This is a genomic window from Oceanospirillum sediminis, from assembly GCF_014164585.1.
GTDB classification, from domain to species: Bacteria; Pseudomonadota; Gammaproteobacteria; order Pseudomonadales; family Halomonadaceae; genus Oceanospirillum; species Oceanospirillum sediminis.
Genome location: NZ_JACJFM010000039.1, coordinates 1 through 46,942, shown reverse-complemented (window position 1 = coordinate 46,942; position 46,942 = coordinate 1). Strand labels below are relative to the sequence as shown.

The window sequence follows — 46,942 nt, the reverse complement described above, 5'->3', positions numbered from 1 at the left end:
ACAGCTTACCGCTCCTGGTCGAAATGATCCATGCCTGAATAGCTAATTTGTTTTAAAAACAGTCTATTAAGGGCTTTTCAGGGCTGACTAACTAATTTGGAAGGGCTGGAAGGGTTACAAAGAGTTAATACAGCTATCTGGAATGGTAAGGAAAGAACAATTGCAATAAGCCATAATGAAAAACTAAAAGATATTTCTGCTTTAAGCAATGTTAAAGCAGATGATGACTATATCATTATGGTATCTGATTCTGACGTAATGGAAAAAAAACTGCCAGATAATGATAGTGCATTTTTTAGTAATACAGTTATATTTCGAGACAAAAATAATCAGGATATTTATCAGTCATATAAAGCAAATGACTTTCCGAAAATCAAAAAAATTGAAGTAAAAAATGCTGTAAGTAATGATCTTCATCCTGTGTCCAATCTAATTCAGGGAAAAGGAAAAGGCTTCGAACATATTCCTCCTTATAGTAGTATTTCAAGAAATTTCTGGTCAACTAAAAAAGTAGGTAAGTCAGGTACGAGGTATTTTGATTTTGAACAACCTATTCTGATTGATATAGAGTTGGAATTTGAAGAGAAGTTTGATGCTATTGCACTTTGGCCAAGCCGTCGCTTCTTTGGTAATTCTATTAAAGATTTCCTGATTCAGACGGGAAACTCTTTTGAAGAGTTGGGATTATCGGTACCTATCCAGAGAACAGCAAACAATAAAAACCCTTTTGATGCTGAACTATTCCACTTCAACAATGTTTCAGCAAAGTTTTTACGAATTACTATCATCTCTAATCATTTTGAAGCAGGTGTCGGAGGGGAGTGTGTTGATTTCCAGGAAGTTGCTGTTGTCAGAAATTATTCAAAGATAAAGAGTGAAATATCAACGAATAACGATAGAGGTCTTAAAAGTGATTTGATAAGACCTTTGCTAATGGATAAGTTAGATGACTTGCATTATCGAATATTAAATATAAACCCTGAATTCTGTCTTGATGATATATGGCATCCTGGAATGACCTATCAGGAGTTTATTGCTGCCAGAGGCCTGGGTGGCCGAGGTCGTCAGCTTAGAAGGATTAAACTAGCAACTATTGGCGACAAAATTCATATGTATCACCTTTTAAAGGAGTACGGTATTAAGGGAATGCCTGTAAAACTGTATTCCAATCGGCTGGACGAATCTTTTTTCCATAACGTAAGAAGGGTATATGAAGAGGGGCTGAAGTCATTTGTTCTGAAGGTTAGTCATTTAGGGGATAGTATAGGGGTATACAGAGTACAAAATGGTGTACATATTCCCCCAAATGAAACGGCAGGTAGTAATTATATGACAGGCAAATCTGTTGATTTTGCCTATCTGGAAAAAGAAATAAGAAATCACTGGAATAACCAGCAATACCATGAGGATTGGGTGAGTAATGCTATCCCTCCTGGAGTTATTCTGGAAGAGCTTATAGAAGATGCCACTGAAATTAAATTTTCTGTCGTTTTTGGTCAGGTAGTTTGCTTCTTTATAAGAAGCCATGGATTACCCTGCTTTGACCAGGATGGTAATCCTCTGACAAATATTGGCACTCCATTACCTGATTGGTGGAGAGAAGCTTTAACTATGGCTGAAAAAGTCGCAAGAATATTTAAAGCTGATCATCTAAGGGTAGATATATTTCGACGAGAAGGCGAATTAATTATATGTGAAGTCAACTGGAATGGTGCAGAAAGATATCCAACTTACCCTATGATAGAGAATGCACTCAACTATGGTTACCAGTACAGACAAGATTTTATAAATACAAAAATTAATTAAGTTCAGGGTGGTTATATGGTTGTTTTGTATAGTGATGACTGTTTCAGTGTTGTAGAAACAGAAAAATATGGCATGGCGGTTGTCTGCCATAAAAACTTTAAAAAAGGTGAGGTTCTCTTCAGTTTTTCAGATGGCACTACTCTGGATTATCAAACTCAACATACATTACAAGTTTGTGATGGGGTATATATAGATCACCCTCTTGCTGGTTATGTACAGCATTCTTGCGATCCAAACTGCTGGGTTATTCCTGATAGCCAACAGTTTGTTTGTCGGAAAGAGATAATTGCCGGAGATTTTATTAGTATGGATTATGAGCAAACAGAAGACCTATTATTTAAAGACTTTCAATGTGGTTGCGGTTCACCTGTGTGCCGGGGATATATATCCGGGAGAAAGGTGATCTGATTATTGTAGTAGCTTACTGACAATGCCTTACCTTTGGTAAGGCTTTTTTTTTTGGAAAATTTTAATTTTTGTACTATATTTTATATAACTATAATATTATTTAATTAATAAAAGCTGTTTATGAATATCTTAGAGTTTGATCGTTTTTTAGCTAGGTTTGGCTGTGATACAGCTAACTTTGATTATAATGATTATCGTGTGAAAGGAGATCTATATATTAGAGGAAAAATTGAGCCAGAACAATTGCCTTTTTTTGACTCAATTGTATTTGTGGATGGAGAAATTTTTTTTGATAAAGTCGATCTTATTGAACTGGGAGGGTTTAATAACCTGGAAAAAGTAGGTTCACTCAGAATTTCAAACTGTGAAAGCCTTATGTATGTAACTGGTTTTCAGAATTTAAAAGAAGTTAATAAAATAATCATTGAAAACAATCTGTCATTGATTAAAATTTATGGCTTTACAAATTTATTTGAAAATGATGAAGAAATAGAGCAAATTAAAATAACGAAAAATTTTAATTTAGAGAATATTGATTTCTTATATGGTTTAAAAAGCACAAAGTCATCTTTGTATTTGCATCATAATAAAATTGGAAGCTTGTATGGGCTATCATTATTAGAGTCAGTCGGAGCTAGCCTTTCTTTATCATCAAATAATATTGAGAATCTAAACTTTTTGTCATCACTAAGAAAAGTTAATGGAATGCTCGGGCTGGTTAATAATAAAATAAAAAACCTGAGTGGCCTGGAAAATCTTTCCAGTCTTAAGACAGTAAAGTGGAATGGGGCATACCGAACTCTGGCGATTGATAAGAATGAAAACCTTACAGATATATCTGGACTGTCTAATTTAAAGGTGATGTCTGAATGTATTATTATTTGTGATGATGCTAATCAGTTTGAAATAACTCCTTCATCTCCATCTGTCTTTTTGGAAAATAATATAAAATTCATCAGTAAAAAAACATCTGTAGAGAAATATATTGGTGATAGAGTAGTAGAAGTTGATTTTTTAAAACAAATAAATACAGTTGATGATTTTTTTGATTTGTCAAATTATTCTTTATTAGGAGGCTACTTTTCAGTACGAGAGTGTAAGTTTATTATTGTCAATATAAATAGTTCTTCTCCTGAGTTTTTTTGGATAAATACGAAAAAATATAAATATCATTATGTCTTTTTTCGTGATGTACTGAAAAAAGAAATAACCCTGAAAGAATTTGATGATATTACTTATTTTGAAAAAAATAAAAATAACATATCTGGAACACTCACCTATCATGAGAATGGCATCTCATCAAACAATCTGTATTATGGGATCAGCTTTTGGCCGTCTGATGAAATAAATATAAATCAGATAAGGTTGTGTTGTGAATTAATGTTTAAATCATTTGGTAATATGGTTAATAATTCTTTCTTGCATGTAGCTGGGTCATATTTAGAAAAACAAGTAAAAAAAGAAAACTTTGGTAAATATATTGATTTAGTGTATACAGAAGAGCTTTTCAAAAAAGCTAATTTTATTCCTATGAATTCAGGAGTCACATATGGATGGCTGCGATTTCCATCAGATGAAAATGTGAATTCTGACGATATTGTTATTTTGAGGGAGTTACCTAACCATATTAGTCATGTGTCAGGAATAATAACAAGTAGGCCGCAAACACCATTGTCGCATATTAACCTGATCGCTAATCAAAATAATATCCCAAATTGTTATTTGAGAGAGGCTCATTTAATTAGTAGGTTTTTAGAGTTAAAGGATAAATATGTCAGGTTGGAAGTAACAAACCGGGATGTTTACATAACACTGGCAGAAAATGACCTGGATAAAAATATTGGTCTTTATGAGAAAAGACAGATTGATATCTATAATTTAAAAGATAGAACAATTAAGAATATTAAAGATATTGGCTTATCTGATCAGACTACATATGGCGCAAAATCTTCTAATTTAGGCGAGATATATCATCATTTAAATGGTGCATCAACTCCAGATGCTTTTGCAATCCCATTTTTTTATTATGAACAGTTTATGGTTTTTAATGATTTATATGGGTTTATTTCAATTTCTATGTCTGATTATCATAAAATAGATAACCGCTCCATTAAACTAGAAATTCTCAAAATAATAAAGAAAAAAATAAAACAGGCTGCTATACCTGAATGGATGCTTGATGCTTTAAAAAATCTTGTAGATGAATATCCTGAAGAGACTGTTTTGAGGTGTCGCTCAAGTGCTAACAGTGAAGATATAGCTGATTTCAGCGGGGCGGGTTTATATGATTCTTACAGCCATAAAAATAAAAATACTTCAATTGCTGAATCAATAAAGAAAGTCTGGGCAAGTGTATGGAATTATCGCGCTGTAGAAGAGCGAATTGTACACGGTATTAATCATTTTGATACCTTGATGGGAGTTTGTGTTCATCCTAGATATAAAGAAGAAAAAGCTAATGGTGTTGCCGTAACTAAAAATATTATTAATGAAAAAGAAGATGGGTTTTATATAAATGTACAGTACGGAGAAGCATTGGTTACAAATCCCGGAGAAGGTTCAAGCCCTGAAGAAATAAGTATAATTAAAAATAAGTCTGGATACAGTATACATTATTTAAGGAAGTCGAATTTAATACCTGGAGATGAGAAAATTATTTCAGGAAGAATTTTGGATGACTTATTATATGCTTTAGAGTGTATTAAGGATCATTATAATAATAATCTTGGTAAAAGATATGCTATGGAAATAGAGTTTAAAATAACTAAAGAAGGGGAGTTGCATGTTAAGCAACTTCGACCTTGGATTAGCTCAAAAAAAAGTTAAAGACGAATAAGTATGATAGGTATATTCTATATGTTATGTAAGAAGATACCTATCATTTATATATCTTTTAGATACAAATTCGCATGATATTACCTGTCTCTGATTTTAATTCATCAAAGCTCCAGTTACTGCTGGATTCAATCTCACTGCCAATACCAAAATAGAAACAACCATTGGATGTTTTTTCAAAGCTTCGTGAAAAAGAAGGGTAGTTAAACTGAACTACCTGCCTCCAGCTGCTCTTTTGCCCCGGACTACCAGCAAAAACAGCATTACTATACCCTGATTCGGTTTTATCTGTTGCCAGGATGTAAAATTGGTTATCTCTGTATATTACATCACGAGGGGTATAACCTACAGGTAGTTTAACCTTGTCAACAGTCGCGGAGCTTTCCGTTTTCATTGTTATAGAATAAGCCGAAATTGGTTTGTTCTGATGGTCGTTATGCTTATAGCCTGCCAGATATATTGTGCTATTATCACTGGTTTCACTATTAAAAATTTTTACGGAATCTGATCCAATAATTGTCGAGGGAAATAAAGAGCTGGTATTTAGGTCAGGTCTGGGCTCGAAAGATGAATAAATATTATTCCATTTATAAACGCTGACCTTATCCGGACTGTCTGTTCTGAATGTACGGGTTGCAAATAGTTGGCCTCGGAAAGTAATAAAAGAATAGACTCTGCCACTTCCCAGAGAATGAGATGACCAGGTGTTACCATTATCTTCACTGATATAAACTGCCCCGCTTCCATTTAATCCAACAGCAGCGAATACCTGGTTGCCAATGACTGCGATATCATAAACATGCAATGCTTCAGGCAGTGTTCTTTTCTTAACCCAGTCAGAGCCTGTATTGTAGTAAATATTCCCGAGAGTCCATTTTTGTGTTGCATCATGTCCAGGCAGAAACAGAATTGAATCCTGCTCTTTAAATTTATCAAGCTGCTCTTCTGCTGCTGTATATTCGTGTACGAATTTATTCTCCGTTATCGAATAATAGATTACCGGGACCCGGCCTGCATTGGCTGCAGGCCCACTATTGCTACTGTTTCCAGCTCCGATATAAATTCGATCATTGAAGAGCTGCATATCCCATACATTTCTGGCATATGTCTGGTCGCCGCCAGGATAGGTATCCATGTAGGGTGTTCCCAGAAACTCCAGTTGCTCATTGGCTGAAGCCTGGGTGGCCAGAAACAGGGTGCATGCTGCCAGAGTCTTTCTTATATACATAACGGCTTCCAGTCAGTTACAGATGCTCACAAAGATACCATGGTGTATGATGGTTATATCTTTACAGGCTAATTATCAGAGTGTACTAGTATGAACCTGGATTTTACTGTTCTCAACCTTCAGGCCGATTATGAGAAGTGTCTGATGCAGTATCCTTTTCGCTTCTTTTTCAGTTTAGATGGAAGTGCTCGTTCACCAGCATCTCTGACCTTCAATAAGCATAAGGATATCCCGGATTATATCCTGAGTCTGGTGGACAGTTTTTCAGAAGCTTTTTTAATTTTTACCAGGGAATGCGGGTTTAAAAGTCCTGTAGAAGAGGGCATATTTCACGAAAAAGGAGCTCGCTATATTGATGTCTTGCTGGATAACATTCCTCAACAAAGAGGGCTTGTCTCTGCAGAACTGATTGATCAAGGTGATTTGTTTGAAGAGGAAGATTTTCTGATTGGTCAATCCATCAGAATCGTTGTTGACAGGAATCTGATTTTAGGTACGGGGACACCAATACATGAGTTATTTCATGTTTTCCAGTACAACTATTGCCACTTTAACAATATGTGGTTTATGGAAGGGTTGGCCAGATGGGCCCAGAACCTGACCCATAGCCGCCCCGGAAAAGTTGAGATTTTACCTCAGGATCGCCAACAGCTGCAGGCGTTATTCCGACGTGCACATGATGCTGAATATTTCTGGCGACGTTTACTTAGTTTTGTTGAGCAGCCTGTCGAATTTGTTCGTAAGCTGCTACTGGAGTGTGAGTTTCAATGCCGTGTTATCGAATTGAAATCAGCTAATAGTAAAGCACACCAGAAAAATGCCTGGACCAGAGAAGAAAAGCGAAGCCGTCACAATAACATTATTATTGCCAAAGCACTGATACATATAGCTAAAAATACGGTTGTGAATGAACTACCAGAGCTGGTTAATTTTATTCAGTCTCTGGAAATCTATTCATCTGAGAGTTCATCTGAACTGACCGTAAAAGGAGATATAGAATTAAAAACAGTAGCTGATCTGATTCAATTTCAGCATATTGAAGAGGTGCAGGGTAATCTGACTATTTCTGTTTCTGATTTGTGTTCTCTTGGAGGTTTCAATCAACTAGAAGTGGTTGCGGGTACACTGCTAATTACTGAGTGTTCATCATTAGAAGAGATCGTGGGTTTTAATCAGCTCAGAAAGATTAACAGCCTCGAAATCAGTTTTAATACTGAGCTGGTTCGGATTGATGGATTTAATAGCCTTTTTTTAGATGGTGGATATATTTCTGGTTTTGTTAAGGTTATCAATAATAAAAAGTTGAACTCAGTTTCTTTTTTGTATGGTGTTCAAGAAACTAAATCATCTTTTTATTTGCACCATAATAATCTTTTAGATCTTGGTGGTCTTGAGAAGTTAAAAAAAGTAGGGGCAAGCTTATCGTTATCATCAAATCAGCTATCTGATATTAATGCATTATCTAACCTTGAATCCGTAAATGGTATGCTTGGTATTGCTTTTAATAGGCTAGTATCTTTGAAGGGATTAGATAGATTAAATAAGGTAGGTAATGTAAAATGGGGGGACGAGTATCGTAGTCTAGCTATTCATGGTAATAAATACTTGAAAGATATATCAAGTATCGGTCTTTTGAAATCATCAACTGGTTATTTGGTTATAAACATTGACCATAATAGTGATTTTGAATTTCTACCAGATAGCAGGTGTGATATTTATAATCAGGATGTAAAAGTTATATCTTCTGGGAAAGAACTGGATGTGACATCAGTCTTTCCTTTATATAATAAAAATAAATCTCCAGTTTTTGTTTTTGATGATAAATGGATTAATGCTCTGTCACAACATAAATGGATGAGATCTGAATTCTTTCCTTTTAATAGTGTTGATAAATTAATTCCTAATCTATACAGAGTTGGTGCTGAATATATTTATGCTCAAGTGGCTAGATCTCAATATTTTCTTATCGAAAACAATGAGGTTTTGCATAATGCTGGATTAAAGTTTTTATTTAATAGTAAGCCTTTTATGGACTTGTGTTTTAATAAGTCTAAATTTTATGAGTTTATGGTCAATAATGGCTTCTCTAGTTATGTTCCAGCAATATATGATGGAAAGAATGGTATAGAATTTCCTGTAGTGTATAAGATTGATAAAGGCGGTAATGGAGAGAATGTTTTTATTGTTAATAATATGGTTGAATTGGAAAGTATAGATGGGGGGGAAGGGTATTCATTGACGGAGTGTGTTTTAGGCAAAGCAGAATATGCCAGTAATTTTATTTATAGCAAAGGTGAAATTTTATTTGAGATAACATATAAGCGAGAGTTTTCTGATGATTTATTTGTTCTTAGATCAGCTAGCTATAATGATAATATGATCAGTCTGGATGTATGCGAAAATAAACTGGTTGATATCTTTCGTCAGATAATGGATAGTTTTGAAGAAGAATTTTTGGTGTGTTGTTTTGATTATAAAGTCGTTAATGGTGTGCCAAAAATTTTCGAAATTAATACCCGGCTGGGCTATACCCTTATTAAAGATAGCAAAAATTTCAAGAAAGCTATCGATGTTTACTGCCAACTAGCAGATAAGCATGCATTATCATCCTGATATTTATTCACTCTGCTAATGAGAAAACTTTTTTATGAGTCGTTATTTGTTTACTCCGGGCCCTGTGCCCATGCAGCAGGATATATGTGATATTGGTGGCGAACAAACGCCCTATTTTCGTAATGACTGGTTTTCACAGGTTGTTAAAGAGTGTGAAACTAACCTGCTGGACTGTGTGAATGCGCCTGAAGGCAGTCGTGCTATTTTTCTGACCGCATCCGGTACCGGGGCGATGGAAGCCTCCGTCATTAATTTGCTTAAAGCGGATCAAAAGACGCTGGTTGTTAACGGTGGAAGTTTCGGGCAGCGTTTTGCTGACCTGTGTGATATTCATCATAAGCCTTATCAGTCTCTTCACGTAGCTGATAGCGATCTGTCCGATATTGCAGATCAGTGTACAGCCGATTCTTTCTGTACTTTATTGATCAATGCCCATGAGACCAGTGTAGGGCGTTTATATAATTTGCAGGCTGTTGGACAGTTTTGTCGTGAGAACGGTTTACTGAATATTGTTGATGGGATCAGTATGTTTGTGACTGATCCGCTGGATATGACGGAATTCAATATTGATGCGTTAATTATCAGCTCTCACAAAGCACTGGGCTTACATGCCGGGTTAAGTATGGTCATTCTTAGCCCGCGGGCTATAGAGGCACTGAATGAACGCTGCTCTATGTATTTTGATTTTCACAGCTACCTGAATGATGGTGAGCGGGGGCAGACACCCTTTACCCCGGCAATCAATATTCTGATGCAACTACAGCACAGGCTTCGACAGTTAGTAGATGGAGGCCTGGCAAAGGAAGTAGAACGGGCAAAAGAAATTGCACATTATTTCAGAGAGCAGATATCACCGTTGCCGCTGGGGTTTTACAGTCAGTATATGCCTAATGCTATGACGACTCTGAGCCCGCTTGATGGTCGATCAGCCGCTCAGGTTGTACTGGATATGGAACAGAATTACGGTATGGTGCTTACCCCGAATGGTGGAGAACTGAGAGACAAGGTGTTTCGTGTGTCTCATATGGGATGCATGGATATCCGGTACACTGACCAATTACTGGATGCCTTATTCGATTACTACGGAGCAGAACGATGAAAGTATTAATTATGGCAGCAGGCGTTGGTAGCCGTATCAGTCGACATTTGCAAGGGCAGCCGAAATGCTGTGTGGATCTGAAAGGTAAGCCTCTGATTCGCCATACGTTTGAGAAGCTGAATAATAAGGGAATTACTGATATTGCTATTGTAACCGGATATCAGGAAAAATATATTCATCAGGCCCTCGAAGGTTGTTCGTACACTCGTTATTTTAATCCGTTCTTCCGTGTCGCAAATTCTATCTCTTCAGCCTGGTTCGCCAGGGATTTTCTGAGCTCTGATGACGATATCATGATCATGAATGGTGATGTCTTTATTGAAGATAGTGTACTGGATATTATTCTGTCAGAAACGCGCAGCCCGGTTATGATTTCTGATAGCAGCCGTATCGAAGATGCGGATTACCGTTTTAAATGGCAGGATGACAAACTGTTGAAATACGGTAAAGAGCTGACTCCGGCAGAGACCACCGGGGAGTATGTGGGCATTGGTGTGCTGAAAGCAGATGATATCTACCCATTCCGTCAGAGGGTGATTGATGCGGTGACGAATGAAGATTACACCTGCTGGTGGGAAGATGTGATTTATCGAACAGTAGAGGAGGGGGTGGATATTCACATTAATGATATTAATGGCCACTTCTGGGCTGAAGTTGATTACATTGAGGACTATGAGCGTATTAAGGCGTTTGTAAATTCCTGAACTGAAGTATTGTGATATTTTCCAGTCAGTGGCTGGAAAATATCGTCATTATTAGCTGGGAAACGTTTGCTCAGCGGCTTAATTTCCTGATTTTCCTTCCAATAACGAAAATAATCCTCACCGACTATGCTGGCCGGTGAGGATTATTATCTTTTCAGGCTGACAGCATAGGTTGCTATGACTGTAATGCTTTAACCGCTGCCAATAAAGGCTTCAGGCAATCTGAATAAAAAACTGTTTCTTTGAAGTCACTCAGAATTTTGTGTTTCTGGTTATTTTCCGGATCAATCATCTTACCGAAGTCGATAGAACACCAGCTACCTCCCCAGCCTCTGAAGTGAATTGGGTATTTACTGTTCAGATGAGAGTTCATTGTTTTATTGATACTGCTAAATTCTTCCTCGGTCATCCGACTTTGTTTATAGCCGCCGTTTTCTGTACGTTGATAGCGCACAAGACCCAGATGAATATTCATTGTTGCACAGTCGATATGCAGCAAATATTTGTCTGAGCCAAAATCAAAGTAACTACCAAAGACCTGCCGGCCCTTCTCTTTTGAATCGCTGGTATTGTTATAGAACCAGGCTTTACATTTTTCCGGGGTGTATCCTCTGGACAACTGATCAGAGACATCGGTTAAGCCATGTTCCTGTTCAATACAGTGTCCAGTCTGCTGGAAAAAGTTAAGCAGCAGTGCAGGCTTATTCAGCAGAGGTTTTTTGTAGTTAAATATCTCGTAAGGTACCTGTTTCAGAATGCGATCGGTAACACGTCCCAGATACAGGTAGGCGCTGCCTATAATAAACAGCAGGTCATCTGGCTCCAGCTGATCCAGTAGCTCTTTTGCCAGAAAATCCAGATCGTCACTATGCTGCTGGTATATCGCTTTATTGTCCAGATTATCATGCACATAATGCATAAAATTACCTGTGGTATAGAGCTTATCGACAGGAGACTGATTAATCATCTCTGCCAGCGTGGTATGAGAATCCCGTGTCCAGTCACTGTCTTTCTTGATGGATATACCACCGACCAGAGCCACTACTTTGCCTTTAACTTTGAGTCTGGAAAGATCGTTGAAGGCAGACTGCATGCCGCCTATAGCACCACGTCGGCTCTGATCGTAAAACAGGATATCTCCCTGCGGTTTTTTCAGCCGTACCATTCTGCCCATAGTTTCATAAGGCTTCAGACTGGCATAAGCCTGTGCGGCGGCGGAGACATTTAATCCCAGCTTTTTCACACATAGCAGAGTGGGCAGACTGGCAAGCCCTGCGTGCTCCTGCAGCATAGGGATAAAATAGTTCAGTTTTTCATCTTCGATACGAGCTGAAATATCCCAGCCGAATTTATCCTGGTTAAAGGTCTGGCTGATCAGTTGGGCATCATCATCTGCTGATGATCCGAAAGTCAGAATCTGAAGCCTGGTATTACGTTCCAGAATAGCCTGCTTCAGAGGCTCGAAGTAAGGCATATCCCGGTTGATGATGCACAGACCGTTATCACGTAAACCAGCTACCACGGATGACTTGGCATGAATGATATTGTCGATCGTTTTATGCATATCCATGTGATTAGGGGATATGTTAGTGAACACACAGATATCGGGGTTCACCCAATGACTTCGTTCCAGCCTTAAAGCTTCATTGCCTCCAACAGACACTTCATTAATTTCGACTTTATCGTCTTTTCTCAGGTTAATCAGAGAACGCAGCACCGGTATTTCGGTATTGGCACTGTTGATATTGGCGTGAGATTGAATCTGTGGCTGAAGGATATGATGCAACTGTGTTTTAAAGCCGGTTTTGCCTTCTGTGCCGGTTACCAGAATAGTAGTGGGATTAACGCCCTGTCGGGTTTCTGTGGCGATATGGTTGTAACAATCCCTGATATGACTGACCAGAAGTACAGGCAGGTCATCCTGTTCAGTGATCGCCGGATCATCAGAAACCAGAGCCCGGATGCCTTTCGATTTAAGATTTTTTATCTGGGCAAAAGGATCTTTGCCCTCTTCTTTCCACTCTTCCAGACTGAGCATAAAGTAGATCTGGCCACTACGATAAGTGTTGTAATCACCCACCCCGGTAAATCTCAGATTTCTATTGATATTGAACCAGCTGCCGCCAGACAGCTTTTCCAGACGCTCCGGCGTCAGCCAGGATTCTTCATGACTGGATAGCCATTTGATAACCGGATCAGCCATATCAAGGAAGGCTTTCTGGTCTTTCTCTGGCATATCATTGATTGAATAGTTGAACAGAGCGATCTCAGGATCTTCCAGTAACTGTTCCGTACGCTTAATACCTTTTCTGACCTCTTCAATCCATTGATCGTGAGAAACTTCGTTATCCAGATTCGGGTTCTCCAGAATAGCGGGTAAAAAGCCATTAAACATCAGCAATTGTGTCTGCAGGATACAAGAGAACGTTCGGCAGTTGCCATCCGGGAAAGGATGCAGCAGTTCCATTTCACGGGAAACCAGTGTAATAACCCTGAGTTTCTCTTCCTCTGTTCTGGCCTTGGCAATATTGCTGTTGTAGCGATCGACAATCTTCTGGGTCTTTTCGACCATCAGCATCTGAACTTTGTGTTTAACTTCATAGAAGCGCTTCAGTGTTGATTGGCCTTGTAGTGCCTGCTCTTCTTCCTGGTTCAGATTAGGGTACCAGTTGCGATAGTTGATACGTTTATCTTTCAGCAGAGCCTGATAGATTTCATCAACATCCAGCTCATCAGCGGTATAGGCATATTTTGCTGTGTTAAACATCACAGTGCCGTCGCCGCGACGAAGCTCAAAGACCTCTTTCAGGTGCTCATAAGTAGTACTTTTGGCAAAGAAGGGCATGCCTGAATTGAGATAGCGGATATCGCCCGGACTGGATTTTTTATTCGCGGTTTCTACGCCCATCATGCAGGCTTTATGCAGCTCGCGCAGATAAGTGGCTTTCAGGCCTTCAGAGAGATCAAAGTTTTCCAGCATGAAGCGGAATGCATTCAGAAGGGCAGGAATACTGCCGCGCTCCCCGGCTTCATAGCCGGTCCAGCCATTGTATTTTTTGTGGAATCGGCCATCGACGAAAAAGCGCCAGAGCTGGCGAGGATCAAAGCGTCTTAATTCGTTCAGGGCAGGCATAAACTGATCTTCTGCTATTTCAATTCTGGCTGGAACAGAGGTAGATTCTGATTGGGCACGAACAGGAACGGTTGAGCTATCTTGTGCTGATTCAGCCTCCAGGGCAGGCTCAGGAGAGCCATGAGCCGGAGTATCGACACCCAGATAATAGTGCAGATAGGCAACATATCCGGATAGATAATGCTCGACATCATCAATACGTACCCGGAAAGCATGGTGTCTGATATAGCAACTACCCACAATTTTAGCCGGATTCTGGAAGTACATAGCGTACTCAGGCCAGAAGTAGCCATTCATCAGATAGTGGGCTCTGTGCTTAAGGGCCTGATGAAATTTCTCCAGATCAATCTGTTCAAGTAAGTAGCTGAACTCGGGTTGCTGCTGAAGACGACAAATCATCTTATGAGCAGCCATCATTAGCTCCAGCAGTGTTGGAAATGTGGTAATCCGCTCCAGCACAAAATCCAGATGCCCTGAGAAGTTCTTAATACCAAATTCATAATATCGGGCTTCAGGACGATACAGTGTCAGTTCATTAACACAATAGCTGAGCCAGTGGTCATGGGTTTTCCAGTGATCTTTTTCAATAAAGTATTCAAAGGCATCCGTAACCACTTTCAGCCAGCGTTCATCACGGGTCAGGCCATATAAACGCATCAGTCCAAAGGCTGCTTCACCCTCATAGTAGATGGTTCTGAAAGCTTCTTTAACACTCAGATCATTGCTGTTCAGCACATGAACAAAAGAGCCATTATCAGGGTTCTGCATATGACGGATGCCCAGTGCCAGTTGCTCCAGCAAAGGCAGATACTGCTGATCATCCAGCAATTCTGTGTATTTAGTAAACGCCAGCAGACAAACAGCGTTACCGCCCAGTTTAATTTCGTCCTCTAAGTCAGTCAGAAAAGCGGCCTGACTGCCATCTTCCAGTGTATATATCTGAATCAGTTCCTGGCTGAGGTAGCGTAGTGAGCGTTTAATGGACTCCAGCAGAGTATCGCATTGAGTGACCTCCCAGCCCTCCAGCATGGCATAGGTGCTACTGGCATGGCGCAGGGTGTTATAGGTGTTGATTGCCCGATCAAAGCAGGGATGCCAGCCGTAGTTAAAACGTCCGCTTTTGAGTACCTGACTTGCCAGATAATCACTACTGGTAGTGATCAGACGCCGTGCAGTGTGTTCATCCAGATCATCGACAATACGACGGCCTGCTTCCCGACTGACGCCGTATAACAGTTGAGGCTCTTCCTCTGTGGAACAGAATATTCCCTGGTTATCCAGACGGTAAACAAGGGACTGATCAGAAAAATCCAGAGGAATTTTTTTGTGGAAACGCAGATGGGCATAGCGGGTGAAGTTTTTCTCATTCAACTCAGCCATCGCCTGTTTGCCGCCCATGTACAAGGTGGCGTTACCATTCAGCTCCTGTTCCAGAAAGCTGTATTTAAGCTCTGGGTCCAGTGCGATGCCATAGCGGTAGTAGTTACGCTTTGTCTGCAACAGCTCCTGCTGTTTAAAGGTTTTCCAGTCAAACTCAGTGACATCTCTGGTCCAGTCTGCTTTCAGCCACTTCACTTTCAGCTTTTGGCGCTTGACGACTCTTTGCAGCTCCCGGGTGCCCTTTTCCCAGGCGTGATGAAAGTTATCGCCTGTTACGTTGATCACAGTAGCCCGTTCTTTCCCGTTACTGACAGACAGAAATAACTGGCACCCTGGCCAGGGGGCAGGTAATAGCGTGACATGTTTTTCCAGTTCGGGCTGTAACTTACTGAGCAGCGTAGACAAAGACATCTGATTTTCCATTCATTCTGATAAGCGGGACCAGGTGGTGCGTCCACTTGAATATAGCTTTGAAATTATTTGTAACACAGTTTAACCGAAACCTCATTCTGCCATACAGATTCAGTTGGATATTCAATAAGCGATATTTTTTTCAGATAGTTTTCAAAGGCTTGATTCATATCAGAGGATTCAATCCGGTAAACCGGTCAGAAATTATATTCGTGCTTGCTGAACCTGTTACGCTGTTCGGTGTCTGAGGGCTGCGGGTCTGGTATCCTTGCCGCCCGGATGGATTTATTGATGCAGGATTCAGAGAGTTGAGTAAATCAGACCAATCTTTTTTATGGCCACGTCGCTTACTGACCACGTGGACGATCTGTATATCCCTTGTCATGGGATTGATGATCAGTGTGTTATCCGTACATGCTCTGGCTGCCAGTAGTGAATGGCAGGGAAAACCACCTGTCCAGGGGCGTCTTCTACTGGCGGGTGTTGCCGAAGGGCAATCTGAGTTTGTTGCCGGTCTTGAACTGACTCTGGAGCCGGGCTGGAAAACGTACTGGAGGACACCTGGTGCTGCTGGCATTAAGCCGCGTCTGATCTGGCAGGAACAATCAGCAGGTATTAAATCCATTGAGCTGCTATATCCGGCACCTCACCGGCTGGATTTTCAGGGTTTGCAATTATATGGCTACGAAAAACGGGTGATTTTTCCTCTGAAGGTGACCCGTGATCTGTCTGTGGCGGAACCGGATCTTAATCTGGATGCCAGAATTCTGGTTTGTCGTGAGCTTTGCATTCCGGCCAGTGTGAAAACAGGCATAAAACTGACCGCAGATAATCAGCGACCTGATGCTGAGGCTGCATTTGAGATTGATCAGTTCAAAGCGCAGATTCCGCTTCCAGGAGCTGTTGCCGGACTTGAAACGGCGCTGTTTACTCTGGATGAACAGCAGAAGTTATTACAGGTTGAGCTAACACTACCGGCTAATCTGACAGTGGATGATCTGTTTCCTGAGGTGTTGCCTGAACCGGAACTGGATGCACCTGTTATCGTACAGCAGGGACAGAGACTGATTGCACAGTTCTCTATTCAGCGTAAACGTATGCCCGATATTCAGCAGTCCGCTAACCTGGTGGTGCGGACTAATCTGGGGGCCTATGAGATTTCAGGGCAATGGCAGGCTCTGGCGGCTCCTCTGAATAAATTACAGCCGGTTGCTGTGGGAGGAGACTATTCTCTGCCACTGATTCTGTTGCTGGCTCTGACCGGGGGATTGATTCTGAATCTGATGCCTTGCGTGCTGCCGGTATTATCGATCAAGGTACTGCACCTGATTCGTCATCAGGAGTTTACCCGTTCTCAGATTCGTAAAAGCTTTATTGCCACAGCGGCCGGTATTATCGCATCGTTTGCGATACTGGCTGGTGTCATGATTGCGCTGAAATCAGCCGGTCAGGTTGTTGGCTGGGGGATACAGTTTCAGCAGCCGCTGTTTATCGGCGCATTAGGGATTATTATCGTTCTGTTTGCCGCTAATTTGTGGGGACGGTTTGAGTTTCGCTTGCCCGGTTTTATTGCCGGGCTGGCTTCGGGTGGAGAGGTTACTCAGCAGAACCCGGTTTCACTGAGTGGGTCTTTTGCTCAGGGAGCACTGGCAACCCTGCTGGCCACGCCTTGTTCTGCCCCGTTTCTTGGTACAGCGATCAGTTTTGCCTTTGCCCAGAATGCGCCGGAACTTCTGATGATTTTTGTTGCTATGGGCGTCGGTCTGACATTGCCTTACCTGCTGCTGACTCTGGTTCCGGAGTGGGTTCATAAGTTGCCAAAACCTGGTCCATGGATGGTGACGCTGAAAAAGGTATTATCGATCGGCCTGTTGCTGACAGCAGGCTGGTTATTCTGGGTGTTATCTGATCTGGTGGTGCTATGGGGGACCGCTGTTATTGCCGCCGTGATGCTGATCTGGTGGGGCAGTGTCAGAATACGTCCGCTATTCTGGGTATTACCTCTGGTCGCCTGGCTGAGCATTGCTCTGTTACCGGCTGCGCCATTACCGGTATTAGCCTCCGGGGAAACAGAAGATACTGTGAACTGGCAGGCCTTTAAGCCTGAAAGTATTCGTCAGCATGTGTCTGAAGGCAAACTGGTCTTTGTGGATATTACTGCACGTTGGTGTGTCACCTGTGTCGCGAATAAAGTCGCCGTTATTCAGACTGAAACGATACAGAATCAGCTGAATGCCGTTGATATGGTCGCGATGCAAGGGGACTGGACCCGCCCGGATGATACGATCAGTAGCTTCCTGAATGAACACAACCGATTTGGTATTCCATTTAATGCTGTGTATGGCCCGGCTGAACCTGAAGGTGTGTTACTCGGTGAAATTCTGACTCAGCAGGATGTGTTGAATGCGATTCAGAAGGCCCGTGGACATTAGTCTTTAGTGGATATTTCCCCTTTAAAAGCATAGACGTAAGTAAAAAGATAAAGGAATAAGGTATGGATAAGGCAAACTCCGAGACTTCTGCATCTCAATCGTCGAATGATCTGCGGCCTGTTAAGGTCTGGGATATAAGTATTCGGGTTTTCCACTGGAGTCTGGCACTATTGATCGGTTTTCTATGGTGGAGTGGGACTGAGGGCGTCGAGATGGAAAATCATGTGCTGGCAGGCTATGCCGTACTGGCACTGGTGAGTTATCGGATCATCTGGGGGATTCTGGGCAGTTATCATGCCCGGTTTACCAGTTTTATCCGTTCTCCACTCAGTACGCTGAAAGCGATACCTGACGTGTTATCTGTCCGCTCAGATTCTCATTACACCGGGCATAACCCTGTCGGGGGCTGGATGGTGGTGGCTCTGTTGCTGATCCTGCTGGCTCAGGGCATCAGCGGCCTAGGCACTACAGATGATATTTTTATTGATGGTCCACTGGTGGAATATCTGGAAGAGGAGATGGTGGCTCTGTTCAGTGACTGGCATACTACCTTGCCGGACTATCTGATAGCGCTGGTGCTTCTGCATCTGGCGGCTGTTTTTTATCATGATGCGGTTAAGCGAGAACGCTTGATTCGCAGTATGATTACAGGGATTAAATATACTACAGTACGTGATAGCTCATCTGAACTACCTGTGAAACGTTTTCTGCTGGTTACTGGTGGTCTCAGTCTGCTGGGGTGGTGGTTATTGAAAGATATTCTGGTTTGACAAATACCTGCATACAAGTATTTCGTTATTCTCCGGCCAACGATTCATTGGCTGGAGAATTTGGTAATTTCAACAAAAAGTTCTGTGCCGGGGCCTTGCTTCGGATCTCAGACCAGACGCGTCGTCCAGTCCTCAATCCAGCTGATGGCCGGTTCTATTGCATCAAAATGTTCTGCTGAGTCAATATCCAGTCGTCTGCCAACCCGTGTTGCACCATATTCGGCTAAGATATTATCTATCTTACGTCCGGCTTCGCAGAAAGTGGTATCGTATGAACTGTCGCCCAGGGCTATCACACCATATTTCAAATGCCCCAGTGATGCCCCCTGATCATTTAATGAGAAGTAGAATTTATCAAACCCGGGTGGGAAATCACCGGAGCCTGTTGTTGATACACTGATCAGGATAGCGGTGTTATCAGGGTCCGTTAAATCAGATAGAGCCGGGTCTTCCGTGATATCGACCTGATACCCTTTCTGCTCAAGTACAGGCTTAATTCCATCTGCGACATCCCTGGCACCACCATAAACCGTGCCAACCAGTATTTTAATCTTTGCCATAAAAGCACTGCCTTTTAATAACCAGGTAATTTTGTAGGGTATAGTATCACAATTTCAGTGGATTCAGACAAAGACTCCGTGGCCCTGTGTACATTTTTATAGAACAGGACGAGTAAATAAAATCAGTAATTGAGACATCTATTGGCGTGTTTTACGGGGCTGTTCAGGTTTTTTCTGACAAAAAATCAGACAGAGTTGTGACATCGCTGATATATTAAAGTCTGGAGTCTCAGAATCTGTCACGTTTCAGAGATAGCTGTATGTTGCGTTACTGAAAAGGAATCGGATATGTACGCACAGGATTTTAACGAATTAGGTTTCCTTTGTTCTCACTGGCCACTGAAACCTGAAAATCCGACACTGCTTCTTGTTCATGGGGCAGGCCTGAATCATGCTCAGTGGCAGGCTCAGATGACAGGGTTGAGGGAGTCAGCCAATGTGATCGCCGTTGACCTGCCGGGGCATGCGTTAAGTGCTCATCATGATGGTGAACAAACGATAGCAGCTTATGCGGATGTGCTGGCCGAACTGGCTGAGTATCTGATGTGCGATAATCTGACCCTTGTGGGGCATAGTATGGGAGGAGCGGTCTGTCTGGAATATGCCGTTCGTTACCCAGACAGACTGGCAGGGCTGGTACTGTTAAATACCGGAGCCAGGTTGAAAGTGATGCCGGAGCTACTGGATAAAATTCGTCAGGACTTTTCGGGTTTTGTTAGTGATATGACCCGGCAGGCATTAACTGATGGGGCTGATCAGGCTTTAATGGAACCCTTTGAAGATCTGTTATTGCAAGGTGATATGGACGTCGTTATCAATGATTTTTCCGCCTGTAATGCCTTTGATCGAATGGATAGTCTGAATAAGGTTTGCTGTCCATCACTGATACTCTGTGCGGAACTGGATGCCATGACGCCTCCGAAATATGCTCAGTATCTGTCAGAACATCTGCCTGACAGTCATTTTGAACTGATTGAGGGGGCTGCCCATCTTAGTCCTATGGAGCATCCACAAGAAGTGAATCAATCGATTCGCCAGTTTGTTACTTCTATCTGATTATTATTCATCTTTCCTTTCCCCTTTTACTCTGCCAGATCAGTTTTTCTGATCTGGTCAGGTTTCTGATGACCGCTGTCTGACTTACCGGTTTGTATTTTTCAGAGAGTAACCTCTTAAAAAACAGGCTTTTTCTCTTTAAATGATCTGGTAAGCTTATTTTTGAATTTTTGGTTTACCACTAACAGCAGGTCCGATCATGCAGGATACAACACTCTGGTTTCCATACGCTCAGATGAAACATCTGGAAGTCAATTACGAGGTCGAAACCGGTGAAGGCCCCTATATTCAGTTCACTAATGGTATGCGGTTACTCGATGCGACTTGCTCATGGTGGTGCATGATTCACGGCTATCGTCATCCTGATGTGACTCAGGCGATTCATGATCAGGCGGATAAGCTGGCCCATGTGATGCTGGGTGGGTTGAAAAACCAGCCTGCAGCAGATCTGGCCGCTAAGCTGGTTGAGATTACGCCAGAAGGGCTGAACCATGTCTTCTTCAGTGACAGTGGCTCTGTTGGTATGGAAGTCGCCATGAAAATGGCAGTGCAGTTCTGGCAGAACCAGGGCATAACGGCAAAATGTAAGATGGCCTCTCTGCTGAAAGCCTACCACGGTGATACGACAGGCTGTATGTCAGTATGTGATCCGGAGGAGGGGATGCACAGTATGTTCCGAGGTTTATTACCAGAACAGCACTTTGCACCGGCACCGGAAGCCTCTTTCACAGCATCGGCAGATGAGGTGGCTGCAGATATTGCGAAGTTACGTCAGGTGTTTGAACAGCATCACCATGAAATTGCCGGCTTTATGGTTGAGCCTCTGCTACAGGCGGCAGGTGGTCTGAATATGTACAGTCCTCTGTATCTGCAGGAAGCCCGCAAGCTATGCGATGAGTTTGATATTCTGTTTATCTTTGATGAAGTTGCCACCGGATTTGGCCGTACCGGTAAACTGTTTGCTGCTGATCATGCTGGTGTAACGCCGGATATCATGGTGCTCAGTAAAGGATTAACCGGAGGATATGTCGGGCACGCTGCAACGATTGCTAACGACAGAGTGTTTGATGCTTTCTGGGATGATGATGCCGGTAAGGCATTTATGCATGGCCCGACATTTATGGGTAATCCTCTGGCCTGTGCCGTGGCTTTGAAAAGCATTGAAGTGTTCGAGCGGGATGACTACCTGGAGCGTATTTCGACTCTTAACCGGGTGTTGCAGGATGAGTTGCTTGAGTTCAGTCATCCAGAGGTAAAAGCAACCAGAGTACTGGGTGCAACGGGAGTGATTGAGGTGCATGATGCGGCAAGCCTGAAAGGTGTGCAGGATTTTGCGATTACTCAGGGAGTCTGGCTGCGTCCTTTTGGTCGCTTCCTGTATACCATGCCGCCTTATATCATCAGTGAAGCTGAGCTGAGACAGATTACAGGTGCGATGAAGGACTGGTTCAGCCGTGATCAGTAAGGGCTTTCCGGGCTGATCGTTTAAGCTCAGACCCGGCAGGCACTTTTCCAATACGTGCTTTCTCAGCACTTATTTTCTTGACGCGTATTTTCTTAATATGTGTGTCTGACAAACGCTTTTTTAACAGGCAGTTGCAGCGCAATTGAATAGATATCTGCTCACCCGGAGTGTCTGCATATGCTGTAACACTTCCGGGGGGCGGCAGTCTGACGATACCGCTTCGCTGTTTACATTATCAGCTAAGGTGTTCTCGTATGGCTTCGGCCAGAGCCGGGGCCATGTCAATGGCATTGCTCTGATGGTTTACCGTATTACACGTAATCACATCAGCCGTATGTGATGCCTGCATCTGCTGATAAGCTCTATCGGCAAACAGCCCGTGGGTACCGATACAGATGACCGGTGCCATCCCGGCATTTTTCAGGTGCTCGATGGTTTCCAGCATGGTCCGGCCACTGGATATGATGTCATCGACCAGAACAGGTGTATGCTGGAGGTAATTCTCCACATGGGGTAAAGACACTCTGACATCCCGGTCACCATGACGTTCCTTAAGCAGGACTTCGAAAGGAGCCCCTGCCAGGCGTGCTACCTCTGCAACCCACTGCTCACTCTCGATGTCAGGACCAATCAGTAAGGGTTGCTCTATTTGCTGACTGATCCAGTGAGCAACACTGTTTGCTGACTGTACCACTATGCCTGGGATGCTATAAACCTCATCCAAGCTATTATAGCGATGCAGATGGGGATCAACGGTGATCAGAGCATCAAAGCTTCTGGATATCAGAGCAGCAAAGTGCCGTGATGTTACACACTCCCCTTGTTTAAAACGTTTATCCTGACGCATGTAGGCCAGGTAAGGGGCTACCAGGATAACTTTTCTGGCTCCCATCTCTTTCAGTGTCTCAGCCAGGTAGATCAGAGGTAAAAACTTACTATCCGGCTGGTACAGGGTACACAGCACAATAATGTCGCGTCCGTTAGCCGGACTGACGACCTGAAGATAGCTTTCTCCATCGGGAAATTGTCTGCGATTCAGTTCGCCGGTTTCTGCCTGCAGCAGATGGCACAGACTATCGGCCAGGGAGCTACCATCATTCAGGTCAAATAACAGAGGTGTTTTATTCATGATTGTATCTTAATTATCTCGGTGCGAGAGTTCAGGAACTCGACGGCATAATTCAGAGCCCCCGGACTTTCTGCATGGATCTCAAGGAGAGGATCACCGGCACGAATGGCCTGCTTCAGTTTGACTTCCAGGGTCACGCCGGCGGACAGATCTTCCGGAGCACCGGCCAGTTTGGCCAGTTTGGCCAGATTCCTGTTATCGATCTCTGCAATGGTACCGGATACCGGACTGTGCCAGGTGTACTGATAGCTGGCTACGGCAGGTTCCCGGAAACCGCCCTGAACCTGACATATATTATAAAATTTTTGCCAGGCCCGGCCGGTCATCAGTGTTTTTTCTGCCAGAGCAAACCCTTGTTTTTCCTCTGCAATACCCGCCATTTCCAGTATATGTCCAGCCAGTACCAGGGCCCGGTGACGAAGATCTTCAGGTGCATCTGGCTGATTTTTCAGTACCCGGATGATATCTCTGGCTTCCAGAGCAGGACCTATGCCCCGTCCTACAGGCTGGGAACCATCTGTACAGATGACTTCGACTGTCAGGCCCAGAGCCTGACCTGTTGTAATCAGCAGTTGGCTCAGCAGATCTGCTGCTTCCTGTGAGCGAACCTTTGCTGTCGGACCTACCGGAATATCAATCAGCACATGGCTGGAGCCAGCAGCAATTTTTTTAGACAGTACGGAGGCTACCATCTGACCTTCGCTGTCCAGGTCCAGTTCCCGCTCTGCTTTGATCAGGATATCATCAGCCGGACTCAGGTGAACCGATCCGCCCCAGGCCAGGCATCCACCTTCCTGGTTAACAACCTGTTTCAGTACATCCGGTTCCAGCTCTACTTCTGTCATGGTGCTCATGGTATCTGCTGTACCTGCTGGAGACGTGATGGCTCGGGAAGAGGTTTTAGGCATGATAGCACCACAGGCCGTAACAATACTGACCACAATTGGTGTGGTTCGATTGCCGGGAAGGCCTCCGACGCAATGTTTATCCACCACCATCTCTTTCTGCCAGTCCAGCCGGTCACCGGCTTCCAGCATGGCACGGGTCAGGCTGATAATTTCTTGTTGATTCAGATTATCGCCAGCACAGGCAGTAATAAAAGTGGCCAGATGTACATCAGAGTAGTGACCTGCCACTATGTCATCAATGATATCGGACATCTGCTGATCATCGAGCGTGTGGCCATAAACTTTATGACGTAAGGCACTCAGTGAGTGGATAGGACTGGGGTGGCATACATGGACAATATGCCCTTCATCTGTTTTCAGGCCTGTGTAAGCTGATTCAGAAAGACCTATCTCACCAGGGGAAAGGATATTGCTGTCAATAATATGCAGACTGGCAATAATGCTGTGCTGTTCAGATGAAACCTGTACTCTGGATGCGGTTGCAAAACCTTCGGCGCGACAGATATGGCTGTTGCGGCGTAAATAAACGACAGGTTCCTGATGGCTGTCAATGCCTAAACGCCTTATGACCAGTGGAAAAGGCTGACTCTCGGTATCCAGCACGGCTGTCATGTAACGTACCTGTTTCTGATGAACGAAACAGCATATTAGCTCAGGAGACAAAATGCTGACAATCCCCGAGGATTATCAGGGAATTACAACATATTCAGTCTGTTTGTTCTATTAGGGTATGTTGTAAGGATGAAACGAGCTTGCTTTTCAGTGACTGGTAACAGTGAATCGCAAACAGATCGGGTTAATTGAAATGAGTAATCAGCTCACCCTGCTGGAGCAGGTTACCAGCAGCATCAATACTGCGTGAATCCACATCACAACACAGTACATAAGTCTCATTGCCGACTTTAAAAGCCATAGAAAAAGTCACATCAATATTAGCATCGGGTAAGGCCAGATAAGGGCGAGATACATAAACTTGCCCCAGCGCTTCAATGGCTCTCTGGAAATATTTGCGTCGTGCCCAGTTAGCACCATGAGCCTGTTGCAGGGGTTGATACCGGGTTTGCACAGAGGATTGATTAGACTCCATATTGCCGGTTACCTGGTAACCTTCTTCGTCCAGCAGGAATACCCGTCGGCAACCCGTCTGACGGATCAGTTCCTGGCAGCTTTGCTCAAAACTGTGTTCCAGTCTGATCAGATCGGCGGCAGCGGTCATCATTGACTCATACGTCACAAGCTGACTGTGGAACTGTTGTCGCCCTGTTTTCTGAGCTTTAGCAAACTTATGGGTCAGATCCGCAATCTGGCTATGTAGATTATGGCCTTTTGCTTCTCCATAAGGGCCCGGGCGTGCAAAGAAGTAGCCCTGGACCATATCGGCTTCGGTATCCATTGCCAGTAAGGCTTCTTCTTCGTTTTCTATGCCTTCAATCAGCACCAGAGATTCTGTTTCCCGCAGCAAGCTGACCAGACGCGGGAAGATACGCCGGGCTCTGGGTTGTTGCTGGGCATTACGAATCATGGAACGATCCAGCTTGACGATATTCGGATTAATTTTCCATATACGGTCAAAGTTTGACTGACCAGTGCCGAAGTCATCAATCGCGACCAGGAATCCTGCATTTCTGAAGGCCTGGACGAACTCTGCCAGCAGCATTTCATCATGTACTGCATCCTCCAGTATCTCCAGCACAATCTGTTCTGGTCGAAAGCCATGTCGTGCCAGAGCTTTACTGACCTGAGAGGCATCCATATTAGCTTCCCGGATCTCTTCTCCCCGAATATTCAGAAACAACCAGCGACCATCTGTTTCCAGATGTTTGAAGTTCAGCAGATGTAATGCCCGGCTTAATCGGTCCAGTCGGGATATTTCACTGGTACTCTTACAACGGGCAAACAGATCCAGAGGAGAACAGGGAGTGCCGGACTGACTGGCACGCATAAGAGCTTCATAGCCAACCACTCGCTGATGGGTCAGAGAGATAATGGGCTGATAGTGACTGTCCAGATGAAAGCCCGCAAACCTGCCCTGGTAGCGTTGCTTGTAATGACTGATTCGGGACGGATGTACGCCCAGTGATCTGATCTGTTCCGGTACTGAAAGATGTGGTGTCATAAAGTTATCTGTTCCCCTGATGTCGGATAGTTTAAGCAGAAAACAGGCCAGTTTGAATCAGGCCAAAGGTTATATGGATTATCAGGCAGATAGCTCCGGTATGTGTCTTTGTGTAATCAAATATTACTGGTAAAAAAAGCTGAGCGCCCTGAAATAGAGCGCCCGGAATTTTCATTATGGTATATTGCGCTATTTTCGTGCATTGCCAGGTAAGAGATAATCATGGGTGCCCGATAATGGTTCATTGATACCTTGTCAGACACTGTCTTTATAAATTATCCCTGTTAAATCAGTTGTCCTGTCTGGGAGGTTACAATCTGAAATTGCTGATCAACTGCTGCAGTTGCTCTGATGTCTGTTTCATTGTGCTGCTTGCGATGACTGTTTCTCTGGCTGCGTCAGCACTCTGGTCCGCAATGGTGCGTACACTGACCACGCTCAGGTTGATCTCCTCTGCGACCTTACTTTGTTCTTCTGCCGAGCTTGCAATTTGCAGGCTCATGTCATTTACGGTTTCAATCGCTGCCGTAATTTCTTCCAGAATAAGTCGAACCTCCTCTGTCATACTCAGGCTGGTGTCGGCTATTTTACGGCTTTCCTGCATCTCAGATACCACTTGATTGGTACTGTTTTGTAAACGGGCGATTAGCTGATGGATCTCCCCGGTTGACTGATGAGTTCTCTGTGCCAGTGAACGTACCTCATCTGCAACAACAGCGAAGCCCCGGCCCTGCTCTCCGGCTCGGGCGGCCTCAATAGCGGCATTCAATGCCAGCAGATTAGTTTGCTCTGCTACATCCTGAATTACGTCAATAATAGAGCCAATATTCTGTGTTTCCTTCTGCACGTTCTCCAGGCGTTGTTCTGTCTGGCTGACGCTAGAGTGAAGTTGCTGAATATTGTTCAGCGTACGGGTAACCGTGTGATAACCGGAGTCAGAACGCTGTTGGGCTGCTTCTGTCGCTGATGCTGTGCGCTGGGTGTGTTCTGCTACTTCTATAGCGCTATGGGCCATTTCATCGACAGCACTAGCGACCTGATCTGATTCCTGTAATTGCTGTTGAGTGCCTTTACTGGTTTGTTCGGATACCGCTGAAAGTTGTACCGCGGCACTACTAATACTGTTGCTGGCAGATGATATCGAGCTAAGCATATCCCGCAGACTCTGGCTGGTGTTGTAAAGGGTTTCCTGCAAGTGACCAATTTCATCTTTACCGTAATGCTCTTTCTCCATACGAAGATCTCCTCGGGCAATCTGCTCTGCGACCTGAACGACATAGCGCAGGCGACGGGTAATGTGCCTGGCAAAGAACATGGCCGATACTATCCCAAGAAAAATAGCTGTCAGTGCCAGTATCCCCATAAGGTTTTTGGCCTGCTTATTACTCGCTTGCAGCTCTGGGCCTGTATTCCGTTGATCTTCAATAACGGATAGTTTTACTTTTTCAATCTTATCTGCGATTGCCGGTCCGGTTCTCTCCAGAATCTCTTCGGCCAGTGCTAGTTGTTTACGTATTGCCTGAACTGCATCATCCATAGCCTGCAGATAAGCCTGTCTTAATTGGTTAAAATGTTCCAGTGCTGTGAGTTGTTCCTGTGATAATACTTGTTGTCTAATTTCAGCAAGATGATTATCCAGTATCTTTGTCATTTGTTGATGGGCGGTTTCGAAGTCACTAATATTCTGAGATTCAAAATACTTCAGTAAATGGAAGCGTCCCAGTATCAGTGCTTCCTGCAGATCACTGGCGTGATGTCCCAGTTTTCCAAGATCATTCTGGTAAGCATACTGACGTAGCTCTGTCATCACTTTTCTCATTTCTGAGCCTTTAACGATCAGTACCTGACTGGCTCTGTTCTGACGAATAGTAATCTGCTCTTTGATTCTATGAACAGCCTGCTCGTACTCACTGATTATGGGAGTGATTTCATTGATCAGAGCTACACGTTCAGGGGCTGTTATTTCCCGATTAGCCTGATCAAGAAACGTTTTCATTGATTGCAGCTGGGTATTATATCGAGTGAGTGATTCAGTATTATTGTTAATCAGGTAGCTTTTAAATTCGGCCTGCATAAGTAAAAGACTGGTTTGCAACTGGCCTGTCAGGTTACTGACTTTTGCCAGCTCCCGGTACTGCTCCAGTCCTTTATCAGAACGTGACAGCCCCCGATAACCTGCAAAAGAAATAATCAGCAAAAATGTAAGAATAATACCAAAGCTTAGTGCAAGCTTTTTGCTGATAGATATATTGTTAAAAGCTTTATTAGAGGTTTCCATAGGTGTTCTCGTTGTACAAATCTGAAAAACATCATCAGTAAGCCAGAATAATTAATCAGTACCCTGAGTATTACTGCATAAACTATTTTCAATAGAAGGTGCAGGTCATAGTAGATATAGATCTATATCTAGAAGGTAGTGATATAAAAAAACAAGGCTGCTGGATAATTAAAGAATAATACTATAAATATATATGTTACTGATAACGATTATTCATTACATTTGTAATAGGATGTTATAATGTAACTAGTTTTCGTAAGAGCTGGCACCTGAATGAAATATTCCGATACTTTTCGGCCGAACCTGCCCGAAAATTAAAATAAGGGTCTCATACCAGGAGAGCGGAGCCTCTGTATGGCAATTTAACAAAATACCGTTTCACAGGAATCAGGTCTTGCATTATGGCAAGCAGGTTCCGTTCAGGTATTTTGCAATGCATTGCATACAGAATGTAGTAGAATCCCCGATTCGACTAGAAAACTAAAATAAGCTTGACACTTGTAAGGGATCTGTAAAGTTCTTTGCTGGTCTCTCAACTATCTGAAATATTTAGGTTAATTGCAGATATGGAACGTACATATACTCTGGTAATTTCGTGCCCTGACCGCGTGGGTATTGTGGCTAAAGTCAGTAACTTTCTGGCAATGTACGGCGGCTGGATTACTGAAGCTAATCATCACTCAGACCGTGATGCTAACTGGTTTTTTATGCGCCATGAGATTCGTGCAGATTCCATTCCTCTGGGGCTGGATGAACTCCGTACTGCTTTTGCCCCCATTGCCCGCGAGTTTGAGATGGATTGGTATATCTCTGATTCAGAAAAGAAAAAGCGTGTTGTATTAATGGCCAGTAAAGAGTCCCATTGTCTGGTTGATTTATTACATCGTTGGCACAGTGGTGAGCTGGATTGTGAAATTCCATGTGTTATTTCTAATCATGAAGATTTTCGTGAACTGGTTGAGTGGCATGGCATTCCGTACCATTACGTGCCGGTTGATAAAAATAATAAACAGCCTTCTTTTGATAAGGTTGAAGAAATTGTAGAGCAAGCCGGGGCAGATTGTGTTGTGCTGGCGCGTTATATGCAGATTCTGCCACCTAATCTGTGTGAAAAATATGTGGGGCGGGTTATTAACATTCACCACAGTTTCCTGCCATCGTTTGCCGGGGCTAAGCCTTATCATCAGGCTTATGAGCGTGGTGTAAAACTGATTGGTGCAACCTGTCACTACGTCACTGCTGAACTGGATGCAGGACCTATTATTGATCAGGATATCCATCGTGTCAGCCATCGACATATTTCCGAAGATATGGTTCGTCTGGGTAAAGATGTTGAGAAAACCGTTCTGGCAAGAGGATTACGCTGGCACCTGGAAGACAGGGTGCTTGTACATGGCAATAAAACGGTTGTATTTAACTGATCTTCCGTCTGAATACAGTCCTCGTTCTCACTGAGCGGGGCTCTGTTATTCTGAACGAACTGTGCCCTTTGACAATCCTATGATCATTCCTGTGATGGTTTTCAGGTTTGCTCACTACCCTGTTTAAACTTACCTTCAATTCTACTGGAAATCTTTCAATGGTGTTCTTTACTTAAAGATGAGGTGACAGCCTGTCTGCTACTCAAATTTCAGTAAGGAGAAAGCACCATGCTTAAATCTGTTCGGGTAAGTGATTACATGCCAGATCTGTTAATCAGATTTACTCCCGATATGAATATTTTTTCGGCAATTGATCAGATGCTGGAGCATAAAATTTCCGGTGCGCCAGTGGTTGATGCAAAAGGAGAGCTGATCGGTATTCTGTCGCAGAGAGATTGCCTGCAGAACGTGATCAAAGGCAGCTTCTATGATGATTCGGCTGATACTGTTGCACACTATATGACTTCAGAGGTTGATACCATACTGTCTGACGAAGATGTGGTGTCAGTGGCTCAGAAGATGATTCGAAGTAATCGACGACGTTTTCCGGTGATGGATGATACAGGGCATCTCGTGGGTATGATTACGCTGGCAGATATTCTCAGAGTTATCCGCGACTTTGCTGAACACAGAAATTAGTCATTTGGAGTAGACCGTCATTTGAGATTTTTATCGATTTAAGATGGGGCAGACATGCGTTGATTCTTTTGTTGTAGGATATCTCCTACAAAGATAAAGGTCTTTTGCGCCTGTGATAAAGGGCATGTTTTTTCTATGATTAAGCCTCTCGGGGAAATGTAGAAAAGCGCAATGGATGCGAGTCAAAGGATCTGGCTGTTATCGAATATAAGAAGGCCTCCACGGAATGGGGGCTTTTTTTCGCCCTGAGTTTCCTTATCTGCTTAAAAACCTCTCAATAATACAATATCCGGTCTTTTGTTCAGACTAACTGTTTCAGCTCAAACTTTTTTCTGTGCATTGGATTAATCTTATCCATACTTTACTTATGGTCAAAAGCAGTATGCTAATGGAATTTATTCTGATTTGATATGGCCCTTTTGTGGGGTTGAGTCGTAAAGAGTATCAGAGTAAAACTGCCTCGCAATTTTCAGTATGGATAGAAACATATGAACTTTTCTTCTGCCAGTATCGACGGTTTGTGGGTTTGGGTTGCTAATGCGATCTATCTGGCGGCTCTGGTGTTTGCCGTCAGAAAAGCAAACTGGAAGGAGTTAGCCAGTGAGACAGCATTTCAGCATGTTTATCTGGGTGCGACTGTCTTTGTTGCCTTGTTGTGGCAAATGAAAGCAGATATTACCAGTCTGGTCAGTATTCATTTTCTGATGGCGACGACATTGACGGTGATGTTCCGCTGGCCTTTAGCAATACTGGCCAGTTCTCTGGCATTAGCCGGAATGTGCTGGACTGGAAAAGCACCCTGGTCTCTGTTCGGAGTCAATGCACTGACCACTGGCGTTGTTCCTGTCGTTGTCAGCCACATTCTTTTTCATCTGGCCGACCGGAAGTTACCTGATAATTTTTTTGCTCTTTTCTTTATCGGAGGTTTTTTTACCAGTGCAGCGGCGGCATTTTCGTCAGGATTAGCATTGATGATCGGACTCTGGCTCGGTTCCAGTGCCTGGGATTTTCAGCGCATAGCCAGTGAATATTTCTTGTTTTTACCCATGATTCTGCCGCCAGAGGCTGTTATCAATGGCATGCTACTCAGTTCGATTATGGTGATGAAGCCCGGCTGGGTGAAAAATTTTGATTATCACAGGTATTTTGATAATAAATAAAGTGCCGGTTCTTTAAAGGGGCTATTTTCTCCCGGACAGATTTGCTATTATCGCCGCGTCCGGGGGAGTAGTCGCTCCTTTGAGGTTTGCATCAACATAGTTGGTCCTCAATGACCATGGTGTAAACAGCCTTGCTCAGATTATCTGATCTGTGGCCTGACGAGACCTGTGACGCAACATTCTGAACCCGGGCCGGTGCGGAGTGATGTGTCATAGTGTTTACGTTTTACCGGCCCGTTGTGGAAACCTGAGTGGAAACCTTTCTTTTTTCAACATTCTCTGTTGCTCTGGCGGAAGTGGGTGATAAAACCCAGTTACTGGCCTTTTTACTGATTTCTAAATTCCGTCGTCCCTGGCCTGTTATCTGGGGTATTCTCGTTGCGACTCTGGCGAACCATGCTGCTGCTGCCTGGTTTGGGGCTGTTGCCGCTGATTGGCTGCAAGGGGAGTGGTTGAATCAGGTTGTAGCACTATCTTTTATTGCTGTTGGTTTATGGATTCTGATTCCGGATGAGATTGATGACGAAGATGATAGTCGCTATGAAAAGTACGGGGCCTTCCTTGCAACCTGTATTTTGTTTTTTATTGCGGAAATTGGTGATAAAACCCAGGTCGCTACTGTCATTCTGGGGGCTCAGTTTGATTCTTTGTTCTGGGTTGTACTGGGTACAACGGTTGGTATGATGCTGGCTAATGTTCCTGTGGTGGTGATTGGTCAGCTGGCGGTTGAAAAGTTGCCTCTTAAATGGATCAGGATTGTGGCCAGCAGCGCCTTTATTATTCTGGGACTCTGGGTTTTGATCCGTGACCCATCTCTGTTTCAGCTATGATCTGTTAAAGGATAGATATCAGTGCTTTACTTTGGATGTCAGAAGTCTGGAGTCTCTTTTGAATTATATCCGACGTTCAGGCTGCAGAAGAAACTGATAGATCAGGATGGTATGTTGTCGGTGCTGAGTACAATCTGAAAGAGGGTAAAAGACTTCTTTTATGGTATTCCAGAAGATTTTGCATGAGTCATTTTTTTGTGTAGTGAGTTAATCAGCAGCCCATCACTGATGGGCTGCCACCAGACTGAATTTTTAGCGGTGTACAGATTATTTCTGCAGATTACCGGAATGCAGGCCGCACTCTTTATGCGTTGATTCTTCCCACCACCAGCGGCCTTCCCGCTCATGCTGGTTTGGCAATACTGCTCGGGTGCAGGGTTCACAACCAATACTGGTGAAGCCTTTTTCATGCAGTTCATTGTATGGCACATCAAACATACGAATAAAATCCCATACCTGCTCTGAGCTCCAGTTTGCCAGTGGATTGAATTTCACCAGAGGGCTTTCCGGAGTACCAAAGGCAGTATCATTCTCTGCAACAGGGACATTATTTCGTGTGCCAGGACTCTGATCTTTGCGTTGACCGGTGATCCAGGCATCCAGAGTCGACAACTTGCGACGTAATGGCGCTACTTTACGTACACCACAGCACTCCTGATGACCATCTTCAAAGAAGCTGAACAGCCCTTTTTCCCGGACAAAGTTCTGCAGGGCGTTGTGTTCTGGTGTCATTATATCGATGGTAATGCCGTAATGCTGGCGAACTTTGTCGATAAAACGATAGGTTTCCGGGTGCAGGCGTCCAGTATCCAGTGAAAATACTCTGATCTTGCTACGGTCTTTGATGACCTTGCAGGCCAGCTCAATTAATAGAACATCTTCAGCACCGCTGAAGGAAATAGCGATATTGTCAAACTGCTCAAAAGCCTGAGCAATGATTTTCTTAGGGGACTCGGTATCGTTTTCCAGAGCAAACTGGTTTGCGTTAAATTGGCTCATCTCTTATCCCATTAAACAGGGTGAATCTCATCAATACGGCTGGCGAACACAGGGTTTCGCACATGTTATGTATTTTTAGCTATAAGGTATCAGCTGTTTATAAGAAAAATAAATAAAAAGTGCTTCTATGATTATTACTTACCTGAACAAAAGTATTGAAATGTATGGCTGTTGGCTCTCTGAGAGCATGGCTATTTGTTACAGAGACGCTTCGTTTCAGCTGCTCACCGGTTTCCGATCTGTATTCTGGCTGATTATCTGCATTAGCCTATAGTGGTAGTTCTCCTGCCTGGAGGTCTTCTGACTTGTTATGCCATCTGTGATAACCTGTGCTCCGGCCAGAGTCACAGTTCATTGAGTGCTTGTCTGTGACCTCTGAATACGCCATAAAACTATCCTTATAAATAAGTAAAAGGACCATTCCGTGGAACTGGCATGTCTTGACCTTGAAGGTGTACTGATCCCAGAGATCTGGATCGCATTTGCGGAAAAAACCGGCATTGAAGAGCTGAAAGCGACGACTCGCGATATTCCTGACTACGACGTGCTGATGAAACAGCGTCTGCGTATTCTGGACGAAAATGGCCTGAAGCTGCCTGATATTCAGGCTGTGATTGCAGAGCTTGAACCCCTGGAAGGTGCAAAAGAATTTACTGACTGGCTGCGCGAACGTTTTCAGCTGGTTATTCTGTCTGACACTTTCTATGAGTTTGCTGCGCCTCTGATGAAACAACTGGGTTATCCGACACTGCTGTGCCATAAACTGGAAGTAGATGATGAGGGGCGTATTACCGATTATACGCTGCGCCAGCGTGATCCTAAACGGCAGTCTGTTCGAGCTTTCCAGTTGCTGAACTACCGTGTGATTGCTGCAGGCGACTCTTATAATGACACGACAATGCTGGCACAGGCTGAATCCGGTATTCTGTTCCATGCTCCGGATAATGTGATTGCGGAATTCCCTCAGTTCCCGGCAGTGCATAGTTACGAAGACCTGAAAGATGAGTTCCTGAAAGCCAGTAACCGTAATCTGACAAAGTAAAATACGGACCTGTCTGGTGATCAGCTGACTCGACTGATCATAATAAAAGCCGTACTGCCTGTTTGCAGTACGGCTTTTTTGATTGATAGGGAAAGACCGCTTTTCGCTACAACTCTTTATTCAGATGTTGAAGAATCTGTCTGGTTTAGAAAATCGGGTTGCAGAGACGAGATAATCTTGCCAACTTTGTGCAGGGTTTCCTGATATTCACTGTGGGCTTCTGAATCATAAACAATCCCCCCGCCTGCCCAGCAATCCATACGCCACTGTGTTTCATCTTGCTGGCTGGCTAGTATCGTGCGTATGGTAATGCTGCTGTCCATATGCCCCCTGAAATCAATATAGGCAACGGAACCACAATAGATATTACGCTGATGGGGTTCCAGTTCATCGATAATTTCCATGGCCCGTATTTTAGGTGCGCCGGTAATTGAACCGCCCGGGAAGCTGGCCTTCAATAATTCCGTTGCATCTTTATCCAGCTGTAGTCTGCCGGTAACGGTACTGACCAGGTGGTGTACGTTAGCGTAGCTTTCCAGAGCAAAAAGATGAGGAACCTGTACGCTGCCTGGCTGACAGACCCGACTCAGATCATTTCTGAGCAGATCGACAATCATCAGGTTTTCGGCCCGGTTTTTAATACTGTTGCTTAACTCGTCTGCAATGGCTTTATCCTGTACAGGGTTGTCGTGCCTTGGAGCAGTACCTTTAATCGGTTTCGTTTCGACCCTGCCCTGGTGCAGTTCCAGAAAACGCTCCGGAGAAACACTGAGGATTTTATGCTGGTCAAAATCCAGATAAGCACTGAACGGTGCCGGGGTTGCTGCACGCATTTTTAACCAGGCCTGCCAGCAATCACCTTCGGCCAGGGCACTGAAGCGCTGAGCGAAATTAATCTGATAGCAATCTCCGGCTCTGATGTAGTCGATGATAGTGCTAAATTGTCGACAGTATTCTTGCTGGCTGATGTGAGAGCGGAACGGAGCTGTAATTCTGAAAGCAGGCAGTGTGTTTTCAGAAGAGCTGCCAGTCAGTCTGGTTTGCCAGAGTTCCAGCTCTGTTTCAGGTGCCAGCAGCCAGCTGTTTTTCTTCTGGTGATCACAGATAACGGCCCAGTTATAAATACCGCCAATCAGTACCGGAAAATCCGTATCTTTCTTTGCCTGTTCTGGCAGGCTTTCCAGCTGACGACCCAGATCATAGCTCAGTCCGCCGATAAAGCCCCCGGTAAAGGGTAACTCTGTATCTGGCAGGTCATTCGGATTCGGGCAGAGAGCTTTCAGCCGGTTATGGAGTTGATCCAGGGCTGGAATATGGCTGTCCAGCTCATAATGAATCTTTTCTGCGGGTTCGGCAGAGACAATATCAAACCGCCCGGAGGGACTATCCGGATAACCGCTGTCCAGTAAGACAGGACATGTCAGATGGCGGATCTGCTGAAAGTAGTGTGTCCCGCTCTGGTAAGGCAGGCTTATGATGCTGATTGCTGACATAGAGTTCGGGGCTATTGCTCGGAAAAACGCGCTATTCTAAACGCTTTTATCGGATCAGCCTATCTTTCGATATGTAATCTCAGGCTGAGTGCTAAAGGTCTGTGCAGACCTGATGATTCGGATTGCATTTTAATATGAAGTTTAAGACGAAAGTATAGATAATTCGGGTTGTTGCTATTTTATTGTTAGAAGAACAGGAGCAAATATGGCTGAGCACTACCAGTGTCAGACGGGAACTACTGATATATCTGGTTACCGGATGTTTTATCGGATCTATCGTAATCAGAGAAATCCCCATGGCAGAAGAATGCTGATGTTGCACGGTGCTGGTGTCGATGGTGGATTTACCTGGGAACCCACGTTGCACCATTTGCATAGCTGGGGAGAGGTGCTGGTACCGGATCTCAGAGGAATGGGAGCCAGCTTGCCACTGCAGAATGGTCAGGTGATGACCCGTGAGCAGGCGGAACAGAGTGAACCAGAATTTAATATTGAGCAGGTCGTTGAGGATGTATCAGCGCTGCTGGATTATCTGGGCTGGTTCGAAATGGATCTGGCGGGTTACTCGTTTGGAGGGCTGGCTGCCATGTTATTGAAACAACGCCGGTCCTCAGCGTTTGTTAATACTTATTTGCTTGAACCCGCATTTATGGAAAGAACGGACCTGAGTGAAATGTGTCAGGTACGCGAATCCTATTCTCATGCGGCACAGATGATGAGAGAAGGTGAGTCACCTGAGCCAGGTATTACTCAGTTTCTTAATCTTATTTCTCCGAAGCGTTCTAAATCATTGAGAGTTGAGCATGCCACGGTACACCGACTGATGCACCGTGTTCGGGGTTTTTCTCTGGCGCTGGATGCTGTTACGGATGCAGTCCGGCGGCTTGACAGAGAAGCTTTACTGGCTGCTCAGAGCAATGTAATCAGTTTTGTCGGCAACAAGAGTCTCGATACTATGAAGGCCTGCCACCAGTATCAGCAGGAGCATAGAAATAGCTGGCAGTACTTTGAGGTGGCCGGCGCTGACCATTCTCTGCCATTTCAGAAACCGACTCGGATTGCTGACATATTAGAGCATAGTGTCAGCGATATGGTGTGAAGCTATTGAAGATCGTCGACAATCTTTCGGGCGTGACCCATGAGTTGCGTTTTTGTTTTTTATTCAAGTTGTTGAAATTTAAATGATTTTATTTTTAGCGATATATAGTTTGCTTTAGATTGTTGACAACTAATACTTTGGTTCAGCTTGACGATAACAGTGCAACTGTCTAAAGTTCACTTCAATAAAATTGTCGACAATTAAAAAGAAGAACATTTTGACTATGTCAGACGTTCCGTATGCATACCAGGAGGGTGAGACCCGTACCCTCGCAGATCGGGTGTTTGAGCAAATTCAGACCGCGATTGTAAAAGGTGATATTCCACCGGGTAGTAAAATTACTGAGCCAGGACTGGCAAAGGAATATGGTATCAGCCGGGGGCCGTTGCGTGAAGCAATTCGTCGTCTTGAGGGGCGTCGCCTGATCAAGCGTGTTCCTCATGTGGGCGCCAGGGTTGTATCTCTTTCCTTTGAAGAGCTTCTTGATATCTATGATGTTCGTGAAGCGATGGAAGGTATGGCCTGTCGTCTCGCTGCGCGCAATATGACAGAGGAAGAAATTCAGGGGCTTAAAGAGCTGCTGGCAAGACATGAAGAGGCCGCAGAGCTTCAGGAAGGCAAAGGATACTTCCAGAAAGAAGGGGACCTGGACTTTCACTTCCGTATCGTGCTCGGAAGTAAGAATGAAAAGCTGACCGAGCTGTTGTGTGGTGAGCTTTATCATCTGGTCAGGATGTACCGTTATCAGTTCAGCACCTCAGGTTCACGGCCAAAAAGGGCGTTTGAGGAGCATCACCGAATTGTTGATGCTATAGAGCAGAGGGATGAGGAGCTGGCTGAAATGCTGATGCGCAGGCACATCAGTGCCTCGCGAAAAAATGTAGAACAACGACTGCGTGAATCTCAGGCAGAACAACTCTAAGAAGGAATAACCCATGACTAAGCTGACCGCGGGTGCTCGTTTCCGTAAGGCACTGGCCGAAACAAATCCACTTCAGATTGTTGGTACAACTAACGCCTATCACGCCATGATGGCTGAGCGCGTAGGCCATAAGGCTATCTACCTGTCTGGAGGTGGTGTTGCTAACCATTCTTACGGTCTGCCTGATCTGGGTATGACTTCTATGAACGATGTTGTAGCTGATGTAAACCGCATCACCAGTGCTGTAGATACCCCGCTGATGGTGGATATCGATACAGGCTGGGGTGGTGCTTTCAACATCTCTCGCACCGTTAAAGAGATGATTAAGGCTGGTGCTGCTGCGGTTCATATTGAAGATCAGGTGGCGCAGAAGCGTTGTGGTCACCGTCCAAACAAAGAGATCGTATCTCTGCAAGAGATGGTTGATCGTGTTAAAGCGGCGGTTGATGCCAGGACTGATGATGACTTCTTCGTAATGGCGCGCACTGATGCGTTCCAGATGGAAGGTCTGGATGCTGCTGTAGAGCGTGCTCAGGCGTGTCTGGAAGCGGGTGCTGACGGTATCTTCGCTGAAGCAGTGCATACTCTGGATGACTATAAGGCATTCTCCGACGGTATCAATGGTGCACACCTGCTGGCGAACATCACTGAGTTTGGTGCGACTCCACTGTTTAATACTAAAGAACTGGCTGAAAATGGCGCCACAATGGTGTTATATCCTCTGTCAGCCTTCCGCGCGGCCAATAAGGCGGCGCTGAATGTTTATGAGGCCCTGCTGCGTGATGGTGACCAGAAAGCGGTAGTGGATACCATGCAGACTCGTATGGAACTGTACGATTTCCTGAACTACCACGATTTCGAACAGAAACTGGATGCGTTGTTTGCGGAAGGTAAGAACAAGTAAGTCAAGCCATATTGATTGGAACGTAAATAAAAATAATCAGACTCTCTGAGCGACTGCAAAGGAGCATAGAATGGTAGATAAGAAGTTAAGTGGTGCAGGTCTGCGTGGTCAGTCTGCAGGTGAAACGGCACTGTGTACTGTCGGTAAAACCGGTGCAGGTCTGACCTATCGCGGTTATGACATGAAAGAACTGGCTGAAAAGGCCCTGTTTGAAGAAGTGTCCTACCTGTTAGCGTATGGAAAACTGCCTAACCAGGCTGAACTGGACGCTTACATGGCTAAGCTGAAAACTCTGCGTGGTCTGCCTGAGCCACTAAAAGTGGTTCTGGAGCAGATCCCTGCTGATGCTCACCCTATGGATGTGATGCGTACCGGTATCTCCATGCTGGGTAATCTGGAAGAAGAAAAAGACTTCTCTGAGCAGACGGATCACATTGATCGTATGATGGCGATCTTCCCGAGTATCATCAACTACTGGTACAACTTCAGCCATAATGGTAAGCGTATCAATGTAGAAACGGATGCTGAGTCTATCGCTGAGCAGTTCCTGTGGACCTTGCATGATAAGAAGCCTGATCCTCTGCACGTTAAAGTGATGCACGCTTCTCTGATTCTGTACGCTGAGCACGAGTTTAACGCCTCTACCTTTACCGCCCGTGTTTGTGCTTCTACGCTGTCTGATATTCACAGCTGTGTGACCGCTGCTATTGGTTCTCTGCGTGGTCCTCTGCACGGTGGTGCAAACGAAGCGGCTATGGCGATGATCGAAAACTGGCGTTCTGCTGATGAGGCAGAAGAAGCGATCATGGGCATGCTAGAGCGTAAAGAGAAAATCATGGGCTTTGGTCATGCGATCTACCGTGAGTCTGATCCACGTAACGCCATCATTAAAGAGTGGTCCAAGAAGCTGTCTGAGCAGGTAGGTGATGAGTACCTGTACGCGGTTTCTGAGCGTGTTGAAGCCGTAATGTGGCGCGAGAAGAAACTGTTCTGTAATGCAGACTTCTTCCATGCATCGGCTTACCACTTTATGGATATTCCAACGAAGCTGTTCACGCCAATCTTCGTATGTTCCCGTGCATCCGGTTGGACTGCTCACGTGATGGAGCAGCGTGCTAACAACCGTATCATCCGTCCTTCTGCTGACTACACCGGTCCGGAAAGTGCGGAGTGGGTTGCAATCGAAGATCGCGACTGATTTATAAGGCGGGGCCGGATTTAAAGATACTTGCCTCTAATTACCCTTAGCCCCTGCCTTTTTTATTCTGGCTATCGGAATACTCCGGTAGCCAGAACTGATTACCTGATTAGCCTGACTGATAATTTGCAGCAAAGGCAAACAGGTCTGCCCTCTGGCTTACGCCTGTCGTCTTTTCTGACCATTTTTAATGGGTTCCCGAGTTATGAATACTGAATTCCGTAAATCCCTGCCAGGCACTTCGCTGGATTATTTTGACACCCGTGCGGCTGTTGAAGCGATTAAGCCCGGTGCTTATGCTACTTTACCTTATACCTCTCGCGTACTGGCTGAGCAGCTGGTGCGTCGTTGTGAGCCTGAGGCTCTGACCGATTCCCTTAAACAGCTGATCAACCGTGAGCGTACTCTGGATTTTCCCTGGTATCCGGCACGTGTGGTTTGTCACGATATTCTGGGTCAGACTGCACTGGTTGACCTGGCGGGTCTGCGTGATGCGATTGCTGAACAAGGTGGTGACCCGGCTGCGGTTAACCCGGTTGTTCCGACTCAGCTGATCGTTGATCACTCTCTGGCGGTAGAAGCACCGGGTTTTGATCCGGATGCATTCGAGAAGAACCGTGCCATTGAAGATCGTCGTAACGATGACCGTTTCCATTTTATCGACTGGTGTAAAACTGCGTTTGATAACGTAGATGTGATCCCGGCAGGTAACGGTATCATGCACCAGATCAACCTGGAGAAGATGTCTCCGGTGATCCAGAACCGCGATGGTATCGCTTACCCAGATACTTGTGTGGGTACCGATTCTCACACGCCACACGTAGATGCACTGGGTGTAATCGCAATTGGTGTCGGTGGTCTGGAAGCCGAAAACGTCATGCTAGGTCTGCCATCCATGATGCGCCTGCCAGATATCGTCGGTGTGAAGATTGTTGGTGAGCGCCAGCCGGGTATCACTGCAACGGATATCGCACTGGCGATGACCGAGTTCCTGCGTAATGAGAAAGTGGTTTCTGCTTACCTGGAGTTCTTCGGTCCAGGTGCTGCTACTCTATCTATCGGTGACCGTGCGACGCTGTCTAATATGACGCCTGAGTACGGTGCATCTGCGGGTATGTTCTATATTGATGAGCAAACCATCGACTACCTGAAGTTGACGGGTCGTGAGCCTGAGCAGGTGGCACTGGTTGAGCAGTACGCGAAAGAAACTGGTCTGTGGGCAACGGATCTGGAAAATGCGGAATACGAGCGTGTTCTGGAGTTTGATCTGTCGACTGTAGTGCGTAACATGGCTGGTCCTTCTAACCCGCACCGCCGTTTGCCGACCTCTGCGCTGACTGAGCGTGGTATTGCTGGTCAGGATATGCTGACAGCTGCAAAAGCAGAAGAAGCAGAAGGTCTGATGCCGGATGGTGCGGTAATCATCGCGGCGATCACCTCTTGTACCAATACCTCTAACCCTCGCAACGTAGTGGCTGCGGGTCTGCTGGCTAAGAAAGCCAATGAGCTGGGTCTGGTACGTAAGCCCTGGGTTAAGACTTCTTTTGCACCGGGTTCTAAAGTTGCCAAACTGTACCTGGAAGAAGCGGGCCTGCTGCCTGAGCTGGAAAAACTGGGCTTCGGTATCGTAGCGTACGCTTGTACAACCTGTAACGGTATGTCTGGTGCGCTGGATCCTGTGATCGAGAAAGAAGTGGTTGAGCGTGATCTGTACGCTACGGCGGTACTGTCCGGTAACCGTAACTTCGACGGTCGTATCCACCCGCACGCTAAGCAAGCGTTCCTGGCATCTCCTCCTCTGGTTGTGGCTTACGCAATCGCAGGTACCGTACGTTTTGATATCGAGCAGGATGTGCTGGCAGTTGTTGATGGCAAAGAGATCACGCTGAAAGATCTGTGGCCATCCGATGAAGAGATTGATGCCATTGTTGCTAAGGCGGTTAAGCCTGAGCAGTTCAACCAGATCTACATTCCTATGTTTAATCTGGGCGATATTGAACGTGCAGAAAGCCCGCTGTACGACTGGCGTCCAATGTCGACCTATATCCGTCGTCCTCCTTACTGGGAAGGTGCACTGGCAGGTGAGCGTACCATGAAGGGTATGCGTCCACTGGCAGTACTGGGTGATAACATCACGACGGATCACCTGTCGCCATCTAACGCAATTCAGGCTAGCTCTGCTGCGGGTGAATACTGCGCGAAAATGGGTCTGCCGGAAGAGGATTTCAACTCTTACGCGACTCACCGTGGCGACCACCTGACCGCGCAACGTGCCACTTTTGCTAACCCTAAACTGTTGAATGAAATGGTTCGTGATGAAAGCGGTGAAGTGAAGCAGGGCTCTCTGGCACGTATCGAGCCTGAAGGCACTGAAAGCCGTATGTGGGAAGCGATTGAAACCTACATGGAGCGTAAGCAGAACCTGATCATTGTAGCTGGTGCTGACTACGGCCAGGGTTCCTCCCGTGACTGGGCGGCGAAAGGTGTACGTCTGGCAGGTGTCGAAACCATCGTTGCTGAAGGTTTTGAGCGTATTCACCGTACTAACCTGGTCGGTATGGGTGTACTGCCCGTTCAGTTTAAGGACGGTGATACCCGCAACACTTACGCTATTGATGGTACTGAGACATTTGACATTGAGGGTGATATCTCTCCACGTTGTGATCTGACGCTGATCATCAACCGCGCCAACGGCGAGAAGGTTGAAGTACCGGTAACTTGTCGTCTGGATACCGCAGCTGAAGTACATGTGTACAAAGCTGGTGGTGTACTGCAGAAGTTTGCTAAAGACTTCTTGCAAAGCAATGCTTAAGCGGTGTTAATCAGTCGCACTTGGTGTGGCTGATTACCAATCGATCCGCTGTGTTTTTATCGTGCAGCACAGTGGGTCGATTCTTTTTTGTACCGCTGTTAGGTAAAAGCTTTTAGAGCTTGTTAAAGACAAAGAATTAAAAGTAATCAAATAGAAGTACGGGCTCGACGAGCAGCTTAAAGATAGCGAGAGAGTGCTTAATTATCTTGTCAGTAAATATCTGGTCATTCAGATGTTTATCGGCGATATCATTAAGTGTTTTCTGAATCGCGGTAAAACGACTAAGAATAACTTACCGCCCAGTTATACAGGACAGCATAAATATGGCACACGTACCTCAAATTAAGATTCCAGCGACCTATTTCCGTGGCGGTACCAGTAAAGGTGTTTTCTTCCGTCGTCAGGATCTGCCTGAAGTGGCGCAGGAGCCCGGTGAAGCAAGGGACAAAATTCTGATGCGTGTGATTGGTAGTCCTGATCCATACGGTCAGCAGATCGATGGTATGGGTGGTGCGACTTCCAGTACATCTAAAACCGTTATTCTGGATAAAAGCACTCAGCCCGATCATGATGTGGATTATCTGTTTGGTCAGGTAGCGATCAATAAAGCGTTTGTTGATTGGTCCGGTAACTGCGGTAACCTGACTGCGGCAGTAGGTGCCTTTGCCATTAGTGGTGGTTTGGTTGATCCAGAGCGTATCCCGGAAAATGGTATCTGTACGGTACGTATCTGGCAAAAGAATATTCAGAAAACCATTATCGCTCATGTACCAATCACTAATGGTGAAGTACAGGAAACCGGTGATTTTGAGCTGGATGGTGTAACTTTCCCTGCTGCTGAAGTTGTGATTGAGTTTATGGACCCGGCGGATGGTGAAGGCTCCATGTTCCCAACAGGTAATCTGGTAGATGAACTGGAAGTGCCTGCCTTTGGTGATAAGCCTGCGGCGACTTACCAGACCACTATGATTAATGCCGGTATCCCAACAATCTTTGTTAATGCAGTAGATATTGGTTACACCGGTACTGAGCTGCAGAAGGATATCAACGGCAATGCTGATGTGCTGGCGTGGTTTGAGCATGTGCGTGCTCACGGCGCTGTGAAAATGGGGTTGATCTCCGATATCGAAGAAGCGGTGGCGCGTCAGCATACGCCTAAGATCGCTTTTGTGGCTCCGGCTACTGCATACGAAGCTTCCAGCGGTAAGCAGATTTCTGCTGATGATATTGATGTCTGTGTACGTGCGCTGTCTATGGGTAAGCTGCACCACGCTATGATGGGTACCGCTTCCGTAGCGATCGCGACTGCAGCCGCTGTACCGGGTACACTGGTTAATTTGGCTGCCGGTGGTGGTGAGCGTGAAGCGGTAATCTTTGGTCATCCATCTGGTACTTTGCGTGTTGGTGCAGCCGCTGAGCAGCAGTCCAATGGTGATTGGACTGCTAAGAAGGCTGTAATGAGTCGTAGTGCCCGTGTGGTTATGGAAGGATTTGTGCGTATTCCCGGTGATACTTTCTGATCTCTGATCCGTTTGCTATTTGTAGCTTTACCTGGCGATAAAAAATCCCCTTTAATAAAAGGGGATTTTTCAATTGTGGCATCTCATTCTGTAGTGAATGAGTGATCACATAAATACTTTAGCAGGTCTGAGATCAGACTTTAAATAAGCTGACTTGTTCATGCATACCTTCGGATAATCGGTGCAGGGTTTTTGAGCGGTGTAATCTGGCCTCTGCATCTTCCGCGATCTGGCAGGCAATACTGCGGATAAGTTCAGTGTTTTCGGCCAGGTTTTTATTGACGGAACTTTGTTGTTCTGTAGCGGTTGCTATTTGTGTAGCCATATCTCTGATATTGTTGACTGAGTCTGATATCTGCACCAGCTGGTCATGAGCCTGGCCAGCCTCACTGACAGAACCCTGAGCCATATTTTCGCTGCTTTGCATAATGTTGACGGCTTCCAGGGTGGTGTTCTGTAATGTGGTAATCATGCTCCGAATATCTTCTGTGGATATTGTGGTTTTCTGTGAAAGTTCCCTTACCTCATCGGCGACTACAGCAAATCCTCGTCCGTGTTCTCCAGCTCTGGCTGCTTCAATTGCTGCATTAAGTGCCAGTAAGTTAGTCTGTTCGGCAATATCCTGGATAGTACCCAGGATGGAGTTGATTTGCTGAGAGTGCTCATTCAGGCGACTGATCACTTCTGAAGCGTTACTGACTTCTGAAGCCAGGCCATTAATTGCTTCACGTGCTTTTGACACGACCTGTTGTCCATACTGGCTTGAATCTGCGCTTTCATTGGCTGTCTGGGCTGTTAGTGCTGCATTAGAAGCGATTTCCAGAGTTGATGCAGACATTTGTTCTACTGAAGCTGTGATCATAGTGATCTGATCCAGCTGCTTGCGGACTTCTTCTGTTGATGTTGATGCGCTTCTGGCTGCAGCAACGGAGCTTGTTGTCAGTTCGTTTGTCAGGCCGATGATCTGGATAATAATTGACTGCAGTTTGGCAATAAATTTATTGAAAGATTGTGCGAGTTCACCAACTTCATCCTGGCTCTGTATATCCAGGCGCATGGTCAGATCTCCCTGGCCATCAGCGATGCCTTTCAACATTTTTGCCATAATATCAATAGGGTGCGTGATTAGTCCGGCCAGAAAGCCTCCAATTATAATAAACAGAATACTCAGAACTGCAGCGATAAGACCTGCAAGTACGGCCATCTGATTAGCTGTACCATATACTTCGCTGGCGGGTACCAGGGCGACGAATTTCCAGCCCAGAGAGTCAGACTGTACAATTTGAGCCAGATAGCTTTCTCCGTTGCGCTCCGTTTCAATCAGGCCTGAGTTCGTTTGCTGCAGAGCTGTAAATAAAGGGGTGGTGATATCCTGTGTTTTTTTGAAATTGTGTTCAGGGATAAGAGGGTCAACCAATACCGAACCATTGTCTTCAATCAGAACAACATGCCCGGTTTCTCCAATGCGAATGTTTTTTACTACTTCAGTCAGCTGCTTCACTGAAACATCCATCGCCTGAACACCAATGACTGTGCCTGATGAGTCAGTGATTGTTTTAACTGTACCTACATAGGTTGCATCATCACCTGCCCAGTAGTATGCGCTGGTACGAGCAACTGTTCCGGGTGTTTGCATTGCTTTTTTATACCAGGGTCGCTTTCGAGGGTCGTAGGGGTCTTTCATTGGAACATCAGGCCAGGCCAGATATCCTCCATCTGTCCTGCCGGTATAAACATAGGCTAATCCCGGGTGGCTGTTACCAAACTGCTCGTAAAGAGTATACAGTTCAGCTTCTTTACCTCCGGTTTGTATGTGGCCTTTAAATTGTCCAGGGCCCTGAGTAAAGTTTGACAGCTGAAATGAGTTATCTTTAGCCAGTGGATGTTCTGCAAGAAAGGAAACATTGTCTGCAATGTTTTTGAAAAAAATAGCGAAGGAGTTGTCTATCTGGTTGATCTCTTTTGAAGCGCTGCTACTGAAATGCTCCAGAGCTGTCTCACTGGTTTTGTAAATGGTAAACGATGAAACAACAAACACAGGAATAATGACAGATACAGTGATTACGGCTAATAGCTTGGTACGTATCTTCATAACAGATAGGCCTTTTGTTAGGGGCTGTTTTATTTATCAGGAGCAGTACTGTTGGAATCCAGGTTGCATCAGGAGTTATTACCGCAGATAAAGTGCGTCTGAGTACCCAGGCGAGGGTTAATTTCTTGTCTGGGTTTCTTGCTTGCTGGGCATTTATGCGATAAAAGTGATGCAGACTTTAGTCTACATGGATTGTTTGTTTCTGATTTGCCTGGATTCGACAGCTAACTGTCGTTTTGCGTCTGAATTGTTGTGCTGGGCTATCTTTTGCTAAAGATTTGAGTGTGAAAAGAAACTTACAAAAAATGCACTTATTTTTGCTCAGGGGGTTGTACTCTGCTTCCGGGTACGTATAATACGCCCTCGCTGTCACGGGGTGACCCGCTGAACAGCAGTAACCAATTGTTTTTACTGAGTTTTACTTTTAAGTCTCTCTCAGGTTCTTTTCTCTCTTCTCAGGAAGAATCGGAAAAAAGATTA

At 44.8% G+C, this 46,942-nt stretch carries 31 protein-coding genes; 21 read left to right on the top strand and 10 right to left on the bottom strand.

The genetic code is table 11. The features are described 5' to 3' along the window. Positions 1–96 precede the first annotated feature (96 nt). The 3 genes from H4O21_RS20320 (at position 97) to H4O21_RS20310 (ending at position 5,040) form a co-directional block, all read left to right on the top strand. On the top strand, positions 97–1,806 hold the full coding sequence (locus tag H4O21_RS20320; RefSeq protein ID WP_182810732.1) for an ATP-grasp domain-containing protein: 1,710 nt from the start codon (positions 97–99) through the stop codon (positions 1,804–1,806). Between the two features lie 15 nt (positions 1,807–1,821). After that, positions 1,822–2,214: an SET domain-containing protein-lysine N-methyltransferase gene (locus H4O21_RS20315; protein WP_182810731.1), complete on the top strand. Its 393-nt coding sequence runs from the start codon at positions 1,822–1,824 to the stop codon at positions 2,212–2,214. 120 nt (positions 2,215–2,334) lie between these two features. After that, positions 2,335–5,040: a PEP/pyruvate-binding domain-containing protein gene (locus tag H4O21_RS20310; RefSeq protein ID WP_182810730.1), complete on the top strand. Its 2,706-nt coding sequence runs from the start codon at positions 2,335–2,337 to the stop codon at positions 5,038–5,040. A 67-nt stretch (positions 5,041–5,107) separates the two neighbouring features. Here the strand turns inward: H4O21_RS20310 and H4O21_RS20305 are convergent, their stop codons facing one another. Next, complete coding sequence (locus H4O21_RS20305; RefSeq protein ID WP_182810729.1) at positions 5,108–6,277, bottom strand: beta propeller repeat protein; 1,170 nt, start codon at positions 6,275–6,277, stop codon at positions 5,108–5,110. Between the two features lie 90 nt (positions 6,278–6,367). On the opposite strand from H4O21_RS20305, the gene H4O21_RS20300 reads away from it, so the two are divergent. Genes H4O21_RS20300 through H4O21_RS20290 form a run of 3 tightly spaced genes read left to right on the top strand, consistent with a single transcriptional unit; the run spans position 6,368 to position 10,693 of the window. Next, entirely contained in the window at positions 6,368–8,890 is a 2,523-nt protein-coding gene (locus tag H4O21_RS20300) for an ATP-grasp domain-containing protein (RefSeq protein ID WP_182810728.1), read from the top strand. Between the two features lie 34 nt (positions 8,891–8,924). Continuing rightward, positions 8,925–9,989, top strand: a complete 1,065-nt coding sequence (locus H4O21_RS20295; protein ID WP_182810727.1) for a pyridoxal-phosphate-dependent aminotransferase family protein — start codon at positions 8,925–8,927, stop codon at positions 9,987–9,989. Then, the gene (locus tag H4O21_RS20290) at positions 9,986–10,693 is read left to right on the top strand and encodes a phosphocholine cytidylyltransferase family protein (RefSeq protein WP_182810726.1); all 708 of its coding nucleotides are present in this window, start codon (positions 9,986–9,988) and stop codon (positions 10,691–10,693) included. Before H4O21_RS20295 ends, H4O21_RS20290 begins: the two co-directional genes overlap by 4 nt. A gap of 175 nt (positions 10,694–10,868) precedes the next feature. Here H4O21_RS20290 and H4O21_RS20285 read toward each other — a convergent pair whose 3' ends face one another. Further along, a complete protein-coding gene (locus H4O21_RS20285; RefSeq protein WP_182810725.1) occupies positions 10,869–15,617 on the bottom strand; it encodes a Mur ligase family protein in 4,749 nt (1,582 codons plus the stop codon). A 308-nt stretch (positions 15,618–15,925) separates the two neighbouring features. On the opposite strand from H4O21_RS20285, the gene H4O21_RS20280 reads away from it, so the two are divergent. Together H4O21_RS20280 and H4O21_RS20275 are read left to right on the top strand one after the other, a co-directional pair. Further along, a complete protein-coding gene (locus tag H4O21_RS20280; protein WP_182810724.1) occupies positions 15,926–18,049 on the top strand; it encodes a protein-disulfide reductase DsbD family protein in 2,124 nt (707 codons plus the stop codon). 62 nt (positions 18,050–18,111) lie between these two features. Continuing rightward, positions 18,112–18,819: a cytochrome b/b6 domain-containing protein gene (locus H4O21_RS20275; RefSeq protein ID WP_182810723.1), complete on the top strand. Its 708-nt coding sequence runs from the start codon at positions 18,112–18,114 to the stop codon at positions 18,817–18,819. Positions 18,820–18,926: 107 nt separating this feature from the next. Here the strand turns inward: H4O21_RS20275 and H4O21_RS20270 are convergent, their stop codons facing one another. Then, the gene (locus tag H4O21_RS20270; protein WP_182810722.1) at positions 18,927–19,379 is read right to left on the bottom strand and encodes a flavodoxin; all 453 of its coding nucleotides are present in this window, start codon (positions 19,377–19,379) and stop codon (positions 18,927–18,929) included. Between the two features lie 288 nt (positions 19,380–19,667). On the opposite strand from H4O21_RS20270, the gene H4O21_RS20265 reads away from it, so the two are divergent. After that, positions 19,668–20,435: an alpha/beta fold hydrolase gene (locus H4O21_RS20265; protein WP_182810721.1), complete on the top strand. Its 768-nt coding sequence runs from the start codon at positions 19,668–19,670 to the stop codon at positions 20,433–20,435. Positions 20,436–20,634: 199 nt separating this feature from the next. After that, on the top strand, positions 20,635–21,900 hold the full coding sequence (gene bioA / locus H4O21_RS20260) for an adenosylmethionine--8-amino-7-oxononanoate transaminase (protein ID WP_182810720.1): 1,266 nt from the start codon (positions 20,635–20,637) through the stop codon (positions 21,898–21,900). 235 nt (positions 21,901–22,135) lie between these two features. Here the strand turns inward: bioA and H4O21_RS20255 are convergent, their stop codons facing one another. The 4 genes from H4O21_RS20255 to H4O21_RS20240 form a co-directional block, all read right to left on the bottom strand. Then, complete coding sequence (locus H4O21_RS20255; protein ID WP_182810719.1) at positions 22,136–23,029, bottom strand: ribose-phosphate pyrophosphokinase; 894 nt, start codon at positions 23,027–23,029, stop codon at positions 22,136–22,138. Next, positions 23,026–24,549 carry a thymidine phosphorylase family protein gene (locus H4O21_RS20250; protein WP_182810718.1) on the bottom strand — a complete coding sequence of 508 codons (1,524 nt, stop codon included), beginning with the start codon at positions 24,547–24,549 and terminating at the stop codon, positions 23,026–23,028. Before H4O21_RS20250 ends, H4O21_RS20255 begins: the two co-directional genes overlap by 4 nt. A 184-nt stretch (positions 24,550–24,733) precedes the next feature. After that, complete coding sequence (locus tag H4O21_RS20245) at positions 24,734–26,053, bottom strand: sensor domain-containing phosphodiesterase (protein ID WP_182810717.1); 1,320 nt, start codon at positions 26,051–26,053, stop codon at positions 24,734–24,736. Positions 26,054–26,363: 310 nt separating this feature from the next. Next, positions 26,364–28,331 carry a HAMP domain-containing methyl-accepting chemotaxis protein gene (locus tag H4O21_RS20240; protein WP_182810716.1) on the bottom strand — a complete coding sequence of 656 codons (1,968 nt, stop codon included), beginning with the start codon at positions 28,329–28,331 and terminating at the stop codon, positions 26,364–26,366. Positions 28,332–28,897: 566 nt separating this feature from the next. Between H4O21_RS20240 and purU the strand changes: the two genes are divergently transcribed. The 4 genes from purU to H4O21_RS20220 all read left to right on the top strand — a co-directional run bounded on the left by purU (position 28,898) and on the right by H4O21_RS20220 (position 32,381). Further along, complete coding sequence (purU, locus tag H4O21_RS20235) at positions 28,898–29,752, top strand: formyltetrahydrofolate deformylase (RefSeq protein WP_182810715.1); 855 nt, start codon at positions 28,898–28,900, stop codon at positions 29,750–29,752. 228 nt (positions 29,753–29,980) lie between these two features. Next, positions 29,981–30,391, top strand: a complete 411-nt coding sequence (locus H4O21_RS20230; RefSeq protein ID WP_182810714.1) for a CBS domain-containing protein — start codon at positions 29,981–29,983, stop codon at positions 30,389–30,391. Positions 30,392–30,879: 488 nt separating this feature from the next. Next, a complete protein-coding gene (locus tag H4O21_RS20225; RefSeq protein WP_182810713.1) occupies positions 30,880–31,551 on the top strand; it encodes an energy-coupling factor ABC transporter permease in 672 nt (223 codons plus the stop codon). Between the two features lie 251 nt (positions 31,552–31,802). Further along, entirely contained in the window at positions 31,803–32,381 is a 579-nt protein-coding gene (locus tag H4O21_RS20220; protein ID WP_182810712.1) for a TMEM165/GDT1 family protein, read from the top strand. A gap of 267 nt (positions 32,382–32,648) precedes the next feature. Here H4O21_RS20220 and H4O21_RS20215 read toward each other — a convergent pair whose 3' ends face one another. After that, positions 32,649–33,380, bottom strand: coding sequence for a phosphoadenylyl-sulfate reductase (locus H4O21_RS20215; RefSeq protein WP_182810711.1), 732 nt, complete (start codon positions 33,378–33,380; stop codon positions 32,649–32,651). 424 nt (positions 33,381–33,804) lie between these two features. On the opposite strand from H4O21_RS20215, the gene thrH reads away from it, so the two are divergent. Then, the gene (thrH, locus tag H4O21_RS20210; RefSeq protein ID WP_182810710.1) at positions 33,805–34,422 is read left to right on the top strand and encodes a bifunctional phosphoserine phosphatase/homoserine phosphotransferase ThrH; all 618 of its coding nucleotides are present in this window, start codon (positions 33,805–33,807) and stop codon (positions 34,420–34,422) included. Positions 34,423–34,538: 116 nt separating this feature from the next. Here thrH and pabB read toward each other — a convergent pair whose 3' ends face one another. Further along, positions 34,539–35,915 (bottom strand): aminodeoxychorismate synthase component I, encoded by a 1,377-nt coding sequence (pabB, locus tag H4O21_RS20205; protein WP_182810709.1) that lies wholly within the window; start codon positions 35,913–35,915, stop codon positions 34,539–34,541. A gap of 205 nt (positions 35,916–36,120) precedes the next feature. Between pabB and H4O21_RS20200 the strand changes: the two genes are divergently transcribed. The 6 genes from H4O21_RS20200 to prpF all read left to right on the top strand — a co-directional run bounded on the left by H4O21_RS20200 (position 36,121) and on the right by prpF (position 44,370). Then, the gene (locus H4O21_RS20200) at positions 36,121–37,014 is read left to right on the top strand and encodes an alpha/beta fold hydrolase (protein WP_182810708.1); all 894 of its coding nucleotides are present in this window, start codon (positions 36,121–36,123) and stop codon (positions 37,012–37,014) included. Positions 37,015–37,237: 223 nt separating this feature from the next. Beyond that, the gene (locus H4O21_RS20195) at positions 37,238–37,936 is read left to right on the top strand and encodes a GntR family transcriptional regulator (protein ID WP_182810707.1); all 699 of its coding nucleotides are present in this window, start codon (positions 37,238–37,240) and stop codon (positions 37,934–37,936) included. A 13-nt stretch (positions 37,937–37,949) separates the two neighbouring features. Continuing rightward, positions 37,950–38,840, top strand: a complete 891-nt coding sequence (gene prpB / locus H4O21_RS20190) for a methylisocitrate lyase (RefSeq protein ID WP_182810706.1) — start codon at positions 37,950–37,952, stop codon at positions 38,838–38,840. A gap of 70 nt (positions 38,841–38,910) precedes the next feature. Beyond that, complete coding sequence (gene prpC, locus H4O21_RS20185; protein WP_182810705.1) at positions 38,911–40,038, top strand: bifunctional 2-methylcitrate synthase/citrate synthase; 1,128 nt, start codon at positions 38,911–38,913, stop codon at positions 40,036–40,038. 205 nt (positions 40,039–40,243) lie between these two features. Beyond that, on the top strand, positions 40,244–42,850 hold the full coding sequence (gene acnD, locus H4O21_RS20180; RefSeq protein WP_182810704.1) for a Fe/S-dependent 2-methylisocitrate dehydratase AcnD: 2,607 nt from the start codon (positions 40,244–40,246) through the stop codon (positions 42,848–42,850). 323 nt (positions 42,851–43,173) lie between these two features. Next, complete coding sequence (gene prpF, locus H4O21_RS20175) at positions 43,174–44,370, top strand: 2-methylaconitate cis-trans isomerase PrpF (protein WP_182810703.1); 1,197 nt, start codon at positions 43,174–43,176, stop codon at positions 44,368–44,370. A gap of 133 nt (positions 44,371–44,503) precedes the next feature. Here the strand turns inward: prpF and H4O21_RS20170 are convergent, their stop codons facing one another. Continuing rightward, on the bottom strand, positions 44,504–46,462 hold the full coding sequence (locus H4O21_RS20170; protein ID WP_182810702.1) for a methyl-accepting chemotaxis protein: 1,959 nt from the start codon (positions 46,460–46,462) through the stop codon (positions 44,504–44,506). Positions 46,463–46,942: the final 480 nt, after the last annotated feature.

Excerpts from the sequence above, each read along its gene's own strand:
- H4O21_RS20245 (WP_182810717.1), bottom strand. The coding sequence starts at position 26,053 with ATGACACCACATCTTTCAGTACCGGAACAGATCAGATCACTGGGCGTA.
- H4O21_RS20285 (WP_182810725.1), bottom strand. The coding sequence starts at position 15,617 with ATGTCTTTGTCTACGCTGCTCAGTAAGTTACAGCCCGAACTGGAAAAA.
- purU (WP_182810715.1), top strand. The coding sequence starts at position 28,898 with ATGGAACGTACATATACTCTGGTAATTTCGTGCCCTGACCGCGTGGGT.
- acnD (WP_182810704.1), top strand. The coding sequence starts at position 40,244 with ATGAATACTGAATTCCGTAAATCCCTGCCAGGCACTTCGCTGGATTAT.
- H4O21_RS20240 (WP_182810716.1), bottom strand. The coding sequence starts at position 28,331 with ATGGAAACCTCTAATAAAGCTTTTAACAATATATCTATCAGCAAAAAG.
- prpB (WP_182810706.1), top strand. The coding sequence starts at position 37,950 with ATGACTAAGCTGACCGCGGGTGCTCGTTTCCGTAAGGCACTGGCCGAA.
- H4O21_RS20225 (WP_182810713.1), top strand. The coding sequence starts at position 30,880 with ATGAACTTTTCTTCTGCCAGTATCGACGGTTTGTGGGTTTGGGTTGCT.
- H4O21_RS20255 (WP_182810719.1), bottom strand. The coding sequence starts at position 23,029 with ATGAATAAAACACCTCTGTTATTTGACCTGAATGATGGTAGCTCCCTG.
- H4O21_RS20275 (WP_182810723.1), top strand. The coding sequence starts at position 18,112 with ATGGATAAGGCAAACTCCGAGACTTCTGCATCTCAATCGTCGAATGAT.
- H4O21_RS20195 (WP_182810707.1), top strand. The coding sequence starts at position 37,238 with ATGTCAGACGTTCCGTATGCATACCAGGAGGGTGAGACCCGTACCCTC.
- H4O21_RS20315 (WP_182810731.1), top strand. The coding sequence starts at position 1,822 with ATGGTTGTTTTGTATAGTGATGACTGTTTCAGTGTTGTAGAAACAGAA.
- H4O21_RS20305 (WP_182810729.1), bottom strand. The coding sequence starts at position 6,277 with ATGTATATAAGAAAGACTCTGGCAGCATGCACCCTGTTTCTGGCCACC.
- H4O21_RS20300 (WP_182810728.1), top strand. The coding sequence starts at position 6,368 with ATGAACCTGGATTTTACTGTTCTCAACCTTCAGGCCGATTATGAGAAG.
- bioA (WP_182810720.1), top strand. The coding sequence starts at position 20,635 with ATGCAGGATACAACACTCTGGTTTCCATACGCTCAGATGAAACATCTG.
- prpC (WP_182810705.1), top strand. The coding sequence starts at position 38,911 with ATGGTAGATAAGAAGTTAAGTGGTGCAGGTCTGCGTGGTCAGTCTGCA.
- H4O21_RS20295 (WP_182810727.1), top strand. The coding sequence starts at position 8,925 with ATGAGTCGTTATTTGTTTACTCCGGGCCCTGTGCCCATGCAGCAGGAT.
- H4O21_RS20310 (WP_182810730.1), top strand. The coding sequence starts at position 2,335 with ATGAATATCTTAGAGTTTGATCGTTTTTTAGCTAGGTTTGGCTGTGAT.
- H4O21_RS20270 (WP_182810722.1), bottom strand. The coding sequence starts at position 19,379 with ATGGCAAAGATTAAAATACTGGTTGGCACGGTTTATGGTGGTGCCAGG.
- H4O21_RS20230 (WP_182810714.1), top strand. The coding sequence starts at position 29,981 with ATGCTTAAATCTGTTCGGGTAAGTGATTACATGCCAGATCTGTTAATC.
- pabB (WP_182810709.1), bottom strand. The coding sequence starts at position 35,915 with ATGTCAGCAATCAGCATCATAAGCCTGCCTTACCAGAGCGGGACACAC.
- H4O21_RS20170 (WP_182810702.1), bottom strand. The coding sequence starts at position 46,462 with ATGAAGATACGTACCAAGCTATTAGCCGTAATCACTGTATCTGTCATT.
- H4O21_RS20250 (WP_182810718.1), bottom strand. The coding sequence starts at position 24,549 with ATGACAGCCGTGCTGGATACCGAGAGTCAGCCTTTTCCACTGGTCATA.
- H4O21_RS20215 (WP_182810711.1), bottom strand. The coding sequence starts at position 33,380 with ATGAGCCAATTTAACGCAAACCAGTTTGCTCTGGAAAACGATACCGAG.
- H4O21_RS20290 (WP_182810726.1), top strand. The coding sequence starts at position 9,986 with ATGAAAGTATTAATTATGGCAGCAGGCGTTGGTAGCCGTATCAGTCGA.
- H4O21_RS20265 (WP_182810721.1), top strand. The coding sequence starts at position 19,668 with ATGTACGCACAGGATTTTAACGAATTAGGTTTCCTTTGTTCTCACTGG.
- H4O21_RS20200 (WP_182810708.1), top strand. The coding sequence starts at position 36,121 with ATGGCTGAGCACTACCAGTGTCAGACGGGAACTACTGATATATCTGGT.
- prpF (WP_182810703.1), top strand. The coding sequence starts at position 43,174 with ATGGCACACGTACCTCAAATTAAGATTCCAGCGACCTATTTCCGTGGC.